We start from the raw sequence: 57,671 nt of genomic DNA on the forward strand, positions 1-57,671 counted from the left end.
AGACGGAGCGGGGAGGCAGGACCTGGTTCCAGAGCTCGCGGGAGGGGAAATGTTTCCAGCCCCAGCAGGGCAGGGCGAAGGCGACCGGCTGATCGCCGCGGTTGAAGAGGATGGCGAGGCGGGTTTCCTTGCCGGTCTGGCGGTCGAGCGTCTTCAAAGCCATGCCGAGGGCGGGATTGTCCGGGCTTTCCCAGTCGGCGACCTGCATAGGTTCGCCGGAGGCCGCCAGCCATTCGACATCGCCCTGGCCGGTGAGGAAGCCGGTTTCGGAGAACACCGCGAAGCGCTTCCGGATGGCGGCGAGCGTTGCGGTATGCTCGATCAGCGTCTTGTCGATCTTCGCCCAATCGAACCAGGTGATTTCGTTGTCCTGGGCATAGGCGTTGTTGTTGCCGCGCTGCGAGCGGCCGGCCTCGTCGCCCATGGTCAGCATGACGGAGCCGCGGCTGGCGAAGAGCGTGGAGAGAAGGGCGGCGACGTCGCGGCGGCGCAGTTCGAGGACGGCCGGATCGTCCGTCTCGCCCTCGACGCCGTTGTTCCAGGAGAAATTCTCGCCGTGTCCGTCGCGGTTCTGCTCGCCGTTCGCCTCGTTGTGCTTTTCCTCGTTGGAGACGAGGTCCATCAGCGTGAAGCCGTCATGGGCCGCGAGAAAATTGACCGTGCGGGTGCGGCCGGATTTTTCGAAGATATCCGACGAGCCGGCAAGCCTTGTGGCGAGCGCGCCGGTCGTCCATCGGTCGCCGCGCCAGTAGCGGCGGATATCGTCACGGGCGCGGTCGTTCCATTCGAGGAAAGGCTCGGGGAAGTTGCCGAGCTGGTAGCCGCCGGGGCCGATGTCCCAGGGCTCGGCGATCAGCACGCGGTCCTTCAGCGCCTCGTCGGAGATCATGGCGTTCAGCGTCCGGCTCTGCGGATCGAAGCCATCCGCCGTGCGGCCGATGACGGGGGCAAGATCGAAGCGGAAGCCGTCCACGCCGGCATGCACGACGAAATGCCGGAGCGTATCGACGATCAGCCGGCGGACATGAGGCTGGTCGCAGGCGACCGTGTTGCCGGTGCCGGTGTCGTTGACGAGATGTACCTGTTCCCCCCTGGGCTCGCCGGGCACATGGCGGTAATAGGAGAGATTGTCGAGGCCGCGCATGGAAAGCGTCGCGCCGTAGCGGTCGCTTTCGCCCGTATGGTTGAAGACGAGGTCGAGGATCACCCCGATGCCGGCCTGGTGCAGCGCCGCGACCGTCTCGCGCAGCTCCTTCACGCCGCCGGGGCAGAGGTGCGGCTCGAGCGCCATGAAGGCGACCGGATTGTAGCCCCAGCCGTTCGCGAGGCCGAGCGACGGCAGATGGCGCTCGTCGATCCAGGCCGTGACCGGCATCAGCTCGATGGCATCGACGCCCAGCTTCTTCAAATGGGAGACCACCGACGGATGGGCGAGGGCCGCCACCGTGCCGCGCTGTTTCTCGGGGATCGCCGGGTGCAGGATGGTGAAGGGTTTGACCGCGACCTCATAGATGAAGCCGCCGGGCGGCAGGAGCGGCTTGCCGATCTTGGCGAGCGGATCGCGGGTGACGATCGCCTTCGGTACCAGATCGGCGGTGTCCACGCCGAAGAGGGAAAGCTTCGGGTCGTGCCGGAAAGGGCGGTCGAGCTCGCGGGCATAGGGATCGACCAGCAGCTTCGAGGGATCGAACCAGGCGCCGTTGTCCGGATCGTAGGCGCCCCAGGCGCGGTAGCCGTAACGCTGCCCGGCCGTTATCGCCGGGACAGAGACGCGGTGGATGTCGTCGCGGCCGCGGACCAGGCGATGGCGGGCGGTTTCGCGTTTGCCTTCGGCGTCGAAGAGGCAGAGCTCGATCCTGGACGCGTGATGCGACCATATTGCAAAATCGCAACCATCCGCAGTCAGCGTCGCTCCGAGCGATGAAAGAGCCATGCGGTCGTCCGTCCCTGTTGCGCCATGCCTGACCAGCATCCCTCCTTATGGTGAATTCATCGTGAAAATGCACCAGCCGCTCCCTGTCCCGAAAGCCATTGCCGCCCTAATTTGCATTGGACGGCCGATTTCCCTAGGCTTGGGGCGGTCGAAGGAAAAGGCCATTTCGCCGGCCGTATCAATCATCCGTATGCGGTCACCTTCAAACCTCAAACAAGAGGGCCAGACAGATGACGCAAGCAAAAAGCGGCGACACAGTCCGGATTCACTATATTGGAAAACTCACCGACGGCACCGAGTTCGACTCGTCGAACGGGCGACCTCCGCTGGAGTTCGTGGTCGGCGCCGGGCAGATCATTTCGGGGCTCGACAAGGAAGTCGACGGCATGGAACTCGGCACGCATCAGACGGTGACCGTCCCGGCCGAGGCGGCCTATGGGGCGCATGATCCGGCCAAGGTGCACGCGCTTCCCCGCTCGGCCGTGCCGTCCAATATCGACGTGCATCCGGGCCTGCAGCTGCAGAGCAGAACACCGGACGGCAACACGATCCCGCTCGTCGTCACCGAGGTCAGCGATCAGGTCGTGACCGTCGATGCCAACCATCCCCTTGCGGGCAAAGACCTCGTCTTCGACGTCGAACTGGTGGAAATCGTCAGGGCCGCATGAGGGCTTTGTAGGCAGGTGGGAGGCTTGCCCCTCATCCCGCTGCCGCGACCTTCTCCCCGCTTGCGGGGAGAAGGAATGTGCCGTGTCGGCTTCCTACCCATTGGACGTTGCATGAAGCACGTCTCCTCTCCCCGCGAGCGGGGAGAGGGTTAGGGTGAGGGGCAAAAATATTACGTAATGACGCTCGGCTTGTCCCGGCCGGTGCGCTTCTTCAGTTCGGAAATCTGGTCGGCGATGGCGATGAGGTCGGCGAGCGCTTCTTGCGTCTCTATCCCGTGCCGTGCCCGATCGGGCTCGTATCGCTCCACATAGACGCGGATCGTGGCGCCGGACGTGCCGGTGCCGGAGAGGCGGAAGACGATGCGGGAGCCGCCCTCAAAGAGGATGCGGATGCCCTGGTTCTTCGAGACCGAACCGTCGATCGGGTCGTGATAGGCAAAGTCGTCGGCAGAACCGACCTTGAGACGGCCGAAGGTCCGGCCGGGAAGGGTGGCAAGCTGCTCGCGCAATGCCGTCATCAGGCCGTTTGCCGCATCCGAATCCACCTCCTCGTAATCGTGGCGGGAATAGTAGTTGCGGCCGTATTCGGCCCAGTGCTTCTTGACAATCTCGGCGACGCTTTCGTTGCGGGCGGCCATGATGTTCAGCCAGAAGAGGATCGCCCAGAGGCCGTCCTTCTCGCGGACGTGGTCCGAGCCGGTGCCGAAACTTTCCTCGCCGCAGACGGTCGCCTTGCCGGCGTCGAGCAGATTGCCGAAGAACTTCCAGCCGGTCGGCGTCTCGTACATGCCGATCTTCAGCTTTTCGGCGACGCGGTCGGCGGCGGCGCTGGTCGGCATGGAGCGGGCGATGCCGGCGATGCCCTTGGCATAGCCGGGGGCGACGGTGGCATTCGCCGCGATGATCGCCAAGCTGTCGGACGGCGTCACGAACATGCCCTTGCCGACGATCATGTTGCGGTCGCCGTCGCCGTCCGAGGCTGCGCCGAAATGCGGACCGTCCGGGCTCATGACGTCGTCATAGAGTTCCTTGGCATGGACGAGGTTCGGGTCCGGATGATGGCCGCCGAAATCCGGCAGCGGCGTGAAGTTGCGCACCGAGCCTTCCGGCGCGCCGAGGCGGTTTTCGAAGATCTCCTTGGCATAGGGACCGGTGACGGCGCCCATACTGTCCATCGCGATGCGGACGCCGCTGGCGATCAGTGCGCGGATGGCGGAAAAATCGAAAAGCTGTTCCATCAGCTCGGCATAGTCGGCGACCGGATCGATCACCTCGACCTCCATGCCGGCCACCTTGAAGGAGCCGATCTCGTCGAGGTTCACATCGTCCACATCGGCGATCTTGTAGGTGTCGATGACCTTCGAACGGGCGAAGATCGCGTCGGTGATCTTTTCCGGCGCCGGGCCGCCGTTGCCGATATTGTACTTGATGCCGAAATCCTCGGTCGGACCGCCGGGATTGTGGCTGGCCGACAGCACGATGCCGCCGAAGGCCCTGTATTTGCGGATGACGTTGGAAGCGGCGGGCGTCGAAAGAATGCCGCCCTTGCCGACCATGACCTTGCCGAAACCGGCGGCCGCGGCCATCTTGATCGCCTTCTGGATGACCTCGCGGTTGTAGTAGCGGCCGTCGCCGCCGATCACCAGCGCCTTGCCTTCGAAACCTTCCAGACTGTCGAAGATCGACTGGATGAAGTTCTCCGCATAGTTCTCCTGGGCGAAGACCGGGACTTTCTTGCGCAGGCCGGAGGTGCCGGGCTTCTGATCCTGATAGGGGGCGGTGCGGACGGTCTTGATCATGGTCAGGAACCTTTTCTTGCAAGGAGATTCTGAAAGAGCCCGGCATAGAGGCCGGCGCTCTTTTCCCAGGAGACATCGGATTTCATGCCCTGCTTCTGCATCTGCGTCCACACTTTCGGCTCGGAATAGAGACGGACCGTGCGGCGCAGCGCCCGGCGCAGGCTCTCCACGGTCACGGGACCGAAGGACACTCCGGTCGCCGTGCGCGCGGCGAGAGCCGCTGGATTGGCGTCTATTACGGTATCATTAAGGCCGCCGGTGCGAGCGACCACAGGAATGCAGCCGTAACGGAGGCCGTAAAGCTGCGTCAGCCCGCAAGGTTCGAAGCGGGAGGGGATGATGATGGCATCGCTGCCCGCCTGCATGAGATGCGACAGCGGCTCGTCGTAGGCGGAAAGCACCGAGACGCGGCCCGGATGGCGGGTGGCGGCAGCGTGGAAGGCTTCTTCGAGCACCTTGTCGCCGGAGCCGAGGACGGCAAGCCTTGCGCCGAGCGCGACGAGATCGTCGGCGGCTTCCGCCAGAATATCCATGCCCTTCTGCCAGGTGAGCCGCGAGACGACGCAGAAGAGCGGCCCGTCGTCCTGGTCCAGACGGAAGCGCTCGGCGACCGCCTGCCTGTTCTCGGCGCGGGCCTTCAGGGTGGCGGCGGTATAGTTGCTCTTCACGGCGTGGTCGGTGGCGGGATTCCAGATGTCGGGGTCGATGCCGTTGACGATGCCGTGGAGATCGGCGGCGCGATAGGCAAGCAGGCCTTCGAGGCCCATGCCGAATTCGGGTGTGAGGATTTCCTCGGCGTAGGAAGGGCTGACCGTGCTGATCGCGCCGCTCGTCTGCAGCCCGGCCTTCAGATAGCCGACGCCGCCGAAATATTCGATGCCGTCGATATCGAGCGCATGCGGCGGCAGTTCGAGATAGGGGAAGATGTCGGCGCCGAAACGGCCCTGGAAAGCGATGTTGTGGATGGTGATGAGGCTCGGGATTTCCGGCTCCGCCGCATAGCGCATATAGGCGGACACCATGGCCGACTGCCAGTCGTGCAGATGCACAAGATCCGGCCGCCAGCCTGTTTTCCCCTCGGCCATTCCTCCCTGGGCGATGACCGCTCCCACTTTCGAGAGAGCCGCAAACCGCCGCCAGTTGTCGACATGGTCCTTGCCGGCGGCATCCGCGTAAGGTCCGCCGGGCCGGTCGAAGAAGGTCGGCGAATCGAGGATCAGGAGGTCGAGGCCCTGGTGCTCGACTTCCAGCACCTCGGCTTTCGCGCCGAGGAGGCTCTCGAAGCTCATGCGCAGCGTGGCGTTTCCGATCGTGCTCATGACGGCCGGATAGCCCGGCATCAGCGTCTTCACCGAAACGCCATGGCTCTTCAAGGCAAGCGGCAGAGCGCCTGCCACGTCGGCCAGTCCGCCTGTCTTGACCAGCGGATAGACTTCGGACGCAACCGAAAGAACCTGCATTACAAATCCAACTTGTCGATCATCGTCTGGGTGATCAGGCAGATGCCGTTCCCGGTGCGGCGGAAGCGTTTCGCATCGAGTTCCGGGTCCTCGCCGACAACCAGGCCTTCCGGAATGGTTACACCGTGATCGATGACAACATCGCGAAGCTGGGCGCGCCGGCCGATACGGACGTTCGGCAGGATGACGGCGCCTTCGAGGCGGGAATAGGAGTTGGCGCGCACGCCGGTGAAGAGCAGGCTGCGGTAGAGCGTCGAGCCGGAGATGATGCAGTCGCCCGAAACGACGGAAGAAACCGCCGAGCCGCGGCGGTCCTCGTCGTCATGGACGAATTTCGCCGGCGGGCTGATCTCCGCATAGGTCCAGATCGGCCAGGACTTATCGTAAATGTCGAGCTCGGGGGTTACGGCGGTCAGGTCGATATTGGCCTGCCAATAGGCATCGATCGTGCCGACGTCGCGCCAGTAGGGCTCGCGCTCGAAATCGGAGCGGACGCAGGAACTGGCGAAACGGTGGGCGACGGCTTTGCCGTGCTTGACGATATAGGGAATGATGTCCTTGCCGAAATCGCGGCTGGAGCCGGGCGTGTCGGCATCCCGCTTCAGGATGTCCATCAGAAACTTGGTGTGGAATACGTATATGCCCATCGAGGCAAGCGCGAATTCCGGATTGCCGGGAATGCCGGGAGGATCGGCGGGCTTCTCGACGAAATCGATGATCTCGTCCTTCTCGTTGACATGCATGACGCCGAAGCCGGTCGCTTCCATGCGCGGCACTTCCAGGCAGCCGACCGTCACTTGCGCGCCGCTGTCCACATGCTGCTGGAGCATGTATTCGTAGTCCATCTTGTAGACGTGGTCGCCCGCGAGGATGACCATGTATTCCGGGGCATAGGCCTCGATGATGTCGATGTTCTGGTACACCGCGTCGGCCGTGCCCTCGTACCACTGAGTCTCGGAGACGCGCTGCGAGGCGGGCAGGATATCGAAGCTCTCGTTGCGCTCGGGACGGAAGAAGTTCCAGCCGCGCTGCATGTGGCGGATCAGCGAATGGGCCTTGTACTGGGTTGCGACGCCGATACGGCGGATGCCGGAGTTCAGCGCGTTGGAGAGCGCGAAATCGATGATGCGCGCCTTGCCGCCGAAATAGACGGCGGGCTTGGCGCGCCGGTCGGTCAACTCCTTGAGGCGGCTTCCCCGGCCACCGGCCAGCACATAGGCCATCGCATCGCGCGACAGGGGCTGGATTCTCTTCTCGTTCATTCGTTCCTCCCTATGCCTGTTGTTCCAGTTCCAGCATGATCGTCGCAAGCGGCGGCAGCGTCACTTCGGCGTAAACGGTTCCTCCCGCGTTCACCGCCTGAACGCGACCGCCATTGCCCTTGCCGCTGCCGCCATAAATCTCCGCGTCCGTATTCAGGATTTCCCGCCATCTTCCCTCGTTTGGCAAGGGGATGCGGAAATTTTCCCGGTAGACGGGGGTGAAGTTGCTGATCACCGCCACGGGCTTTTCTCCCGGCGCCATCCGGAGCCAGGCGAAGACGGAATTTTCCGCGTCGTCGGCCATCAGCCAGCGGAAACCGTCGGCCTCGCAATCGCGGGCATGCAGGGCGGGCTTGGAGCGGTAACAGAAGTTCAGGTCGCGCACCAGGCGGCGCATGCCCTCGTGCGGATGGTATTGAAGCAGGTTCCAGTCGAGCTCGCGGCTCTCGCTCCACTCCGCCCACTGGGCGAATTCCTGGCCCATGAAGAGCAGCTTCTTGCCGGGATAACCCCACATGAAGGCATAATAGGCGCGCAGGTTCGCGAATTTCTGCCAGTCGTCGCCGGCCATCTTGGCGATCAGCGAGCCTTTGCCATGCACCACCTCGTCATGGGACAGCGGCAGCACGAAATTCTCCGACCACGCGTAAAGAAGGCCGAAGGTGATCTCGTTGTGATGGTGCTTGCGGTGCACGGGCTCGCGCTTCAGATAGGAGAGCGTGTCGTGCATGAAGCCCATGTTCCATTTGAAGCCGAAGCCGAGGCCGCCTTCGTGGACGGGATGCGAAACCTTCGGCCAGGAAGTGCTCTCCTCAGCGATCGTCATCACGCCGGGATGGGCGCCGTAGGAGAGAGAATTCATCTTCTGGAGGAAGCGCACCGCTTCCAGGTTCTCGCGTCCGCCATATTCGTTCGGTACCCATTCGCCTTCTTTCCGCGAATAATCGAGGTAGAGCATGGAGGCGACCGCATCGACGCGCAGGCCGTCGAGATGGAATTTCTCCGCCCAGTAAAGCGCATTGTTGACGAGATAGGAGAGGACCTCGATACGGCCGAAATTGTAGATCGCCGTGTTCCAGTCGGGATGGAAACCCTTGCGCGGGTCCGCATGCTCGTAAAGGGCGGTGCCGTCGAACCAGCGCAGGCCGTGCTCGTCGGTCGGGAAATGCGCCGGCACCCAATCGAGGATGACGCCGATGCCGACCTTGTGGCAGCCGTTGACGAAGCGGGCAAAGCCTTCCGGTTCGCCGAAGCGGGCCGTCGGCGCGAAGAGCCCGGTTGTCTGGTAGCCCCAGGACGGGTCGAACGGGTGCTCGGTGATGGGCAGGAACTCGATATGGGTGAAGCCCATGTCGGTGCAATAGGGGATGAGTTCGGAGGCGAGCTCGTCCCAGCTCAAAAAGGAACCGTCCGGCTTCCTGCGCCAGGAGCCGGCATGCACCTCGTAGATGGTGATCGGCTGGCGGCGATGATCGGCCTTCGACCAGAATTCCTGGTGTGCCGCATCCTCCCATTTCTGTGCGAGTTCCTGCGCCGTGACGGAAGCGGTATCCGGCCTGAGTTCGGCGCGCCGGGCATAGGGGTCGGCCTTGAGCGGCAGGAGCTTGCCGTTCTTGCCGACGATTTCGAACTTATAGGCGGAGCCGGCACGCACATCCGGGGCGAAGATTTCCCAGATGCCGGTATCCACCCTCAAGCGCATCACGTGCCGGCGGCCGTCCCAGTTGTTGAACTCGCCGACGACGGAGACGCGCTTCGCATTCGGCGCCCAGACGGCGAAGTGAAAACCTTCGACGCCCTCGTGCTTTATCGGATGGGCGCCCATCTTGTCGAAAAGGCGCAGGTGCGAACCCTCGCGGACGAAATAGTCGTCCATCGGGCCGAGCACGGGGCCGAACGAATAGGGGTCGGTCACCGCCCATTCGTCGTCGCCGCGGCGGGCGCGGTAACGGACGGGCTGGAGGTGGGCGGCGTTGACCGGGCCTTCGAAATATCCGGCCTCGTGGCGGCGGGTGAGTTCCCCGAGTTCGGTTCCGTTGAGCGCCAGGGCGGTGACCGCTTCGGCACCCGGAACGAAACACCGGGCCCTGAACCCGTCCCCGAGCTTGTGGAGCCCGAGGACGGCGAACGGATTGGTGTGCCTGCCTTCCAAAATCGCCTCGATCTCGGATAACGGAATTTCACCTGGGGCTCTTCCGTCATCGACGCGCGGCGATTTCTTCATCAGGCTCTCCAGATTTCCGACGCGTACTGGCGAATAGTTCTGTCGGACGAGAACCATCCCATCCGGGCGGTATTGCGTATGGTCTTGGAATACCAGGATCTAGGGTCGGTCCATATCTGGTCAACATGGCGCTGGGCTTCCGCATAGGCGTCGAAATCGGCGGCGACCATGAACCAGTCGTGTTTGTAGATGCCGTCGATCAGGTCGGTGAAGCGGGAGCGGTCGTCCGGCGAGAAGACGCCGGTCGCGATCGCGTTCAGCGCCTGGGCGAGCTCGCGCGACTTCTCGATGATGGCGCGGGGATCGTGGCCGTCGGCGCGGACCTTGGCCACCTCGTCGGCCTTCAAACCGAAGATGACGATGTTCTCCTCGCCGACATGATCGCGCATCTCGACATTGGCCCCGTCGAGCGTGCCGATCGTCAGAGCGCCGTTCAGCGCGAACTTCATGTTGCCGGTGCCCGACGCTTCCATGCCGGCCGTCGAAATCTGCTCGGAAAGATCGGCTGCCGGAACCATGATCTCGGCGAGCGAGACGTTGTAGTTCGGCACGAAGACGACCTTCAGCAGACCTCGCACGGCGGGGTCGTTGTTGATGACGCGCGCCACGTCGTTGGCGAGCTTGATGATGAGCTTGGCGTTGTGATAGCTCGGCGCCGCCTTGCCGGCGAAGAGTTTGACGCGCGGGATCCAGTCCATTTCCGGATGCGAGCGGATCTGATCGTAGAGCGCCACGGCTTCGACGATGTTCAAAAGCTGGCGCTTGTACTCGTGGACGCGCTTGATCTGGATGTCGAACAGGGCCGACGGATCGAGCCGGACGCCCATGCGGCTGCCGACGAGATTGGCGAGCGCCACCTTGTTGGCCCGCTTCACGGCGGCGAACTTCTCCTGGAAGGTCGTGTCGTCGGCATGGGCATCGAGGGCTCTCAAGGCTTCCGTATCGTCCAGGAACTTGTCGCCGATCGCTTCCTGGATGAGCGAGGTGAGCGCGGGGTTGCACTGCATCAGCCAGCGGCGCGGCGTGATCCCGTTGGTCTTGTTGTTGATGCGGGCCGGATAGAGCGTGTGGAGGTCGGAAAAGACCGTGACCTTCATCAGATCGGTGTGAAGCGCCGAGACGCCGTTCACCGAATGCGAGCCGACGAAGGCGAGATTGCCCATGCGCACGCGCCGCTCGCCCGCTTCGTCGATCAGCGAGATCGAGCGGATCTGGGTGTCCGAAAAGCTCTTCTGCTTGCGGGCTTCGAGCAGGATCCGGGCGTTGATCGCATAGACGATCTGCATGTGGCGCGGCAGGAGGCGCTCGAAGAGCGGCACCGGCCAGCTTTCCAGAGCTTCCGGCAGCAGCGTGTGGTTGGTGTAGGAGAAGGTCTGGCGGGTGATCTCCCAGGCCTGCTCGAAATCCATGCCGTGGATGTCGGTCAGAAGCCGCATCAGTTCGGCGATCGAGACCGCGGGATGCGTGTCGTTGAGCTGGATCGCCACCTTCTCATGCAGGTTGGTGAAGTCCGGATACTGCTGCAGGTGACGCCGCAAAATGTCCTGAAGAGAGGCGGAGGAGAAGAAGAATTCCTGGCGCAGGCGCAGTTCCTGGCCGGCCGGATTGGCGTCGGCGGGGTAAAGCACGCGGGTCAGGCTTTCCGCCTTGTTGCTCTCGCGCAGCGCGCCGATATGGTCGCCGGCGTTGAAGGCGTCGAGCAGGATCGGGTCGATCGGCTGGGCCGACCAGAGACGCAGCGTATTGACGCGCTTGCCCCGCCAGCCGACCATCGGCGTGTCATAGGCCATGGCGATGACCCGTTCGGCCGGCTTCCAGACGTAGCGGGGCGTTTCGTCATAACCGCCGACCGTCTCCACCGCGCCGCCGAAGCCGATCTCGTAGGAGCTTTCGCGGCGCTCGAATTCCCACGGGTTGCCGTGGGCGAGCCAGGTTTCCGGCAGTTCCACCTGCCAGCCGTCGGCCATCTGCTGGCGGAAGAGGCCGTGGATGTAGCGGATGCCGTAGCCATAGGCCGGGATGTCGACCGTCGCCATGCTCTCCATGAAACAGGCGGCGAGACGGCCGAGGCCGCCGTTGCCCAAGGCCGCATCCGGCTCGAGCCCGGCGATCAGGTCGATATCGACGCCGAGCGAGCCGAGGGCGTCGCGGATTTCCTGCATGAGGCCCATATTGGTGACGGCGTCGCGCATCAGCCGGCCGATCAGGAATTCGAGCGAGAGGTAATAGACGCGCTTGTCGCCGGTCCGGTAGACCTTGCGGGTACTCTCCATCCATTTGTCGATGATGCGGTCGCGCACGACGAGGATCGTCGCCGTCAGCCAGTCGTGCGGCTTGGCGACCTTGGCGTCCTTGCCGATACGGTAGGTCAGGCGTTCGATGATCTCTTCCGCCATGATCTCGGGGCGGGAACTGCGGGGGGCGGGCTGCGGGATTTCGACCGTGGAAGACGTTTTGTTCATAAGTCGCCAACTTTCTGGTGGAGCGGGGAGGGAGGCGTCCGGTTCAGTCCATCTGGCATGATGTATAGGCACAGTTTATGCACCGTTATGACACTGTTGCAACGGTCGTTTTATCTTTGTGAAACTTGGACGAACTGTGTCCCCCGGCAAAAACAAAACGCCCCGCCGGTAGGGGCGGGGTTGGACTGCCGGCAAGGCGAGAACTTCTCTTCCCTCATGCTCGGGCCTGTCCCGAGCATCTGCAAGCCATTGATGTTTATAGATCCTCGGCACAAGGCCGAGGATGACGCCGAATAAGACCGGAGCTTTCTCAACAAGCTGCCCCGCCGGCAAGGCGGGGCGTTGATGAAAGCCGTTTCCGGCGGGAGATCAGTTCGTCAGGCGGGTGCCGGTCTTGGCGGCCTTGCGGGCGATCTCGCCGAAGCTCTGCACGAGCTGGGTCATGTTGGTCGGTTCGTAGTAGTAGTCCTCGCCGCTGGCGCAGTAGTTCAGCAACTCCTTGCCTTTCTGCGGAGCCATGAAGGCGATCGCGTAAATCTTGATGCCCCGGGCCTTTTCCTCTTCCGAAATCCCGTCCGCCTTCTCCGCATCCGTGAGGCCGTCGGTCTTCGCCTGATCGCAGAGGGCGCGGACCTTCTTGTCGATCGTGGAGTTCCACGAACTGCTGTTGCCGGTCATTTCGCCGTCGGTCATGAGGACGATGTAACGATCGAAGTTCGTGTTTCCCTTGCCGTCGTGAGCGGTCTTTTCGGTGGCGTTGGCCTTCTTCAATGCATTCAACGCATTGGTCATCGCGCCGCTGGCATCGGTGCCGCCCGACGGCGGTTCCGGCAGTTTCTTCACATAGGCCGCGATATCCGTGGTTCCCCACTGGATCTTCTGCTCGGTCTTGGTCTCGTGGGTGTAGGAGTCGCCGCCGACACGGATCAGCTCCTTGTTCGGATCGGCCTTGTCAAGTTCGGCGAACATGGCTGCGGCAGCCGCCTTCAATGAGGCCATCTTGGTGAGATAGTTCGGCACTGTACGGTAACAGGTCTTCCACCCGCAGGGATAGGATTCCTGCTTGGTCGGCTGTGCGGGATTGACTGTCGAGGTATAGTCCTTCATCGAGCCGGACTCGTCCAGCGCCAGATACATGGAGAGCGCGTTGCCCTCGCGGCCGCTCTGGGCATAACTTTCCACAGCGATTTTTATCGTCTTGAAGCCAAGCACGCCCGTCAAACCGTTGAGCGGCAAATCATAGTTCAGCTTCATGCGGACTTCATAGCTGGCCGCCGTGTTCGAGGAAGCGGTGGTCGTTGCGGTGACCTGCATGGCCTCTTCGAGCGCTTTTCTGGTATCCGCATTTTCGGCGTCGCTTGCGCCCTTGTTCTTCTGGTTCTCGAGTTCGGGGCCGAGGAAGTAGTTCGTGGCCATTGTCTCGGCCTCCGCCTCGGTCATCTCACCCGTGTCGGCCATCGCCGAAGCGGCGGCGAGCGTCGCCGCATCGGCGAGCGCCTGAAGCCGGTTCTTTTCCTGCATGGCATTCGTCACGTCGATCGCGACGCCGGCCACGCCGAGGAGAACGGGGAGCATTGCGGCGGTCATGATGCCGAAATTGCCGCCGCGGTCCCTCAGCAACCGCGAGAAAAGAGTATGCTTCATCACCGTGGCCCCCATCGCCCGTCCAGCGCATTCGAACATTTGCTGGGCGTGTTCTAGCGGGCGCGGGTATAGGAAGGGCTAAGCGAAACCTTAAAATCTTAATGATTTCAAAGAATCAGCGTCAAAACGAGGCGGATTTTCACCCTTTCAGCGGAACGACGTCGACCGCCTGCTCGGCCTTCTGATTTCCGTAACCTTTCAGCACCCCGATGACCGGGGCGATATCGGAATAATCGCGGCCGTAGGCGACGACGATGTGGTCGCTGCCGGCCGGAATGTTGTTCGTCGGGTCGAGCTCGACATAGCCCATGGTCTCGCCGCACCAGACGCGCACCCAGGCATGCATGGCGTCGGCGCCTTCGAGCCGTTCCTTGCCGGGCGGCGGGATGGTGCGCAGGAAGCCCGAGACATAGCCCGCGGGAATGCCGAGGCTCCGGAGCGCCACGATCATGACATGCGCGAAATCCTGGCAGACGCCGCGCTTCAGCCGGAAGGCCTCCTTCGGCGTCGTGTCGACGGTGGTGGCCTTCGTGTCGTAGGTGAAATCCTTGTGGATGCGGTTGCAGAGCGAAAGCGCGATTTCGTGCACCGTCTGGCCGGGCCTGACGGTCTCGCGCGCATAGGCGGCGATCTGCGGCTCTTCGGCGAGACGAGGGCTCGGACCCGCGACGTGATGCGGCGACAGGGCGTCGACCGACCGGAGACCCGCCAATTCTTCCCTGAGCTTGTCGAGTTCCGGCGACAGGTCGGCGGTCATCGACGCGGCTTCGACCATGACACGGGCCTGCATGCGGATGTCGAGCCGCTCGTGCGGCGCCCGGACCAGCACCGAGGTCGCCTGCTGGCCGAAGAAATCGATGAACGTGGTCTTCTCGTCGGCATGGGGCGCCACGGTGACGGAGCCGGCGATCAGCCGCTGCCGGTCGGGGAGCGACAGCGGCAGGACGCGGATCACGTGGCGGGCGCCGGAGGCCGGCACGTCGTAGACATAGCCCATATGGAGGGAGAGGTCGTAGAGCATCGCCGCCTTCTCCTCAGTTGAAGTAAGTCTGGCCGAGGATGTCGGACAGCTTCTCCATCTCCTGTTCCAGTTTCCGGTAGACTTCCTCACCCATAGCCTCGGGCGTCATGACCGCAAGGCCGGAATGCAGCCGCATCGCCTCGCGGTAGAAGGGCGACATCTGGCCGTTGACGAAGGCGTTCGGCAGTTGCTCCACCTCGGTACGGATTTCGTTCAGCTGGAAGAGGATCGAACGCGGGTTCAACGGGTCGAGCGCCAGAAGGTCGGCGACCGTCAGCCGGGCGGTGTTGACGTTGTAGCGGCGGCGGTGGGTCATGACGCTGTCGCCGATCTCGAGCAGCATGTCGAGCGAGCCGTCCGGCGCATCCGGGCCCGACATGTGGCCGAGCAGGCGGGTCATGTGCAGGCCGCGTTCGAGATGGCGGCCGATCGAAAGGAAACGCCAGCCGGTGAAGCGGTACATGTTTTCGTGCACCAGACCGGCGAAGCCCGCGAGTTTGCGGAGGAGCACGGTCATGGCATGCGAGGCGTCGTCGCCGGGCTGCACGGTTTCGTGGAAGCGGCGGGCGGTCTTGGCAAGGTCGGTCAGCGCCAGCCAGCCGTCCGGCGAGAAGCGGTCGCGGATGTTGCTCGCCGAATAGATGGCGCTGTCGATGTTGCGCAGCAGCGTCGCCGGCACCGCCTTCGACGTCTCGATGTCGATGCCCTTGAGATACCGGGTGATGTCGGCCAGCAGCGGCGCATCAGGATCGGCGGATTCGGCATAACGCAGGTGCCAGGCGCGCAGGATGCGCAGCGCCCCTTCGGCCCGCTCGATATAGCGGCCGAGCCAATAGAGATTGTCTGCCGCCCGGCTCGGCAGGCTGCCGGGCATGTTGCGGGTGAAGCTTTCTTCCGGCGGCAGAAGCGTCGGCCTCGCGACCGGCTTGTCGGAGACGATCCAGACGTCCGCCGCCGTGCCGCCGGCCTGCATGGCGATCGCCGCGACGTCGTCGCCGGAGCCGATGCGGGCGAAGCCGCCGGGCATGATCTGCCAGCCATGCTCCGTGCGGGCGGCGAAGACGCGCAGCGACATGGGCCGCGGGACGAGCTTGCCGTCGACGTAAGCCGGCGTGGTGGAGAGCGTCACGACCTCCTGGCCGACGAGTTTTGTGCCTTCCGAGGCGAGCCAGTCGCCGACCGTGCCCTTCGCCCTGTTGTGCAGCGAGGAGCCGAGCACCGATTGGCCGTTGTCGTCGAAGAAGGGGAGCCTGGAATAGGCCGGGCCGATGACCATGCGCTCGATGTTCTTCGCGACATGCTCGCGTTCCGTCTTCTGTCCGCACCACCAGGTGGCGATCGACGGCATGATCAGGTCTTCGCCGGTCAGGCGGCGGCAGACGGTGGGCATGAAGGCGAGGAGCGCGCGGGTCTCCAGAATGCCGGAGCCCAGCGCGTTGACGACGGTGAGCGAGCCGGAGCGCAGCGCCTGCACCATGCCGGGCGTGCCGATATGGGAGTTCTGGTTGAGTTCCAGCGGATCGGCATAGGCCGCGTCGAGGCGGCGCCAGAGGACGCCGATCGGCTTCAGGCCCGCGACGGTGCGCACCATGACGCGGTCGTTGACGACCGTCAGGTCTTCGCCTTCCAAGAGCATGAAGCCGAGATAGCGGGCGATATAGGCGTGCTCGAAATAGGTCTCGTTGGCGGGGCCGGGGGAGAGAACCGCGATCCGGTCCTCTCCATACTGCTTGTGCGACTGCAGGGCATCGCGGAAGGCGCCGAAGAAGGAGGCGAGGCGGTGCACATGCGCCTCGGCATAGATATCGGAAAGGGCTCGGGTGGTGGCGACGCGGTTTTCCAGCGCGAAACCTGCGCCGGACGGTGCCTGCGTTCGGTCGGCAAGCACCCACCAGTTGCCGTCCGGGCCGCGGCCGATCTCGAAGGAACAGAAATGCAGGTAGTGGCCGCCGACCGGCTTGACGCCGACCAGCGGCCGCAGGAATTCGGAGTTTCCGGCGATCAGCGCCGGCCGCAGGATGCCTTCCTGCACCAGTCTGTTCTCGCCGTAGATATCGGCGATCAGCGCTTCGAGAAGCTCGGCGCGCTGGACGAGACCCTTCGAGACGGCTTCCCATTCGTTGCCGTCGATCAGCACCGGGATATGGGAGATCGGCCAGTTGCGCTCGCCGCTGCCTTGCGCGCCGTAGGTGCGGTAGAAGACGCCGGCATCGCGAAGATACCGGTCGGCGCGGGCGAAACGCTCGGTGAGCTCGCCTTCCGACATGCGGCCGAGATGCGAGATCAGGTTGCGCCAGACCGGCTTTATCCGGCCGTTCGCATCCAGCATCTCGTCGGCCGTGCCCGGCAATGCGGCATAACCGAGGATCGGATCGTTCGCGATCCCCTCTTCGCTCATGCGTTCTGTTGCCGGTGCCTTGGACATGGGGTCTTCTTATACTCCTTGCGGCCGGCGCAGATCGAGCGTCAGCGGGAATTCGGGCAGGCGCGCTTCCGGCATCAGCGTGTAGCGCCCCGCCGTATGGCCCCAGGGCTCGAACCGGGAGAGCCGGCGCGCTTCCGCCTCGTTGCCGTTGACCGGGAAGGTCTCATAATTGCGCCCGCCCGGATGGGCAACATGGTAGATGCAGCCGCCGATCGATCGGCCGGACCATGTATCATAAATGTCGAAGGTTAGCGGCGAGTTGACCGGCAGGACCGGATGCAGGCCGGACGCCGGCTGCCATGCCTTGAAGCGCACGCCCGCGACCGAGACGCCGGAGGCGCCGGTTTCCGTCAAGGGCACGGCGCGGCCGTTGCAAGCGACGGCGTAGCGCGATGGGTTGGTGGTCTCCAGCTTCACCTGCAGGCGTTCGACGGAGGAGTCGACATAACGGACGGTGCCGCCGATCGCCCCTTGTTCGCCCATCACATGCCAGGGTTCGAGCGCCTGGCGAAGCTCCAGCTTCGAACCCTCGTATTCCACCTCGCCGAAGAAGGGGAAGCGGAATTCGAGCTGTGCGGCGAACCATTCGGGGCGGAGGTCGAAGCCGTTTTCGCGCAGGTCGGCAAGCACGTCCAGGAAATCGGCCCAGACGTAGTGCGGCAGCATGAAGCGGTCGGCGAGCGCCGTGCCCCAGCGGACGAACTTTCCCGCGATCGGGTTCTTCCAAAAGCGGGCGATCAGCGCCCGGACGAGAAGCTGCTGGGCGAGCGACATGCGGGCATTCGGCGGCATTTCGAAGCCGCGGAACTCGATGAGGCCCAGGCGGCCGGTCGGGCCGTCCGGCGAGAAGAGCTTGTCGATGCAGATTTCCGAGCGGTGGGTGTTGCCGGTGACGTCGGTCAAAAGGTTGCGGAACAGCCGGTCGACAAGCCAGGGCAGGGGCGGCTGGCCTTCGCCCGGCGCAGGCACCTGGGCCAGCGCGATCTCCAGCTCGTACATCGAATCGTGGCGGGCCTCGTCGATGCGCGGCGCCTGCGACGTCGGGCCGATGAAGAGGCCCGAGAAAAGATAGGAGAGCGACGGATGGCGCTGCCAGTGCAGCACGATGCTCTTCAACAGGTCCGGGCGGCGCAGGAAAGGGCTGTCGTTCGGATTGGCGCCGCCGACCACGACATGGTTGCCGCCGCCGGTGCCGGTGTGGCGGCCGTCGATCATGAACTTGTCGGCGCCGAGGCGGCTCTGGCGGGCTTCTTCATAAAGCGCGGTGGTGACGTCGACCGTTTCCTTCCAGCTCGAAGCCGGGTGGATGTTCACCTCGATGACGCCGGGATCGGGCGCCACGCGGATGACGTTGATGCGCTCGTCGTGGGGCGGCGCGTAGCCTTCGATATGGACCGGCAGGCCGAGCCCGGCGGCGGCGTTTTCCGCGGCCGCAATGAGTTCGAGATAGTCCTCGATGCGTTCCACCGGCGGCATGAAGACGCAGAGGCGACCGTCGCGCGGTTCGACGGAAATGGCGGTACGGACGGCTCCGCCGATCTCGCCCAGCGTCTGTTCGACACGGTCCTGGATGACGGTTTCATCCGCCTGGAAGGACGCTTCCGGCATGGCGCGCCCCGCCGGAACGATCGCTTCGGGGAGGGGTTTTCGCGGGATCGAGGGATCGGCTTCGTGGATATAGGGGAATTGCGACGGCGGCACATAGGGCAGCGTGCCGAGCGGCAGACGGTAGCCGACGGGGCTGTCTCCGGGCACGAGGAAGATACGGCCGCGGCGGGTACGCCACTTCTCGCTCACCCAGCGCGGGCCGCCGGCGCGGGCATTCCAGGCCTGCACCGGCAGGATGTAGCCCGTCGGTCGGGTCAGGCCGCGTTCGAACACCCGGGCTATGCGGCTGCGCTCCTCGGGATCCTTGAGCTTCGAATTCGACGGATCGACGTTTTCCGGCAGGCTGCCTTCCTTGATGATCCATTCCGCCGGGTCCTCGAAGGCCGGAACCACCATCTCGGTGTCGATGCCCAGTTCGCCGGCAATCGCCGTCAGGAGCCTGCCGGAATCGTCTTCCGTGACGCCATGGTCGCAGCCCTCCTCGGCCACCAGGTCCGGATTGCGCCAGATCGGCACCCCGTCCTTGCGCCAGTAGAGCGAGAAGGTCCAGCGTGGCAGGCTTTCGCCCGGATACCATTTGCCCTGGCCGTAATGCAGGAAGCCGCCCGGCGCGAAGCGCTCGCGAAGCCGGCGGATGAGGATGTCCGCCTTCTCGCGCTTGGTCGGGCCGACGGCGGCGGTGTTCCACTCGTCGGATTCGAAATCGTCGATCGAGACGAAGGTGGGTTCGCCGCCCATGGTCAGCCGCACGTCCTGCGTCTGCAGCACACGGTCGACCTCTTCGCCGAGCTCGTTCAGCGCTTCCCAGGAGGAGTCGGAGAAGGGCTTCGTGATGCGCGGGTGCTCGGCGACGCGCGACACTTTCATGTCGAAGGCGAACGTGGTCTCAGCCTCGCCGTAATAGCCGCCGGAGATCGGCGCGGCATTGCGGTAATGCGGCGTGGCGGCCAGCGGAATATGGCTTTCGCCGGTGAGCAGCCCGGAGGTCGGGTCGAGGCCGACCCAGCCGGCGCCGGGGAGGTAGACTTCCGCCCAGGCATGCAGGTCGGTGAAATCGACGTCCGTGCCGGAGGGGCCGTCGAGGGCTTTCAGGTCCGGCGTCAGCTGGATGAGATAGCCGGAAACGAAACGGGCGGCGAAGCCGAGATGGCGCAGCACCTGAACGAGCAGCCAGCTCGTGTCGCGGCAGGAGCCCTTGGCGGCGGCCAGCGTCTCTTCCGGCTCCTGCACGCCGGGCTCCATGCGGATGACGTAACCGATCTCACGCTGCAGCCGGGCGTTCAAGGCGACGACCATGTCGATCGTCGTCTGACCGGGCGACCGGTCCAGCGAATCGAGGAGGGCCTGAAGCAGCGGCGTTGCCGGTTCCGGCCTGCGGTAGATCGACAGGTCCTCGACCAGCGTTTCGGGGTAATCGAACGGCCACTTGGTCGCCTCTTCCTCGACGAAGAAGTCGAAGGGATTGTAGACCGTCATGTCGGCGATCAAGTCGACCTCGATCTTGAATTCGGTCACCGGGTCGGGAAACACGTAGCGGGCGAGATAATTGCCGTAAGGGTCCTGCTGCAGGTTCACGAAGTGGTTGGTCGGCGTAACCTTCAGCGAGTGGCTCAAGACCTTGGTGCGGGAATGGGCGGCGGGCTTGAGGCGAATGATCTGCGGTCCGAGGCGGACTGGCTTGTCGTATCTGTAATGGGTGAGGTGATAGATGCTCGCCTTGATCGACATAGTTCCCCTTGCCGGCCGTTCGAAGGGGTTTCAGCCCAGGGCCGATCGATGATGATTGCAAGGATTTTGTGCGCTGCACGAAAATAATGCAAGGCGGATTTCAAGCTTATCCCGCAGCACGGCGGAGCGGCGGCGGACGAGGTGGCGGTTTCGCGTCAGACCTGTTCGGGATAGGGCGTGCCATCCTTGCGTACGTATCGGTCGTCGGCATTGGAGACCATCATGTCTATGTCGGCATAGGTGGTCAGGTCGTCCCACGAGCGCGAGCCGACTTCGAGAAGGAGGGCCATTGCGCCTGACCTGTTGACCATGTGATGACCGTTGCCGCTGTTTTTCGGAAAGGCGACGCAATCGCCGGCGCGAAGCACAGTTTCGCCGCCATCCTCGATGAGCGTCACTTCGCCTTCCAGCACATAGACAAATTCGTCTTCGTGCGAATGCCAGTGGCGCTGGCTCGACCAGCTACCCGGCGGCAGGTGCAGGAGATTGACGCCGAAATCCGCGAGCCCGCCGGCATTGCCCAGCCGCTGCCGCATGCGCTCGGCACAGGGGATGTCGAATGGCGGCGGATAACCCGAGCCCTTGTGTTCCGGCACGGCGGCTATGTCTATCTTCGGCATGGCAGTCCTCCTGCAGTCAGCGCCAAGTTTACGCCTGCTGCTCATGGTACAATATCGGCGCCGCGATGTGGATCAGTCGGATGCCGATTCCGGCCTAGTCGAGCGTTCGGCGGAAGCGGCGGACCGCGATCAGCATGGCGATCGCCATCAGGGCGGCGAGCGCTGCCGTGTCATAGGCGAGCGTCTCGATGTTCGCGCCTTTCAGCATGACGGCGCGGACGATGCGGATATAGTGGGTGAGCGGCAGGGCCTCGCCGATCCATTGCGCCCAGTTGGGCATGCCCGCAAAGGGGAACATGAAGCCCGACAGCAATATGTTCGGCAGGAAGAACATCATGGCCATCTGCATGGCCTGGAGCTGGTTGGCGGCGATCGTCGAGAAGGTGTAGCCGATCGAGAGATTGGTGACGACGAAGAGGGCGGTGGCGGCCGTCAGCGAGGCCGGATCGCCGAGGATCGGCACGCGGAAGACGAGGTAGCCGGCGGCGATGATGAGCAGCGCCTGGACGAGGCCGATCAGCACGTAAGGGGCGATCTTGCCGAGCATGATTTCCAGCGGCTTGATTGGCATGGAGAGAAGGTTCTCCATCGTGCCGCGCTCCACTTCGCGGGTGACGGAAAGCGCGGTGAAGATCAGAAGCGTCATCGTCAGGATCGTGCCGAGCAGGCCGGGGACGATGTTGAGCGTGGACGATCCGGCCGGATTGTAGCGGCGGTGCTGGACGACCGAGAAGGCCGGTTTCGTGGGTTCGGCGAATTCGATCTGCCGGTCGTTGGCAAGTGCCGTCGTGACGATGCCGGAGAGGGCGCCGAGCGCGGAGGAGGAGGCGACCGGATCGGTGGCGTCGGCGGCGACGAGCAGCGAGGGCGTCTCGCCGCGGCGGAGCGACCGTTCGAAGCCCTCGGGGATTTCGACGACGAAGAGCGCCTTGCCGGATTGCAGGAGCTCGTCCATGTCCTCGGCGCGGGTGACGACGGTTTCGATCCGGAAGAAATCGGTGTTTTCGAGCGCCGCGAGGATGGAGCGGCCGACATCGGTATTCTCGCGCATCAGCACGGCGGTCGGCAGGTTGTGGGGCGTCGTGTTGATCGCGAAGCCGAACAGGAAAAGCTGCATGATCGGCAGCATGACCATGGTTGCGAGCGTGATGCGGTCGCGGGTCATCTGGATGAACTCCTTGACCGTCATCGCCCAGAAGCGGCCGAAGGAGCCGTTGCCGTTCGTTGTCGTGCTCGTCATTGGAAATTGTCCTCCGAGCGACGCATCAGGTCGATGAAGGCGTCCTCCAGCGTCGGCTCGCCTTCCTCCCATTTGAGGCCCGGCCTGTCGCGGTAGGGCGCGATCGCCTTTTCGAGAGCCTGCGGGTCGCGGCCGGCGACATGCAGACTGGTGCCGAACGGGGCGATCATGTCGATGCCGGGCGCATGTTCGAGCTCGGCCTGGAGACGGTGGACGTCCGGGCCGGAGACGGTCCAGGTCACCAGTCCGGTGCCGGCGATCACCTCGTCCACCGTTCCCTCAGCCAGAAGCTTTCCATAGGCGATATAGGCGATCTCGTGGCAGCGCTCCGCCTCGTCCATGTAATGGGTCGAGACCAGCACGGAGAGGCCATCGGCGGCAAGCGTGTGGATCTCGTTCCAGAAATCGCGGCGGGCCTTGGGATCGACGCCGGCGGTCGGCTCGTCGAGGAGCAGCAGCGCCGGCTCCGGCAGGATGCAGGCGCCGAGCGCGAGGCGCTGTTTCCAGCCGCCGGAGAGTTCTCCCGCAAGCTGCTTCTCGCGGCCCTTGAGCCCGAGGCGTTCGATCGCCGCGCTCGCCTTGCCCCGGGCATCGGGGAGGCCATAGACGCGGGCGACGAATTCCAGGTTCTCGCGGATCGAGAGGTCCTGATAAAGGGAGAACTTCTGGGTCATGTAGCCGACGCGACGGCGGATGCGGTCGCTTTCGGTGAGGATGTCGAAGCCGAGGCAGGTGCCGTCGCCGCTGTCCGGCGTCAGGAGGCCGCAGAGCATGCGGATCGTCGTCGTCTTGCCGGAGCCGTTGGGGCCGAGAAAACCGTGGATGCGGCCCTTCTTCACCGACATGGAGACGTCGTCGACCACCTTGCGGCCGCCGAAGCTTTTCGTCAGGTGATGGACGTCGATCACCGTTTCGGGAGCGTCAACCCTGTAGGTCTCGGGGGCTATGCTTGTGTCGGTCATGGCCGCGCTCCCGCGAAGACGTCGACCGGCTGGCCGGGACGCAGCGCCTTCGGATCGGCGGGGATCGCCTCGACGCGATAGACGAGCTTGGCGCGCTCTTCGAGGCTGTAGATTTCCGGCGGGGTGAATTCCGCGTTTTTCGCGATGAAGCTGATCTTCGCCTCGGCGGGCTCACAGGCGTCGCAGGCGGCGCGGATCGCCTGTCCGAGCGAGAAGTGGGCGACCTCGGGTTCCGGCACGAAGAAGCGGATGCGGATGTTGCCCGGCGGCAGCAGCGCCACGATCGGCCGGCCGGCGGGCACGACCTCGCCGGTGCGGTAGTAGACCGTCTCTATGCTGCCCTCGGCCGCGGCCGCGACGGAGCGGCGGGCGAGCGCGGCCTCGGCGGAGGCAAGATCGGCCCTGGCGGCGGCGACGGCTTCCTTCGCCTGGCGGAGCTGCTCGTCCCGAGCGGGCAGGTTGCCGAGGATGATCTGGCTGCGGACATTGTCGAGCGCGGCGCGGTTGGCGGCTTCGGTGGCGGTCGCTGTGTCGAGGCTTGCCTGGGTGGCCGTACCGCGTTCGACCAGCACGCGGGTGCGGTCAAGGTCCTGCTCGGCGAGTTCAAGGCGGGCAGCTGCTTCGCGTTCGGAGGCGCGCAGGACGTCGATTTCCTCCGGCCGCTTCTGGGCGGCTTCGGCAAGGTCGAGCTCCGCCTGAGAGCGGGCGAGCGCGGCGCGGGCGGCGGCGACGGCGGCGTCCTCGCCCGACGTTTCCAGCTTGAAGAGCGGCGCGCCGGCCGCGATCGCCTGGCCTTCGGCGACATCGAGCCTTTCGAGACGGCCGGCGCTTTCGGCGCCGATGAACAGCGTGTCCGCTTCCACCCAGCCCTGATAGGGGCGCTGGCCGTTGCCGGCGAAGAGGAAGGGCAAGGCGGCCAGCGCTGCTCCGGCCAGGATGACGATGACGACAATCCGTTTCATTTCGCGCCTCCTTCCGATGGCAGGTTCTCAGCCGGCACGAAGAGGGTATCGAGGAAAGTATCGAAGAGCTTCTGCGTGTCGAGATGCTCGTACCGCTCGAAGAGCGTCGTCCAGATGATCGACATGAGCGCCGGCGAGATGACGATCTGCGGCATTTCGGCGAGCGCCGGATTGCGGAGTTCGCCACGATCGGCTGCCCGCTTCATGAGGATGCGCAGCACGCCGAGACCCCTGGAGATGATCTCCCGGTGATAGAATTCCGTGACGGCTGGAAACATCGGTCCTTCGGCGAGAATCAGGCGAAGGAGATGGCGGCGCTCCGTCTCCAGCACTTCACGCCGGAAAAGGGTGTAGAACATCGAGACCGCGAAGCGTGCCGGAACCGCCTCGTTCCGTACCAGTCCGTCGATCTCGCCGAGGATCGGTGTGGCGATACCGGAGACGAGTTCGGTGAAGAGCCGCTCCTTGTCGGGAAAATGCAGGTAGACCGTGCCCTTGGCGATGCCGGCGCGGGCGGCGACATCCTCCATGCGGGTGGCCGCAAAACCCCGCTCGGAAAAGCAGGCGAAAGCGGCCGCCAGGATTTCCGCCCGGCGCTGCTGAGGATCGCGTTTTTCTCTCTTCCTCTCGGTCATCCTATCGGCTTTCATTTATGACTGACTGGTCGGTCATTAACATTTCGATGAGGAATATGCAAGGGGAGACTGTGAGCGAGCGGCCGGCGGGCAATTCCCCAGCGGCCGGATCATGCCGGAGCTGCCGAATGCACGAGGACATCCAGCAAAACACCGGCTTGCAGCCTCGTTAAACAGCCCATATAAACTTGACTTCAATTTACCAGTTTAGATTTGCCGTTCCCGCCGGGCCCTGATGACATCCATGATCCCGAACTCCGACGCAGGTTGCCGATGCCTGTACGCCTGAACGAGTGGCTGGCGGAGCTTTTCCGGCTGCATCACCGCGACATCGTGCGTTATGCGACCCGGCTGGTCGGCGACCGGGAGAACGGCGAGGACGTGGCGCAGAACGTCTATGTGCGCATTGCCGGGCGTGCGAGTGCTACAGCGGTGGAGCACCCGAAATCCTACGTCTTCAAGGCGACGCGGCATGCGGCGATCGATTTCATCGTCCGGCTGCAGGCGGAGTGGTCGCGGCGCGTCGACTTCGAGGAGATCGCCGAGACGGCGGCGGGCGACCATCCGGAAACGAAGATCGAGCGGCGGCACCGGCTGGCGCAGCTTGCCGTCTTCCTCAACGAATTGCCGGTCGCCTGCCGCACGGCCTTCATGTTGAACAAGGTCGAAGGCTTCACCCATCCGGAGATCGCGGCAAGGCTCGGCATTTCGGTGAGCATGGTCGAAAAGCATATCATGCGGGCGATGATGCATTGCCGCGACCTGATGCGCGAAAGCGAGGCGGGATGAGCACGCGCCGCGCTGCTTCAGATTTTCCATTGGCCGGTTTCCCTCCGGCCGAGATTTCCGACGAAGCCCTGCTGCGCATCGTGCGGCTGAATTCCGGCGAGGCGACGGCGGCCGACGAGGCTGATTTCGCGGCGTGGCGAAGCCAGAGCGATCTGCACGAGGCCGCGGCGCGCGAGGCGGAGGCGATCTGGAACGGCGCGTCCGGCCTGACCCAGGATCCGAAGACGGGAGCGGTGCGTCCCGCCGGAACGGGGCCGCGCCTTGGCCGGCGTTCGCTGCTGACGGGCGTCGCGGCGGTCGCTGCGGCCGGCACGTTTGCCGCCTCGCGCTTCGGCGCCTTCGCCCATGACTACGAGACCGGCGTCGGGGTCACCCGGATCGTCGACCTGCCGGACGGTTCGCGCGTGCATATGAACGCCATGTCGGCGCTCGATCTTGCGTATGAGGCGGGCCGGCGGCGGGTGGTGCTGGCGGCGGGCCAGGCCTTTTTCGACGTTGCCGCCGATCCGGCCCGGCCCTTCGAGGTGGAGGCGGGCGGTCTGGTGATGACGGCGCTCGGCACGGCTTTCGACATCGATCGCAGCCTGCCGGACGGCGCGACCGCGCTTGCGGTGACCGAACATGCGGTCCGCCTGCGTCGAAAAGACGATGCGGCGCCCGTTGCCGAGCTTCGGGAGGGGCAGAGGCTGGTGATCGGGGCCGATGGCGGTTTTGGGGCCATCGAGGCCTATGATCCGTCGGTTGGCACCGCCTGGATGTCCGGCATGTATATCGCCGAAGCCCGGCCGCTCGGGCAGGTGGTCGCGGCTCTCAACGCCTATCACCCCGGCTGGATCGTCATCACCGACGCAAGCCTCGGAGCGCTCGGCGTCAACGCCGTGCTCGACCTGCGCAGGCCGAACGCCTCGCTCGACGCGCTGGCTGCCGGCCTGCCCATCCGGGTCCGCCATATCTCGAATTATCTCGCGGTGATTTCAAAGGTTTAGCTTCCGGTCGCAAGAATCCTCGAAAATTTATTGAGGATTATACTCATGTTTTCCGTCTCGTTCATCGGGACCTGTGTGCGGGGGATGCCGCAGGTCACGCAAGCGAGTATGGAAACAGGGATTATCAAAGAATGCCGGGGCGGAATTTCTGGGGACTTCTGATCGGATCGACGGCGCTTCTGTCGGTCGCCGACACGACGTCGGTACGTGCGCAGGTATCGGCACAGCAGGCGACTGCTCAGCAGCGCATTCACAACTTCAACATTCCGGCGCAGCCGCTGGCCGGCGCGCTCACCGCGTTCGCGCGGCAATCCGGCCTGCAGCTCGCCTATCCGGCGTCGCTGGCGGCGGGCAAGACGGCACCTGCCGTCAATGGGGCCCTGTCGCAGGAGGCGGCGCTCTCGGCGCTTCTTGCCGGCAGCGGCCTTTCCTACCGGTTTGCCGGTGCGAATGTCGTGGCGATTTCCGCCGTGGAAGGAGCGGCAAGCACGGTGGACGGCGACAGCGACACGGTGCTGCGGCCGATCGTGCTGCGCGCCAATCGCGGGCTGGGCGGGTCGCCCGATGCGCCCTACGAAACGCCCGGCTCGGTCTCCTATATTTCGGCGGAACAGCTCGACCGCGTGCGACCGACTTCGGCCAGCGACATGTTTCTCACGACGCCGGGCGTGATTTCCGCCGGGAGCCGCGTCGGCGCGTCCATCACCCCGAACATCCGCGGCCTGCAGGGGCAGGGCCGCATCGCAAGCAGTATCGACGGTGCGCGGCAGTCCACGAGCAGCTATCGCGGCTATGTGGGCAACCGCGAGGAAGTCTATGTCGATCCCGACATGATCGGCGGCATCGACATTTCGAAGGGGCCGTCGAGCGGCGTCGGCGTCGGCGCGAACGGCGGCTCGATCAATTTCCGCACATTGGAGGCGAGCGACATCGTCAAGCAGGGGCGGAATTACGGGTTCCGCGTCAAGACGGATATCGGCAGCAATACCAGAACTGAATCCGAGCCGGGACCGCCGCTCGGCCGGGACCGGCCGGGCTTCATCAACGGAGACGCCTGGTCGGGCAGCATCGCCGGCGCCGTCACCGAGGAGAACTACGATTTCATCGCCGCGTATTCGCATCGCAAGGCCGGCAACTACTTCGCCGGCAGCCATGTGCCGGACGGGACGACCGTGGCCTCCAATACGCCTGCCTATCCGGGGGAGGAGGTTCCGAACACGTCGCTCGACGTCAATTCCTACCTCGCCAAGGGAACATTGCGCTTTGGCGATGCGCATTCGCTGCAACTGGGCTTCATGCGCTATGACGCGCGTTACGGCGAAATCGACGAACTCGCCTTCGCGACCTCCACTCAGCGCAACCAGCTGCCGCTGACCCATACGATCGTCGACACCTATACGGCGAAATATCGCTACAATCCGGACGACAACCCTTTGATCGACCTCCGCATCAACGGCTGGGTGACCGATCTGGACGTGAGCCGCAGCGTGAACGGCTGGGCGCCCTACGGCATGTTGACCAAGGGAGGCGATATTTCCAACACGTCGGTCTTCGACACGCCGCTCGGCCAGCTGACCTGGCAGAACGGGTTCGAAGTGCTGAACGAGGACGCCGAGGCCGTATCCTTCCTGAGTTTCGGCACCTGGATGTCCTTCGGGCCGATCGGCAAGCGCACGCTGACAAGCGGTTTCACCAAGGCAAGCCTCGAAGTGACGGACTGGCTGACGCTCGACGGCGGCCTGCGGTACGATCACTACACGTCGGAGGCCGGCGACTATCTCTCGATCTACCCGAAGACCAGCGGCGACCGCGTCAATCCCAACGTCGCCGTCACGGTGGAGCCTCTGGACGGCCTGCAGTTCTACGGCCTCTACACGGAAGGCTACCGCCCGCCGAGCCTGCGCGAATCCCACTGGAACTATGGCGTCCTGCTGCAGGTCAACCCGAACCTCCAGCCCGAACTCGCCAAGAACATCGAGTTCGGCATCAACTACCTCAAGGACGGTGTCATCACGGCCGGCGACAAGCTCCGGTTCAAGGCCTCGGTCTTCAACAACAAATACGAGGACTACATCATCCGGCGCCGTCCGCCGGACTGGGACTTCGGTTATCGGTGGGACAATATCGATCACGCCCGCTACAGGGGCGTCGAGCTCTCGGCCAGCTACGACGCGGGAACGTTCTTCCTGGAAGGCGGCTATACCTACTATACCGATATCCGGTATTGCGAAACGGCGAGCACCTGCACGCAGTTCGCCCTCGGTTCGGACTATGGCGCCAACTACGTGCCGCCGGAATATTCAGGCAGCGTCACGGCAGGCATCAGGGCTTTCGACCAGAAGCTGACGCTCGGGGCGCGGACCCATTTCGCATCCGAGCGTTCCGGCGGCAAGATCGTCAACGGAGGCTTCTCGGCACCGCAGACCTGGCCGAAATATACGGTCGTCGACATTTTCGGTTCCTATGACTTCGAAAACGACATGAAGCTCAACTTCAGCGTCGAGAACGTGATGGACGACTATTACGTCGGTGCGCTCTCCTCCGTCGGTGTCGCCAATCCGGGCCGGACGTTCCGGATGAGCCTCACGAAGACGTTCTGATGCAATCGGCCGGCTCCGCTCCCATATGAGCGGAGCCGATGTCCCGTGGTTTACAAGCGGCTTTGCCGTGATATGGCTTCGGCTTTACCAGCATGATCGCAGGAGCCGCAGCAGATGTCGCAGATTTCCAAAGAGGCCCTGGATACCTACGAGCTTCCCTTGGGCGGCCAGCTCCGCATGATGGGCGGCGCCTTCTGGAATGCGCCCGTGCGCAACCGCGTGCTGGCTCTGACGGCCGCCCTGCTTGCGGTGATCTTCGCGACGACCTACGCGACATACCGGCTGAACGAATGGAACGGGCCGTTCTACGACGCGCTGGAACGGCGCGACATGCCCGAATTCCTGAACCAGCTCGTCGTCTTTGCCGTCATCGCCTTCTCGCTGACGCTGCTCAACGTCGTCCAGCAATGGCTGAACCAGATCACCGCGATGCGCATGCGCGAGGGGCTGGCGCGCGACCTTTCCGACGTCTGGCTCGTGCCGGGACGGGCGCTGAAACTCGTCGGCGCAGGTGCGATCGCCAACAATCCCGACCAGCGGCTGCACGAGGACACCCGCATCCTGGCGGAGAACACGACGGCGCTGGCGATCGGGCTCGTCAACTCCACCATCCTGCTCTCAAGCTTCATCGGCGTGCTCTGGGCGATCTCGTCGGACTTCGTCTTCCATTTCGGCGACAGCACCATCTCGATCCCCGGCTACATGGTCTGGGCGACGGTCCTCTACGCGCTTTTAGGCTCGGTGCTGAGCAACGTGGTCGGCGCCCGGCTGCCACGGCTCAACGCGGACCGTTATGCGCGGGAGGCGGACCTGCGGGCGGCGCTTGTCCGCGCCAACGAGAACCTGAAGCCGATCACGCTGGCGCGCGGCGAGGCGAACGAGCGTCAGCGGGTGCACGGCGCGATCGACGGGGTGCTCGAAATGCTCCGCCAGCTCGCCTGGGCGCTCGCCAACCTCACCTGGGTCTCGGCCGGGTTCGGCTGGCTGGCGCTGGTCGCGCCGATCATCATCGCCTCGCCGATGTATTTTTCCGGGGAGCTTTCCTTCGGCGGGCTGATGATGGCGGTCGGCGCCTTCAACCAGGTCAATCAGGCGCTCCGCTGGTACGTCGTCAATTTCAGCGTCATCGCCGACTGGCAGGCGACGCTGACGCGCGTCTCCTCCTTCCGCAACGCGCTGCTCGCCATGGATACGCCGGCGAGGGAGGGCGAGGTCATTACCTATCGCGAGGCGAAGGCGGAGGAGGGGATGAGCCTTTGCGGCGTCAGCGTCTACGGCGAGCCGGACCGCGGCGAGGAGGGGCATGGCATCCGCGTGAGGGAAGACGAGTGTTTCATCCGGCCGGGCGAGCGGGTGATGATCAACGGCGACCCGGGCGCGGACCGGCATCTGTTCTTCCTGGCGGTCGCGCGCATCTGGCCCTGGGGCAGCGGCGAGATCGGCCTGCCGCTTGCCGACGGCATGATCCTGATGCCGCAGGAGAACTATCTGCCGACGGCGACGCTGCGGGAGGTAATGAGCTATCCCAACGGGCTTCCGGACGTCGGCGACGACGCGCTGGTCCAGGCGCTGGAAAAGGTCGGGCTGGGGCGCCTTGTCCACCGGCTGGACGAGGTGGAGCGCTGGGACCGGCTGCTCGACAAGGAGGAAGAGGCAGCGCTTTCGGTCGCCAACGCGGTGCTTCGCAAGCCGGACTGGCTGATCATGGACGACGTGCTGGAAGGGCTGGAGCCCGAAACGGGCGAGCGGCTTGTGGACGTGCTTGCCGGCCTCGAAGGCTCGACGCTCGTCTATATCGGCCGCTCGGAGGAGTTTTCGAGAAAATTCTCGCCGCGGCTCTTCCATCTGGCGCCGCTTGCGGAGCCTTCCGAATCCCGGAAGGAAGAGGCGTGAGATGGGCAGGCATTCGGCTTCGAAAACCGGGCAGTGCATCGTCTGCGGCCGGACATTTCCGCAGACGCGGCTGCATAAGGTCGGGCTGCTCAGGCCGCATCTCTTCGAGATGATCTGCGAGGAGGTCAAGGACTGCGTTGCGGACAGCCTGATCTGCGACGAGGACCTTGCCCGCTATCGCCGCCGCTATGTGGAGAGGCTGCTGGAGGAGGAGCGCGGCGAGCTTTCCGAACTCGACCGCCAGGTGCTCGACAGCTTCGAGAAAGGCGCCTCGACGGTGCAGTCGAGCGCCGCCAACCTGCTCGACCGCAACGCCACATTCGGCGAGCGGGTGGCGGACAAGGTCGCCTCGTTCGGCGGTTCCTGGACCTTCATCCTCACTTTTATCGCGATTCTCGCTGTGTGGATGGGGATCAATGTCGTCGGCCTCTTCTCGCAGCCCTTCGATCCCTATCCTTTCATCCTGCTGAACCTGGTTCTCTCCTGCATCGCGGCGCTGCAGGCGCCGGTGATCATGATGAGCCAGCGGCGGCAGGAGGAGAAGGACAGGCTGCGTGCCGAAAACGACTACATGATCAATCTGCGCGCCGAACTGGAAATCCGCCAGCTCCACGAGAAGATCGACCACCAGATGGCCAAGCAATGGGAGCGGCTGGCGGAATTGCAGCAGATCCAGATCGAGTTGCTGGAGCGGCGGGACAGGGCCGGGAGGTAATTGATCCAAGTTGGCTTTGCATGAGTTATCAAAAATTAATAAATTCTACGAAACGAAGGATCGAAACATGCCGTCCAGCTACAATCTCGGCCCTCACTATGAAGGGTTCGTGCGCCAGCTTGTCGGAAGCGGCCGTTATGCCAGCGCCAGTGAAGTCATGCGCGACAGCCTGCGTCTTCTCGAAGAGCGTGAGGAGCAAAGGAAGGCGCGGCTTGAAGCGCTGCGGGCCGATATCAGGGCCGGGATCGAGAGCGGTGAGGGTCTGCCCGCCGATGAGATATTCACACGCCTGGAAGCGAAGTATAGCGGGCGCCGCTCCTGATGGTCGTTCGTTTCGCGCCTGTTGCGGCGCAGGACCTGGAGGAGATCGTTCCAAGGAGTGAGCGCTCGATATTCCCTTCACCCGATGAAGTCGTGGATGATGCGGGCGATCTCTTCCGGCATTTCGAGCTGCAGCATATGGCCGCTCGGTACTTCCATCGATGTCCAGGACGGATCGGTGCTCACTTTGCCGTGGATGCCCGAGAAGATCGCCGACTGATCGATAGTGGCCGAGACGTAGAGACGTTTTTGAATGTCCCTGTAGGCGCCGGTGAGCCTGATCTTCTGGATCATCGTCGCGATCGGATGCGGCGAACGGTTGGCCATGTAATGCCTCAGGTGCTCCGGCACGCGGGTCGCATGGCGGGCGGGCGGCGGGACGGCAAAGCCGCCCAGCTCCCCGGCCGCCGCGAGATTGGCGAGCGCCACTTCGGGGCCGAGCAGGTCGAGCGCCGACTGGCCGTCCGACGGCAGGAAGGCGTCCAGATAGGTCAGGCTGCGGATACGGCTCGCGAACCGGTCCGCGACGCCCGTTATCACCATGCCGCCATAGGAGTGGCCGACGAGATCGAATTCTTCGAAGCCTTCCGCTTCGATCAGACCCGATACGTCGGCGATATGGGTGTCGAGATTGATCGCGCCCGAAAAGAGGTGGGTGCGTTCGCCAAGCCCCGTGAGGCTCGGCACGAAGACCTGATGGCCGAGTCCGCGCAGGATGTCCGCCACCGGCGTCCAACTGGCGCTCGAACCCCAGGCGCCCTGCACCAATACGATCCTGCGGCCGGCCATCTTCCCCTCCCTCGATACCAGAACATGCCGGCGGTTGTTCCACCGGGCAGGAGCCAAGTCAATGCGGCAGGCGAGGGGACAAGAAGGCCAATCGGACAGTCAGGCGAATCATGTCAGGCCGGCCATGTCAGGCCGAAGACGCGAAGCCAGTTGTCGAAGGCGAATTTTCGCAATGTTTCTTCGTCAAAGCCGGCCTTGCGCATAGCATCGAAGAGGTGCGGCAGGCCGCTCGCATCCCCGATCTGGCGCGGCACGACGGTGCCGTCGAAGTCCGATCCGAGAGCGACCCTGTCCGCGCCGACGCGTTCGATGAGATAGTCGATATGGCGAACCACGACGTCGAGCGGGGTATTTTCATCGAGATGGGCGTCGGCACGGATGTCGTTGACGGAGAGGTTGAAACCGATGACCCCGTCCGTATCGCGAATGGCGTCGAGCTGCCGGTCGGTGAGGTTTCGGGTCGATGGGCATAGGGCATGAGCGCAGGCATGGGTGGCGACGAGCGGAGCGGTGCTCAACGCCGCCACGTCCCAGAACCCGCGTTCGTTCAGATGCGAAACATCGATCATGATTCCGAGAGCGTTGCAGGTCCTGACCAGATTCCTGCCGAGATCCGTCAATCCGGGGCCCGTGTCTGGCGACCTCGGATAGGCAAACGGGACGCCGTGACCGAAAATGTTCGGGCGGCTCCAGACTATTCCAAGAGATCGGAGACCCGCTTCGTGCAGGGCATGGAGATAGTCGAGATCGGGATCGATCGCCTCGGCCCCTTCCATGTGAAGCACGACGGCAAAGGTGGATTCGACCCGGGCCGCCTTGATCTCGTCGACGCTTGTTGCGATGCGCATCCGGCCGTTCGAACGCCGGATCAATGCGCGTATGGCGGAAAGATAGCCGTCTATCTGCCGGCGGGCGTGGTCCAAAGGCACGGCGTCGGCATAACGGACCTCGTATCCGTCGCTGGTGATCGTCAGGTCGTTTTCCGGCTCGCGCTCCGGCCTGGCATACATTGCAAATAACCCGCCGACCATGTGCCCTTCGAGCGCGCGGGGAAGATCGAGATGGCCCGCCTCCGACCGGATGAGGAAATCCCGACCGGTGGGCTTGTAGTCCAGCATGAACTGAACCGCATCATTGTGCCCGTCGAAGACTTCGATACTGTCCATGCGACTCCGGTCCTCTCTTCAGGGCAAGTTGTGGGCAAGCACTAGAACAGTTTTGTTACCGCCACATGCCGCGCATGCGGGCGGTGACGTCGATGCGGATTTGGTGGCGGGCCTGGCGTTCGGCGTCCGACACGGGGGCGAGGACCGGCCACGCGGTCGTCTCGAAGAACTGCAGGAGCGTCGCGGGAATGAAGCGCGTGCGGGCGGCATAGACGTGGCGGTCGCCCTGCGAAGCCTGCCCGTGCACGAAGAAGCGCTGCGGGGTGACGAGATGGAGGTAATCCTTGGCGCGGGTCATCGCGACATAGAGCAACCGGCGTTCTTCCTCGATCTCGGCGGTCGAGCCGACGCCGAGGTCCGAGGGGATGCAGCCGTCGACGCAGTTCAGCAGGAAGACCGAGCGCCATTCCTGGCCCTTGGCCGAATGGATGGTCGAAAGGATCAGGTAATCCTCGTCGAGCAGCGGCGTGCCGGATTCGGCGCTTGTCGCATCCGGCGGATCGAGCGTCAGTTCGGTGAGGAAGCGTTCACGGGACGTATAGCCCGCGGCGATCTGCTCGAGCTGCAGGAGATCGGCCTTCCGCGTTTCGGCGTCCTCATGGATGCGGGCGAGATGCGGCTCGTACCATTCACGGGCAAGGCCGATCTCCGACGGCCAGCCTTCATCCCTGCGGATCGCACCGAGCATGTCGACGAAGGCTGGCCAGTCGGCACCGGTTCGCGGCGGAGCGGGGATTTCCTGAAGCGCCGCCAGAGGCTCGGGATCGGAAGCGATGGCATCGAGGATCTTTCCGGCCGTCTGGGGGCCGATGCCGGGGATGAGCTGCATCAGCCTGAAGCCGGCGACGCGGTCTCGCGGGTTCTGCGCAAAGCGCAGCGCCGCCAGCATGTCTTTCACATGGGCGCTGTCCAGAAACTTCAGGCCGCCATATTTCACGAAGGGGATGTTGCGGCGGGTAAGCTCCACCTCCAGCGGGCCGGAATGATGCGAGGAGCGGAAGAGCACGGCCTGTTGCTTCAGCGTCATGCCCGTCTCGCGGTTCTCCAGGATCTTTTCGACGATGTAATTCGCCTGCTCGTTTTCGTCGCGGACGGCGACGAGGCGGGGGCGCTCTTCCGACTGGCGCTCGGTCCAGAGGTTCTTGGTGAAACGCTCGCGGGCAAGCTCGATGACGCCGTTGGCGGCGGCGAGAATCGTGCTGGTCGAGCGGTAGTTGCGGTCGAGCGTGACGATATCGGCCGGCGGATCGAAGGAGCCGGGAAAATCGAGGATGTTGCGGATCGTCGCGGCGCGGAAGGAATAGATCGACTGGGCGTCGTCGCCGACCACCGTCAGACCTCGGCCGCCCGGCTTCATCGCCATCAGGATGGACGACTGCAGGCGGTTGGTGTCCTGGTATTCGTCGACGAGAACGTGATCGAAGCGCCCGCCGACATCCCCCGCGATCGACGGCTCGCTCATCATCTGCGCCCAGTAGAGGAGCAGGTCGTCGTAATCGAGGACGTTCTGCGCCTGCTTGGCTTCCACGTAGGATGCGAAGAGTTCGCGAAGCTCTCTTTCCCAGGCGGAGCACCAGGGGAAATGCGACTTCAGCACTTCATCGAGCGGCGTTTCCGAATTCACCGCGCGGGAATAGATCGCGAGACAGGTGCCCTTGGTGGGAAAGCGGCTTTCCGTCTTGGAGAAGCCGAGCTCGTGGCGCACGAGGTTCATCAGGTCGGCGGAATCCTCCCGGTCGTGAATGGTGAAATCCGGGTCGAGGCCGATTTCAGCGGCATGCATGCGCAAGAGCCGCGCGCCGATGCCGTGGAAGGTGCTGGCCCAGGCAAGCGCGTCGGTCATGATGCCTGCATTTTTGCCGAGCACCTGTGCGCAGATGCGCTCGACGCGGCGGCCCATTTCGGAAGCCGCGCGTCTTGAAAAGGTCATGAGCAGGATGCGGCGCGGATCGGCGCCGGAGACGATCAGATGCGCGACGCGGTGGGCGAGCGTGTTGGTCTTGCCCGAGCCGGCACCGGCTATCACCAGCAGCGGACCGGCCGGACCGCCCTTCGGCACATCCGAACCGTGCTCCACCGCGCGCCGCTGTGCGTCGTTCAATTTTTCCAGATAGGCGACTGCTGCCATTCCTGTTTCCGAAGGTCTGTTCCCGATGCGTTCGAACGAGCAATAGCTGATTCGCATCCCATCGCCTGCATTCACGCATTTGGGTACGTCTTCGGCCCTGCCTTAACTTGACCGCTATTCTCCCCATTTCGTAATGACGCTTCGTCAATCTTGTCCTGGAGGCGATCTTGAAAACTTCATCCGTTCTGCCGGCCGGCATTGCCGCGCTCGCCTTTTCCGTTCTCGCCCTTTCGACGCCGGCTTCGGCGCAGGTCGCCGACAGCATCACGATCTACAATGCCCAGCACGAGGGACTGGCCAGGGAATGGGTCGATGCCTTCACGGAAGAGACGGGCATCGTCGTGACGGTGCGCAACGGCTCCGACCTCGAATTCGCCAACCAGATCGTCCAGGAAGGCGCCGATTCGCCAGCCGACGTCTTCCTCACCGAAAATTCGCCCGCCATGGCGCTGGTCGACGGCAAGGGTCTCTTCGAGCCGGTCGACCAGGCGACGCTCGACCAGGTTCCGGAACAGTTCCGGCCCGCGAACGGGCACTGGATCGGCATCGCGGCCCGTTCGACTGTGTTCGCCTATGACAAGACGAAGCTTTCCGGGGACACGCTGCCGAAATCCATGCTCGACCTGGCCAAGCCCGAATGGAAGGGCCGCTGGGCCGCGTCTCCGTCGGGCGCCGATTTTCAGGCGATCGTCGGCGCGCTGCTGCAGCTCAAGGGGGAAGAGGCGACGGCGGAATGGCTGAAGGGCATGAAGGAAAACTTCACCGCTTACCGCGGCAACTCGACCGCCATGAAGGCCGTCAATGCCGGCCAGACGGAAGGCGCGCTGATCTACCACTACTACTATTTCGGCGATCAGGCGAAGACCGGTGAAAACAGCAACAATGTCTCGCTGCATTATTTCAAGAACGAGGATCCGGGCGCTTTCGTCTCCATCTCGGGCGGCGGCATCCTTGCCTCCTCCAAGCACAAGGAACAGGCCCAGGCTTTCCTGAAATGGGTGACCGGCAAGGGCGGTCAGGCCGTGCTGCGAGACGGCACGTCCTATGAATATGCCGTCGGCAAGGGCGAGGCTTCCAACAAGGCGCTGGTGCCGCTCGCCGACCTGCAGGCGCCGAAGGTCGAAGCCTCGACGCTCAACAATGCCAAGGTCACCGACATGATGACCGCGGCCGGCCTGCTTTAAGAGGGTTCAAAACATGTTGCGCGGAGACATCGCAGGGCGTACCTGCGATGTCTCATGCTTCTCGGGTCTTCCATGAGTTCCATCGCCGAAACCAGCGTTCCAGTCGTGCCGCGGCGTCTGCCGGCGGCATCGTCCTGGACGCTGATCATTGCGGTGACGGTGGCTCTGGTGGCGCTGCTGCCGCTCGGCTTCGTGCTCTGGGCGACCGTGGCGACGGGCTGGGAGACGGCATCTCAACTGATCTTCCGCCAGCGGGTCGGCGGCCTGATGGTCAACACCGTCCTGCTCGTTCTTTTCACCATTCCGATCTGCGCGGTGCTTGCGGTTTCGCTGGCCTGGCTGACGGAGCGCAGCGACCTGCCGGGGGCGCGGCTCTGGTCCTGGCTTGCGGTGGCGCCGCTCGCCGTGCCGGCCTTCGTGCATTCCTATGCCTGGGTCGGCATGTGGCCGGGCCTTCACGGGCTTTCCGGCGGCGTGGTGATCTCCGTCGTCGCCTATTTCCCCTTCCTCTATCTTCCCGTCTCCGCCGCCTTCCGGCTGCTCGATCCGGCTCTGGAGGACCAGGCGGCATCGCTCGGGCTCGCGCCTTTCGCGGTCTTCCGGCGCGTCGTGCTGCCGCAGTTACGCCTGGCGCTTTGCGGCGGAGCGCTGCTGATCGGCCTGCATCTGCTCGCCGAATACGGGCTCTATGCGATGATCCGCTTCGACACGTTCACGACGGCGATCCTCGACCAGTTCCAGTCGACCTATAACGGCGTCGCCGCCCATATGCTGGCACTGGTGCTCGTGCTCTGCTGCTTCGTGCTCCTGGGCCTGGAGGCGGGTTTGCGCGGCCGCCGCCGTTATGCGCGGCTCGGCCCCGGCGTCGCGCGGCGGCCGAAGATCACGAAGCTCGGACGCTGGAAATATCCCTGCCTGCTGCTGCCGCTCGTCGTGGCCGCCTTTTCGCTCGGCATTCCGGCGCTCACCCTTAGCCGCTGGCTGATCGCCGGAGGCTCGGGCATCTGGCGGATGGGCGAGATCGGGCTGGCGCTCTGGCAGACGCTCGTCATCTGCCTGATCGGCGGGATCGCGACGACCGCCGCCGCCGTGCCGATTGCCTGGCTCTCCGTGCGCCGGCCGACCAGGGCCAGCCGCTTCCTCGAAGGATGCTATTATCTCGCAAGCTCCATGCCGGGCGTGGTCGTGGCGCTGGCGCTCGTCACCGTCACCGTGCGGGTCATGCTGCCGCTTTATCAGACGGTGGCGACCATCGTGCTCGCCTATGTCGTCATGTTCCTGCCGCGGGCTCTGGTCAGCCTGCGCGCCAGCATCGCGCAGGTGCCGGTGGAGCTCGAACAGGCGGCGGCGAGCCTCGGCCGCTCGCCGGGCAATGCGCTCTGGGCGACGACGGTCAGGCTTGCGGCGCCCGGTGCGGCGGCGGGCGCGGCGCTTGCTTCCCTCGGCATCATGAACGAACTCACCGCCACCCAGATGCTGGCGCCGAACGGCACGCGCACGCTCGCCATGGCCTTCTGGGCGCTGACGGGCGAGATCGACTATGCGGGCGCCGCGCCCTATGCGCTGCTGATGGTCGTCTTCTCCATGCCGCTCACGTGGCTTCTCTACTCCCAGTCCAAAAAGATCGCCGGACGATGACGCTTCTCCAACTGACCTCCTTGCGCAAACATTACGGCGCGGTCGCCGCGCTCGACGGCGTCGGCCTTTCCGTCGCAGCCGGCAGCCGCACGGCGATCGTCGGGCCTTCCGGCTGCGGCAAGACCACGCTTCTGCGCCTCGTCGCCGGTTTCGATCAGCCGGATGCGGGCAGCATCGTGTTCGGCGACCGGGTGCTGACGGACGGCGCTTCGCAGGTGCCGGCCCACAAGCGCGGGATCGGCATCGTGGCGCAGGACGGCTGCCTCTTCCCGCATCTCACCGTTTTGCAGAACATCGGCTTCGGAATGGAGACGGAAAGGGCGGCGAAGGAAGCGAGCGCGGCGGAGCTGATGGACATGGTAGGCCTCGACCGCGCCATGCTGTCGCGCAAGCCGGACCAGCTTTCGGGCGGCCAGCAGCAGCGCGTGGCGCTTGCCCGCGCGCTTGCCCGCAAGCCGCGCCTGATGCTGCTCGACGAACCCTTCTCGGCGCTCGATACCGGCCTGCGCGCCGCGACCCGCAAGGCGGTGACGGACGTGCTGACGGCGGCCGGCATCACCACGCTTCTGGTGACCCACGACCAGGCGGAGGCGCTCGCCTTCGCCGACCAGGTGGCGGTGATGCGGGCCGGAAAGTTCGCGCAGGTCGGCTCGCCGCGGGAGGTCTATTCGAGGCCGGTCGATCCGGCGACGGCCGCTTTCCTGGGCGAGGCGATCGTACTGCCGGCGGCGATCGCCGAGGGCCGGGCGGAAAGTTTGCTGGGTGTCCTGCCGGTGGATGACGCCGCCTATCGGGGAAGCGCCGAGATCATGCTCCGGCCCGAGCAGCTTTCCGTAACGGGCGGCGGCGGGGAGGGCGTTTCCGGCACGATCGCCGAGATCAATTTCTGCGGCCCCACCTCGGATGTACGGATCGCGCTCCGCGGCACCGACATCTCCATCCGGCTCGACATTCCGAGCCGCGAGGCGCTTGCCGCCGGCGACCAGGTGACGATCGGCGTTTCGGGCAGGGCGCACGTCTTTCGCCAGTAGAGTGGAACCCGGGAACCTTTCTTCACGTTATCCGGTCATCAACGTGAAGGAACAAGTTCCATGCTGAAATGGGCTCTCATCTTTCTGGTCATCTCGCTGATCTCCGGTTTTTTCGGCTTCTCCGGCATCTCGGCGGCGACCGCCACGATTGCGAAATTCCTCTTCTTCATCTTCCTCGTCGTCTTCCTGGTCTTCCTCGTGCTGGCGCTCATGGCCGGCAGCGCCGTGATGTGACCGGCCCGAATCCATTCGCGACGGATCAGAACGATTACGGGACCTGGCCCCGCCATGGCTGCTCGTGCTCTCCGGCCGAAAAGAAAAAAGCCCTGCCGGTCATCGCAGCAGGGCAAGTTGGGGAAAAAATCCGCGCTCACTCAAAAAAACGCGGGCAGGTCGCATCTGGCACATCTTTTGTCGCTTCGCGAGGCCGGTTCGGGGAGATTCGGTACGGTTGACGAAAGAAATTTGCAGATGTTGAACGGTGGCGCAGAGCCGGCGCAGCGTCCTGCTCGTCGATGTGGGGCACATTCAGAATTTATGATCTATTCCGGCCTGCTTCATGATCGCATTGGCCGTGAACCTGGACATGCAGCTCTTGTCGACGCTGAAGTTCCGATTGGTTATCGGGCTATGCCAGATTTCATGGCCGCCTTTTCCATGCCGGACGAAATAACAGCCTTTAGGATTCCAAGACGGCTGCTATGTCCTGGTAAAAGCCGCGAACCGTTAATGCAGAGCGGTCCCTTGGAGGCTGAAGGAGGATTGGACGCAGACTTCGAGAAGGTCGTCCATCTCGCCCGCACTGCCGAGATTGTCCTCAATCAGCTCGGGAGATATCGCCATGACCCGCTTGATCAAGTCATCCATGCTTTTGGCTTCTGTCACGAGACCGGGAATGTCGTCGCTGGTGGCTACCCACATTCCAGCGTCTTCGTCCCATTGAGCAATCACGAGAAACTTCTTTTTCATGCTCTTCCTTTCTCGTCCCTCGGCTGAGCCAAAGCATGCAACCCCTCCCTGCGCAAGAGATAAGGCCGGAGTCCCTAAAATTGAATGATCGAGAGAACGTTCGGTGCCATTCAGCCAACCTGTTGGCAAAATGCAAAAGGCGCCGCACGGCGCCTTCGACATCTTGATTGTCAAGAAAACAGGATGGTGGGCGTGACAGGGATTGAACCTGTGACCCCTACGATGTCAACGTAGTGCTCTCCCGCTGAGCTACACGCCCATCCGATGGCGGCGGATAAACCATGGACTGGTCGGGCCGTCAACTGGTTTTTGCCATGAAATGCGAAGGTTTTTTGAAGGCCTTGCGTTTCCGGGCTTTCCCGCCTCAGGCCGCGAGCAGCTTGTTCACCTCGTCCACCAGATCGCGCAGGTGGAAGGGTTTGGAAAGCACCTTGGCGTCCTTCGGAGCCCTGGAATCGGAGTTGAGCGCGACCGCCGCAAAGCCGGTGATGAACATGACCTTCAGGTCCGGATCGAGTTCGGTGGCGCGGCGGGCAAGCTCGATGCCGTCCATTTCGGGCATGACGATGTCGGTCAGGAGCAGCGAGAAGGGTTCCTCGCGCAGCCGGTCGTAGGCGCTTGCGCCATTGTCGAAGGAAGCGACCTTGTAGCCCGCCTTTTCGAGCGCCTTCACGAGGAAACGGCGCATGTCGTTATCATCTTCGGCGAGAAGGATTTTCTGAATCATCTCCGGGGACCGTCACCAATGCAGATTTCAAGTGTTTTAGAGGCCTCTCACACTGCCAAGACCCGGTAAATATCCGTTTAATAGTGTGTGAAAGCGTGTGATAGGCATATAGAGCGTTAGACGTTCATTTGGAACCATTGCATGGCCACGAATTTTCGTCAGGATCAAGGCCCTTGCCACGGGCATACCTTCCGGTACGTCCGAAGCAAAAGCCGAGGATCATGGCGAAAATCCAGCTTTCCCGGAGTTTGGCTGAACCGGCCGCTCACGTCATCGAAGGGCCTGGCCGTATCGACGGCTGAATACGCCCTTCTCCTCGTGGAACGAACCGGCCTGAGCCAACGGAATCGATTTCAAATGAACATTCGACGCTCCGGACAGTATGGACTTCATGCCGGGCAACTGGCAACATGGCGTTCAGAACAAGTTCGTGACATGGTAAAGGCAGAATGGATTGCAGGGCGGGCGATTTTGAGCATTTCGACGTGAGGGAGCCCGCCACGCAGACCATTCCCTTCGTCTTCAATTCGCCGCATAGCGGACGCCGCTATCCGTCCACATTCCTTGCCGAAACCAATCTCGACGCGCTCGCCATCCGCCGCTCCGCCGACCATTATGTCGACGAGCTCTTCGGCGATGCGCCGGAGCTCGGCGCACCGCTTCTCGCCGCCCATTTCCCGCGCGCCTATCTGGACGTCAACCGCGAGCCCTACGAGCTCGATCCGCGCATGTTCGACGGGCCGCTGCCCCCCTTCGTCAATATCGGCTCCATGCGGGTCGCGGGCGGTCTCGGCACCATTCCGAGGATCGTCGCCGAAAACATGGAGATCTATCGCCGCCGCCTGTCGGTCGAGGAGGCGATGTCCCGCATCGAGACGATCTACAAGCCCTACCACGCCTGCCTGAGGAGGCTGATCGCCCGCACCCATGCGCATTTCGGGCTCGCCATCCTCATCGACTGCCATTCCATGCCCGGCAATATAAGGCTTTCCGGTTCCGACATCCGGCCGGACTTCATCATCGGCGACCGGTACGGAACCAGCGCATCGGCCGAGCTTTCGCGCGCCGCGCTGCAGTTCCTGGACGCAATGGGTTTCTCGGCGGTTCGCAACAAGCCTTATGCGGGCGGCTTCATCACCGAACATTACGGCCGTCCGGTGAGGGGCCTGCACGCGCTGCAGATCGAGATCAACCGCTCGCTCTACGTAGACGAGGTGACGCTCGACAAGAAGCCGGAATTCCCGATGATCGCGGCGGCGCTCTCCACCTTCATGCGGCAGATGGCGGAATTCGTCATCGATTTCTCCGGCAGCGACAGCGCGCTCGCCGCGGAGTAATCCGAATTATCCACAGACTTGAGGCTTGCTGATTCCCGCTTGCCTGCGGGCAAAAAAAACCGCGCTTGTGGGCGCGGCTAAGTCTAGGGAGGAAACACCCAAGGAGGGTATTTACAGTCAAAGACTGTGCCTTGGACGGTAGTAGTGCGCTGCACAATTGTCAAGCAGCTATTTTAGGTGGCTAAATTTGCGCCATTATTGGGCGAAATGGCGCGATTTTCGGCAGGGAGTTTTTCTGCCAGTACCTGGTTGAAGGCGGTTCCCACGCCGTGCCGGCTGATTTAGAAGAAATCTCCAATCCACGAGGGGTTTCTCCGATGCTTCCCGACCGCAATTTCTTCTATGCGCTGGCCGATGCCGCCAAGGCGGAAACGCTGCCGCGCTTCCGCACCGGCGCCTATGTGACGAACAAGATGGAGGGCGGCTTCGACCCGGTGACGGAGGGCGACCGCGCTGCGGAAACCGCCATCCGAGCGCTCATCGCCGAGAGATTCCCCGAACACGGCATTCTGGGCGAGGAGCACGAGAATGTCGGGCTCGACCGCGAGCATATCTGGGTGATCGACCCGATCGACGGCACGCGCGCCTTCATCTCCGGCCTGCCCGTCTGGGGCACGCTGATCGGCTTCCAGTCGAACGGGCGGGCGGCGATGGGGCTGATGGACCAGCCGTTCACCGGCGAGCGCTATTTCGCCGACGGCACGCGCTCGTGGTATCGCGGTCCCGACGGAGAGCGTCAGATTGCCACCCGCGACTGCAAGGCCCTGAGCGACGCGATCCTGTTCACCACTTCGCCGCATCTTTTCGTCGGCGGCGACGGGGAGAAATACCGGGCGGTCGAAAGCCGGGTACGGCTCTTCCGCTACGGCTGCGACTGCTATGCCTATGCGCTCGTCGCGTCCGGCCATGTGGATATCGTCGTCGAGAACGGGCTGAAGCCCTATGACGTCGGTGCGCTGATCCCGCTCATCGAACAGGCGGGCGGCGTCATCACGACCTGGGAGGGCGGGCGGCCGGAGAACGGCGGCGGCATCGTCGCGGCCGGCAGCAGGGCCGTGCACGAAGAGGCGCTGAAGCTGCTCTCGGGCAAGTGAGGCGGATCAGGCCGCGGTTTCGGAAAGGCCGTAGCCGCCGTCCTGGCCGGGCATGAAGGCCTCGATCGCGGCAAGTCCCTGCGCCCGGTAGATGTCCCTGTCGTGGAAGAGCTCGTGGCGGGCGCCGTTGACGGTGACGAGCTGGGCGGCCCGGAAATTGCGCGACAGTTCCTCCTGCGCCCGGTAAGGCACGATGCCGTCGAGCACGGGCGCCAGGATCAGCGTCGGAATGGTGATCCGCGTGAGATGCGCCTGGTTCGATACGCGGTTCATCGTCCGGAACGTCTCGCGCAGCCAGCGGGCCGTGGGGGCGCCGACGGTCAGTTCCGGATGGGCGGCGATGATCTCCGCATTGCGCTTGAAGCGTTCGATATCGGAGGTGAGCGGATTGCCTTCGAAGGGGCGGTGGCTCTGATCCTTGCCGAGCTGGGTGCGGCCGAAGCCCGTCCAGGAGGCGAGGCCGGCGATCGCGCGGATGACGCCTTCCGGCACGCTTTGTCCGGACAGGGCGATATAGGGACCGGCGAGCGCCATGCGATGGATGCGGTTCGACAGCCGCGGGGCGGCGGAAAGCGCGATCAGCGCGCCGGTCGAATGTCCGACGAGGAAGAAGGGCAGGCGGGCATCCGGCAGGACGATCTGCTCGAGGAAGATTTCAAGGTCGCGCTCGTAATCGGAGAAGCGCCGCACATGCCCCTTGCGCGGATCCTTGGTCAGGCGCTCGGAGCCGCCCTGGCCGCGCAGGTCGAAGGTCGCGACCCAGAGCCCCATCGCGTTCAGATCGCGGATCGTCTCGAAATACTTCTCGATGAATTCGTTGCGTCCCTGCATGAGAACCACCGTGCCGACTGCCGGCGACCTTTCGGAGCGGAACAGGCCGTAGCGCAGCTTCGTGCCGCGATGGCCGGTGAAATAGCCGGCCGTATAGTTCTGCGGCATCGGATTGCCGGGGGTCGGATGAAGAACGTCGTCCATGGAATCTGAAGCTTCGGTCATGGGGATAAGCGATAGGCGAGGGTGGCGGGACGTCAAGTGGAAAGCGTGCTCCGAGGCTTGGATTGCGGCGGCGCTGCGTTGACTTTAGCCTGGGTCCGATGCCGAATATGTGGCGTCGAGGCCGGAGGCGGGGTGCAATGAACAGAAGACGGTTCCTGTTGGCGACGGTATCGGCGATCCCGCTCGTGCAAAGCGCCTGGTCGTGGATGTCAGGCCCGGCGCAGGCTTTGGCCGCCGACCATCCCGCCTCGCGCGTGCGGCCGGGCGATCCGCAATGGCCTTCCGAAGCAGGCTGGAGCCGGCTGCGCGAGAATGTCGGCGGTCGGCTGATAAGCGTTCGATCACCGCTCGATGCGTGCAGGAGCGCGCCTTCAGACGCCCGATGCGCGGATGTCTTCAAGGCGTTGAAGAACCCATATTATCTCGGCGACGAGGCCGGCCTGACGCAGACCCTCGGCTGGGTGGACGCCTGGACGTCGCAGCCGAGCGTTTATGCGGTCGCAGCGCAGACGACGGCAGACGTCGTCGCGGCGGTGAATTTCGCACGCGAGAACAATCTGAGACTGGTCGTGAAGGGCGGCGGGCATAGTTACCAGGGCACGTCCAGCGCTCCGGATTCGCTCCTGGTCTGGACGCGGAAGATGAGCGCCGTGACGCTCCACGATGCCTTCATCGGCGAAGGATGCGCCGGGCGGCAGGCGCCGCAGCCGGCAGTCACCGTCAAGGCCGGGGCCATCTGGGGGCAGGTCTATGACGCCGTCACCACGAAGGCCGGCCGCTATGTCCAGGGCGGCGGATGCCTGACGGTCGGGGTTGCGGGCCTTATCCAGAGCGGCGGGTTCGGCAGCTTTTCGAAGGCCTACGGTCTGGCTGCCGCGAGCCTCTTGGAGGCGGAGGTCGTTACCGCGGACGGCGAAATCAGGATCGCCAATGCCTGCACGAACCCGGACCTGTTCTGGGGGATCAAGGGTGGCGGGGGCGGCAGCCTCGGCGTCGTGACCCGGCTGACGCTGCGGACACATGCCTTGCCGGAGACGTTCGGTGCAGTGTTCGCGACGGTCAAGGCGGCATCGGATGATGCCTTCCGCCGGCTGATCGGCAAGGTGCTGGAATTCTATGGCGAGGCGCTAATCAATCCGCATTGGGGAGAACAGATCCGCTTCCGGCGAAACAATGTCCTCGATATCTCCATGCTGTTCCAGGGGCTCGACCAGCAGCAGGCGGATGCAACCTGGCGGCCGTTCTTCGAATGGATACAGAATGCTCCCGGGGACTTCAGCTTCGATTCCGAACCGACGGTCGTCGCCGTGCCGGCCCGGAATTTCTGGGATCCGGCATTCCTCTCGCAACTCCCCGGCCTAGTGATCGCCGACGATCGCCCCGGTGCGCCGGAAGTCAACGTCTTCTGGGCGGGCGATCTGGGACAGGCGGGGCAGGTCTTGCATGGTTTCCAATCCGCCTGGCTCCCGGCTTTTCTTCTTCAACAGGACCGGCAGGAGCTTCTCGCCGACGCGCTCTTTGCGGCAAGCAGGCATTGGGGCGTGTCCCTGCATACCAACAAGGGCCTCGCGGGGGCGCCTGCGGAGGCGATCGAAGGGGCGCGCGACACGGCGACCAACCCCGCCATGCTCGACGCCTTTGCGCTCGCCATCAGCGGCGCCGAGGAGCCGCCTGCCTATCCCGGCATTGCCGGCCGCGAACCCGACGTGCCGGCTGCCCGCAGCAATGCGCAGTCGATCGGCAAGGCCATGAAGGAAGTGCGCGGGCTGCTGCCGGCGGCCGCCTCCTACGTATCGGAAAGCGATTACTTCGAGGAGGCCTGGCAAGACGCCTTCTGGGGCGAGAACTATGCAAGGCTCCTCGCCGTGAAAGACAAATACGATCCGGACGGTCTCTTCTTCGTGCATCACGGCGTGGGCAGCGAACGCTGGAGTGCGGACGGCTTCACGCGACTGGGCTGATGCGGGCAAAATGGGCTGATGCGGGCAAAAAGAAGCCGGAACCGACAGTTCGGGGAAACCGTCCGGCTCCGGCAAGGGGGGACTGAAGTGAAGGGACGAGAGACCTTCAGTCTTCGGGAGGCAGTCCGCCTTCCCATGATTAGTTCTACCGGAAGCCGCCTGAACGCAGCCGGAATGGCCCGTTCATATGGAGTTCAGGCGCGAAAAAGGGTTTCTCCGGCAGGGTCTTGAAGCGGCAAAAGGCAATTCCCATCTTCCGGTTGCGGGCGCCGAAAAGGGTCCGCTGAACGGCTCCGCCATCGCCAAAAAGGGATGCGGAACCGAACCGAAAACCGCAACGTCGCTTCAAGAGAGGACATCATGCGTCACGTCGATTTTTCCCCGCTTTACCGGTCCACCGTGGGTTTCGACCGCCTTTTCAACCTGCTCGACAGCCGTAGCCTTGCCGATCAGACGCCGAGCTATCCGCCCTACAATATCGAGCGGACCGGTGAGAACACCTATCGCATCACCATGGCCGTCGCCGGTTTCGACGAAAAGGAACTGAGCCTCGAAGCTCAGGCTCACGTCCTGACCGTGAAAGGTGAAAAGAGCGAAGAAGAGACCGCCGGAGAGAGCGAATATCTCTATCGCGGGATTGCCAAGCGCGCCTTCGAGCGCCGCTTCCAGCTCGCCGATCATGTCGAAGTCCAGTCCGCTTCGCTGAAGAACGGCCTGCTGCATATCGACCTTGTCCGGAACATCCCGGAAGCCATGAAGCCCCGTCGCATCGCGATCGCTGCCGAAGCAGGCGGCGCGGCGAAGACGATCGAGGCTCAGGTCGCCCCGCAGCAGATCAACTAATCCTCGGTGCCGGCGCCGCGCAAGCGGCCAACCGACGAAGCAAGCCGAGCCCGCGGCCCTTCCTCTTGGGGGAAGGGCCGTTTTTTATTCTCCGAATTAAGCCGCTGCCGGCTCCGCTGTCGCTTCCTTTTCCTTCAGCCGGTTGGCGTATTTCTGGGCGATCACCGCGCAGGCCATGAGCTGGATCTGGTGGAAGAGCATCAGCGGCAGCACGATCGCGCCAATCGAGGACGACTGGTTGGCGAAGATGGCGCTCGCCATCGGCACGCCGCTCGCCAGCGATTTCTTCGACCCGCAGAAGGTGATGGTGATCTCGTCCTCCTTCGCGAAGCCGAGCGCCCGGCTGCCGAACATGGTGAGGCAGAGGACGACCGCGAGCAGGGCCATGTCGATGACGATGACGACTGCGATGTCGGTGGCCGAGAAGGTGTGCCACAGGCCTTCCATCACCGCTTCGGAGAAGGCGAGATAGACGACCATCAGGATCGAACCGCGGTCGACCGGCGCCAGCAGTTTCTTCTTCGAACGGATCCAGTTGCCGATCCAGGGCTGCAGGATCTGGCCGACGACGAAGGGGACCAGAAGCTGCAGAAGGATGCTTTCCAGCGCGTCCCACGAAAAGCCGCCGTCGCCGGTGGTCGAAAGCAGCAGGCCGGCCAGCAGCGGCGTCAGGAACATGCCGAGGATGTTGGAGCCGGAGGCGGCGCAGACTGCCGCCGGCACATTGCCGCCCGCCATGGAGGTGAACGCGATCGAGGACTGGACCGTAGAGGGCAGGACGCAGAGGAAGAGGATACCGGCATAGAGCGGCGAGGGGAGGATATCTTCCGGAATGAAGCCGATCGCGAGCCCGAGGACCGGGAAGACCGCGAACGTTACCAGCAGGATCGTCAGATGCAGGCGCCAGTGCAGGATGCCCGCGACCACCACGTCACGCGAAAGCCTCGCGCCATGCAGGAAGAAAAGCAGGCCGATGGCGACGTCGGTGGCGACGCCGAACCATTCGGCCCATTCACCATGGATCGGCAGGAGCGAGGCGAGGATGACGGTGCAGACCAGAAGGACGGTGAAGCGGTCCGGCAGGAAGCGGCTCATGGGCGGTATCCTCAATGCGACGCTTCCCCTCTCTCTTATCATGAAGCAGAATGCAAACACTAACAGTTATCATGAGAGCGGATAACGATGCTGAACCTTCATCACCTCAGCAGTTTCGTCATGCTGCAGCAGACCGGCAGTTTCACGGAGGCCGCGGCACGGCTCGGCATCGGCCAGTCCACCGTCACGCAGCATATCCAGCGGCTTGAAAAAGCGCTCGGCCGGCGGCTCGTCTTCCGCGACACGCATCAGGTCAAACTGACGGCGGAGGGAGAAGCGCTGCTCGGCTATGCGCGCGGCATGCTGGATCTGAACGGCAAGGTCGCCTCGCTGTTCGGCGAAAGCCGGCTGCGCGGGCGGCTGCGGCTCGGCGTATCGGAAGACGTGGTGGCGAGCCGGCTGACCTCGATCCTGGAGGATTTCATCCGGCTCTATCCGCTGGTCGACCTCGAACTCAACGTGGCGCTCTCCGCCGTACTCTACCAGATGCAGGATGCTGGCGACCTCGACCTGGTGCTGGCGAAGCGCCATATCGGCGAGACGCATGGGCGGCTGCTCTATCGCGAGCCGCTCGTCTGGCTGGCGCGCGATCCGGACCTCGTTTTGTCGCGCGGCGATGCGCTGCCGCTGATTGCCTTTCCGCCGCCCTCGATCACCCGCCGGGTGGCGCAGGAGGCGCTCGACCGGGAGAAGATGGCATGGCGGATCGTCTGCACCTGCGGCAGCCTCAGCGGCCTCACCGCTGCGGCTAGGGCCGGCATGGGCGTGCTCGTGCAGCCGCGCAGCATGGCGCCGTCGGGCCTGAGGGAAGTCCCGGCCGACCGGTTGCCGGTTCTGGAGGACGTGGAATTCGTGCTCATCCCCCGGCGCGGCGCCGACGCCGCGTTGACGGAAGCGTTGTCGAGCCTGATCGTGGCGCAGATCGTGCCGTAGAATTTGGGGTGAGGGGGCGGTCCGGCAAGCTCCCTTCTCCCCCCTTGCGGGGGAGATGTCACCGGAGGTGACAGAGGGGGTGGTGCCGCAAACTCAATTGCCGAAGAGTATGTAGATAGACCCCCCTCTGTCCTGCCGGACATCTCCCCCGCAAGGGAGGAGATCGAATCGTGGCGCCGTCTTCGCCCCAATACGCGCAAGCTTGGCAGTCAAACGAAACCTCAGCCCGCCTTGCAGATCGCCAAAAACTGGTCGATGTCGTCCTCGGTCGTGGCGAAGGAGGTGACGAGGCGGATGAGGGTCTCATCGTCCTTGACCGGCTCCGGCATGTTGGTCGGCTCCGGCCAATCGTAGAACTTGGCGCCATTTGCCTGGGCGGCTTCGGCGGAGGCCTTGTTGAGGATGGCAAAAACCTCGTTGGAGGTGGTGTCCCAGGCAAGCCGCGTGCTGTTCAGCGAACGGATGCCGGCGCGTAAGCGATCGGCCATGGCATTGGCGTGGCTTGCCATGGCGAGCCAAAGATCGTCCTGCAGATAGGCCTCGAACTGGGCGGAGATGAAGCGGGTTTTCGAAAAGAGCTGAGCGGCGCGCTTGCGGATGAAGGCGAAATCCTTAGCAAGCTCCGGATTGAAGAAGACGATCGCCTCGGCGCACCAGCAGCCGTTCTTGGTGCCGCCGAAAGAGAGGATGTCGATGCCGCGCTTCCATGTCATTTCGGCGGGCGTACAGCCGAGCGCGACCAGCGCATTGGCAAAGCGGGCGCCGTCCATGTGGACCGGCAGGCCGTTGGCCCTGGCGACCTTGGTGAGCGCGTCGATCTCGCCGAGCGAATAGATTGTGCCGGTCTCCGTCGCCTGGGTGAGGGTGACGGCGGCGGCACGGCCATGGTGGACGTGACCCTGCGGATAGGCGGCAATGCGCTCGCCAAGCCTTTCCGGGTCCATCTTGCCGTTTTCACCATCGACCGGGACCATGCGCATGCCGCTGAAGAAATCCGGCGCGCCGCATTCGTCCTCGATCACGTGGGCTTCCGAATGGGAGAAAGCGACGCCGCCGACCCGCGCGACGCTCGCCAGAGACAGGGAATTGGCGGCCGTGCCGGTGGAGACGAAATAGACCGACACCTCGCGCTCGAAGATCTCGTTGAAGCGGGCTTCCACCGCCTTGTCGAGGTCGCTGGTGCCATAGGCGGCCGCGAACCGGGTCGATTCCTTCGAAAGGCGGTCATTGATGGCGGGATGGGCGCCGGCCCAGTTGTCGGAAGCGAAAAACATGAAGGGACACCTTGGGAGATTTTGAAAAGCGTCAGGAGATTAAGCGTTTTGAGCCCGCAATCAACGGGAAAGGCGCCTTCGCGCCGCGGGCCTACCTTCGAGGCAATCAATTGAATAAGCCAAAGCCTTTCCGGCAATTAAATTTCGTGCTTACGGAAGCCCGGGCAATCTCCTGTCGCGGCTGCCTTGAATTTTTCAAAATGCGCCCTTGTGGAGCATTCCCAACTGTGTCATAGAAAATGAGAATTAGGACAGAAGTGCTGTCCTAATTTCAGGAAATGAAAGGGCTGCCTGCCTCTCTTTTCCGCTGACGTGGACGCCGATCCGGGTTATGCTGCGCTGCAAAGCCGCAGCTGACGCTGGAGCGGCGCCATCGTGTGGATAAGGGATGGCGCGCAGCCTGTCATCCGAAAGAGACAACCGAGAGCCACTTTGCCCGTTTCGTGGAAACGGCCAACAGGAGGAATGACGATGACGAAGATGATCTCCGAGATGTCCGGCCAAGAGGCTCAGATGTCTGTCGAGACGAAAGCGCGCGTTCCGTTTGTCGCCTCCGGCATTCCGGCTGCCCAGGGGCTCTACGATCCCCGCAACGAGCACGATGCCTGCGGCGTCGGCTTCATCGCCCATATGAAGGGCAAGAGGTCGCACCAGATCGTCAAGGACGGCCTCTTCATCCTCGAAAACCTGACGCATCGCGGCGCTGTGGGCGCGGACCCGCTGATGGGCGATGGCGCGGGCATTCTCGTACAGATTCCCGACCGTTTCTTCCGCGAGGAAATGGCGGCCCAGGGCGTCACCCTGCCGAAGGCCGGCGAATATGCCGTCGGGCACTTCTTCCTGCCGCGCGATGCCGAGCAGATCGAGCACTTCAGACAAGTCATCGTCGATGTGATCGCCGAGGAGGGGCAGCAGTTCCTCGGCTTCCGCGAGGTGCCGGTCGACAATTCCTCGCTCTCCAAGGCGCCGGACATTGCCGCCACCGAACCCTATCACCTGCAGGTCTTCATCGGCGCCGGCCGCGATGCCGCGACGAACCTCGAATTCGAGCGCAAGCTCTTCCTGGTCCGCAAGGTGATCTCCAACCGCATCTACGACCAGTTCGGCGGCCAGGAGACCGGCTTCTATCCGGTGTCGCTCTCCTCCTCGACCATCGTCTACAAGGGCATGTTCCTGGCCTATCAGGTGGGCGCCTATTACAAGGACCTCTCCGACCCCCGGTTCGAGACGGCGGTGGCGCTCGTCCACCAGCGGTTCTCGACCAACACCTTCCCGTCCTGGAAGCTCGCGCATCCCTACCGCATGGTCGCCCATAACGGCGAAATCAACACGCTGCGCGGCAACGTCAACTGGATGGCGGCGCGCCAGGCGTCCGTCTCCTCGCCGCTCTTCGGCGACGACATCTCCAAGCTCTGGCCGATCTCCTACGAAGGACAGTCGGACACGGCCTGTTTCGACAACGCGCTCGAATTCCTGACGCGCGGCGGTTACTCGCTGGCGCATGCGATGATGATGCTGATCCCGGAAGCATGGGCCGGCAACCAGTCCATGTCGAAGGAGCGCAAGGCGTTCTACGAATACCACGCGGCCCTGATGGAGCCGTGGGATGGGCCGGCCGCCGTCTGTTTCACCGACGGCAAGCAGATCGGCGCGACGCTCGACCGCAACGGCCTCAGACCGGCGCGCTATCTCGTCACCGACGACGACCGTGTCATCCTTGCGTCCGAAGCGGGCGTGCTGCCGGTGCCGGAGGAGAGCATCGTCAAGAAGTGGCGGCTGCAGCCGGGCAAGATGCTGCTGATCGACATGGAGAAGGGCCAGATCATCTCCGACGACGAGCTGAAGTTTGAACTCGCGACCAAGCATCCCTACGGAAAGTGGCTCGACCGCACCCAGCTCATCCTCGAAGAGCTGAAGCCGGTGGAGCCGCGGGCGCTGCGCCGCGACGTCTCCCTGCTCGACCGCCAGCAGGCCTTCGGCTACACGAGCGAGGACACCAGGATCCTGATGTCGCCGATGGCGACGACGGGCCAGGAAGCCGTCGGCTCGATGGGTACCGACACGCCGATTTCGGCCATGTCGGAAAAGTCGAAGCTGCTCTACACCTATTTCAAGCAGAACTTCGCGCAGGTGACCAACCCGCCGATCGACCCGATCCGCGAGGAGCTCGTCATGAGCCTCGTGTCGTTCATCGGTCCGCGTCCGAACATTCTCGACCACGAGGGCATGGCGAACGCCAAGCGGCTCGAAGTGCGCCAGCCGATCCTGACCAATGGCGACCTCGAAAAGATCCGCTCGATCGGCCACACGGAAGACCGCTTCGACACCAAGACGCTCGACTTCACCTATGACATCGAGCGCGGCGCCGAAGGCATGCCGGAAATGCTCGACCGGCTCTGCGAGCGGGCCGAGGCTGCGGTCAAGGGCGGCTACAACATCATCGTGCTTTCCGACCGCCAGATCGGGCCGGACCGCATCGCGATCCCGGCGCTTCTGGCGACGGCCGCCGTGCACCATCACCTGATCCGCAAGGGGCTCAGGACCTCGGTGGGGCTCGTCGTCGAATCCGGCGAGCCGCGCGAAATCCACCACTTCTGCTGTCTCGCGGGCTTCGGCGCCGAGGCGATCAACCCCTATCTCGCCTTCGATACGCTGACCGACATGCACATGCGCGGCGAGTTCCCGAAGGAGGTGGATGCGAGCGAGATCGTCTACCGCTACATCAAGGCGGTCGGCAAGGGCATCCTCAAGGTCATGTCCAAGATGGGCATCTCGACCTATCAGTCCTATTGCGGCGCGCAGATCTTCGACGCCGTCGGCCTGTCCTCCGAGCTTGTCGAGAAGTATTTCTTCGGCACCGCCACGACGATCGAAGGTGTCGGCCTCGCGGAGATCGCCGAAGAGACCGTCCGCCGCCACCATGCGGCCTTCGGCAAGGACCCGGTCCTGGCCTCGACGCTCGACATCGGCGGCGAATACGCCTACCGCATGCGCGGCGAAAGCCACGCCTGGACGCCGGATGTCGTTGCGACGCTGCAGCACGCCGTGCGCGGCAACAGCCAGGACCGCTACCGCGAATTCGCCGAGATGGTGAACGAGACGGCGGTGCGGATGAACACCATCCGCGGCCTGTTCAAGATCAGACAAGCCGGTGAACTCGGCCGCAAGCCCGTCTTGATCGACGAGGTCGAGCCGGCTGCCGAGATCGTCAAGCGCTTCTCCACCGGCGCCATGTCCTTCGGCTCGATCAGCCGCGAGGCGCATACGACGCTGGCGATCGCCATGAACCGGATCGGCGGCAAGTCGAACACCGGCGAGGGCGGCGAGGAGAGCGACCGCTACATGCCGCTGCCGGACGGTAGCCAAAACCCGGAACGCTCGGCGATCAAGCAGGTGGCTTCCGGCCGCTTCGGGGTGACGACGGAATACCTGGTCAATGCCGACATGCTGCAGATCAAGGTGGCGCAGGGGGCGAAGCCCGGCGAGGGCGGGCAATTGCCCGGCCACAAGGTGGATGCGACGGTCGCCAAGACCCGTCACTCGACGCCGGGCGTCGGCCTCATCTCGCCGCCGCCGCACCATGACATCTATTCGATCGAAGACCTGGCGCAGCTCATCTTCGACCTGAAGAACGTCAACCCGACCTCGGACATTTCCGTGAAGCTCGTCTCGGAGGTGGGCGTCGGCACGGTTGCGGCGGGCGTCGCCAAGGCGCGCGCCGACCATATCACGGTCGCGGGTTTCGACGGCGGCACGGGCGCTTCTCCGCTCACTTCGCTGAAGCATGCGGGCAGCCCCTGGGAAATCGGTCTTGCCGAGACCCAGCAGACGTTGGTGCTGAACGGGCTTCGCTCGCGCATCGCGCTGCAGGTCGACGGCGGTCTCAAGACCGGCCGCGACGTCATCATTGGGGCGCTGCTCGGCGCCGACGAGTTCGGCTTCGCGACGGCTCCGGTCATCGCCGCCGGCTGCATCATGATGCGCAAGTGCCATTTGAACACCTGTCCGGTGGGGGTCGCGACGCAGGACCCGGTTCTGCGCAAGCGCTTCAAGGGCACGCCGGAGCACGTCATCAACTACTTCTTCTTCGTCGCCGAAGAAGTGCGCGAGATCCTCGCCTCGCTCGGCTTCACCAAGTTCGACGACATCATCGGCATGTCCGAGCTTCTGGAGAAGGACGAGGCGATCTCGCACTGGAAGTCGAAGGGCCTGGATTTCTCGAAGATCTTCCACAAGGTGGAGGCGCCGAAGGAAGCGACCTACTGGACCGAGCGCCAGAAGCATCCGATCGACGACATCCTCGACCGCAAGCTGATCGAGAAGTCTCAACCGGCACTCGAAAGCAAGGAGCCGGTGGTCTTCGACGTGGCGATCAAGAACGTCGACCGTTCGGCCGGCGCGATGCTGTCCGGCGCGCTTGCCAAGCGCTGGGGCCACAAGGGCCTCAAGGACGACACGATCCATGTGACCCTCACGGGTACCGCGGGTCAGTCCTTCGGCGCCTTCCTCGCCCGCGGCATCACCTTCGATCTCGTCGGCGACGGCAACGACTATGTCGGCAAGGGGCTTTCGGGCGGCCGCATCATCGTGCGCCCGCCGGAGAATTCCAAGCTCGTCGCGGAGAACTCGATCATCGTCGGCAATACCGTGCTCTACGGCGCGATCACCGGCGAGTGCTATTTCCGCGGCGTGGCGGGCGAGCGCTTCGCGGTCCGCAATTCCGGCGCGATCGCCGTCGTCGAGGGTGTGGGCGACCACGGCTGCGAATATATGACCGGCGGCATCGTCGTGGTGCTCGGCGAGACGGGCCGCAACTTCGCGGCGGGCATGTCGGGCGGCGTCGCCTACGTGCTCGACGAGAAGGGCGATTTCGCCAAGCGCTGCAACATGGCGATGGTCGAGCTCGAGCCGGTTCCGGAAGAGGACGACATGCTGGAGAAGCTGCACCATCACGGCGGCGACCTCATGCACAAGGGACGCGTGGACGTCTCCGAGGACATGACGCGCCACGACGAGGAGCGCCTCTACCAGCTCATCTCCAACCACCTGCATTACACGGGCTCGACGCGCGCCAAGGAAATCCTCGACCGCTGGAGCGAGTACCGGCCGAAATTCCGCAAGGTCATGCCGGTCGAATACCGCCGCGCCCTTGTCGAAATGGAACGCATGCGGATGGGAATCGCGGCGGAGTGATTGGAGGTTTGGAAGCGTTGTGATATGACATTGTCATATCACAACGTGGAGGTGCTAATGAATGAGCATTCGAACGCTGTCAGAATCGCCCAGGTCTTCAAGAATGGCCGGAGCCGGGCGATTCGCATTCCAAAGGAGTTCGAGTTCGAAGGAGATAAAGTCGAGATTAGCAAGAACGAGAAGGGTGATCTACTAGTTCATCCGGTCGGGAGTACCAAGTCCTTGTTGGAAGTGTTGGCAACGCTGGAGCCACTTGGGGAAGAAGATCGGTTTCCTGACCTCGATGACGATAATCTCCTGCCGCTCGACGAAGTCGACTTGTGATGGTCTATCTGCTTGATACCAACACGATCTCGCATCTTTCCAGCTATCCGCAGGGAAGTGTCATACAAAGGATCGAACATTATGGCGCCGAAAATATCTTCACCAGCGTCATCGTTGCCGGCGAGATCGAGTTCGGGTTGGAATTGAAACGGTCAGAAAGATTGCGCCGCAATATGGAAGCGATCTTGAGAGCTATCAGAGTCGAACCTTTGGAAGAGGCTGTTCGCTTTCAATACGGCTTGGTGCGAGCAGAGTTGAAAAGGCAAGGGACACCTATTGGTCCGAACGACCTTTGGATCGCCGCGCATGCACTCACTTTGGACGCGGTGCTTGTGACAGACAACGAGAGAGAGTTTTCCCGCGTGCCGGGATTAAAGATTGAGAACTGGCTGCGGTAGCGGCAAAGCAGAGGTTTAGACATGGGCAAGGTAACGGGTTTCCTGGAAATCGACCGGCAGGTGGCGAAGTATCAGCCGGCTTCCGACCGCATCCGCCATTTCCGCGAATTCACCATCCCGATGTCGGATGCGGAAGTCACCAAGCAGGCGGCGCGCTGCATGGACTGTGGCATTCCCTATTGCCACGGCCCGACCGGCTGTCCTGTGCATAACCAGATCCCGGACTGGAACGACCTCGTCTACAACAACAAGTGGGAGGAGGCGATCCGCAACCTCCATTCCACCAACAACTTCCCGGAATTCACAGGTCGCGTCTGCCCGGCGCCTTGCGAAGAGGCCTGCACGCTGAACCTCGAGGACGCGCCGGTCTCCATCAAGACGATCGAGCAGGCGATCGCCGACAAGGCTTACGAGCTCGGCTTCATCGCGCCGCAGCCGGCGACCGTCCATACGGGCAGACGAGTGGCGATCATCGGCTCGGGCCCGGCCGGCATGGCGGCCGCCCAGCAGCTCGGCCGCGCCGGCCACGACGTGCATGTCTATGAGCGCGAGTCGAAGCCCGGCGGCCTGCTGCGCTACGGCATTCCGGACTTCAAGATGGAGAAGAATTTCATCGACCGCCGGGTCGAGCAGA

43 protein-coding genes and 1 tRNA gene (2 of these 44 running past the window's edge) are annotated in these 57,671 nt (G+C 63.7%); 20 read left to right on the top strand and 24 right to left on the bottom strand.

Features of this window, described 5'->3' with window-relative positions; translation table 11 throughout:
• A protein-coding gene (gene glgX / locus ACMGE0_RS02645) for a glycogen debranching protein GlgX (RefSeq protein WP_436814302.1) crosses the window boundary here: on the bottom strand, positions 1–1,933 show its 5' portion. 20 nt of this gene lie to the left of the window's left edge; the window shows 1,933 of its 1,953 coding nt (coding positions 1–1,933); its start codon is at positions 1,931–1,933; the stop codon falls past the left edge of the window.
• A 230-nt stretch (positions 1,934–2,163) separates the two neighbouring features.
• On the opposite strand from glgX, the gene ACMGE0_RS02650 reads away from it, so the two are divergent.
• Positions 2,164–2,601, top strand: a complete 438-nt coding sequence (locus ACMGE0_RS02650) for an FKBP-type peptidyl-prolyl cis-trans isomerase (RefSeq protein ID WP_436814303.1) — start codon at positions 2,164–2,166, stop codon at positions 2,599–2,601.
• A gap of 170 nt (positions 2,602–2,771) precedes the next feature.
• On the opposite strand, the gene ACMGE0_RS02655 is transcribed toward ACMGE0_RS02650, so the two are convergent.
• The 14 genes from ACMGE0_RS02655 to ACMGE0_RS02720 all read right to left on the bottom strand — a co-directional run bounded on the left by ACMGE0_RS02655 (position 2,772) and on the right by ACMGE0_RS02720 (position 24,653).
• A complete protein-coding gene (locus ACMGE0_RS02655) occupies positions 2,772–4,400 on the bottom strand; it encodes an alpha-D-glucose phosphate-specific phosphoglucomutase (protein ID WP_436814304.1) in 1,629 nt (542 codons plus the stop codon).
• 2 nt (positions 4,401–4,402) lie between these two features.
• Complete coding sequence (gene glgA / locus ACMGE0_RS02660) at positions 4,403–5,860, bottom strand: glycogen synthase GlgA (protein WP_436814305.1); 1,458 nt, start codon at positions 5,858–5,860, stop codon at positions 4,403–4,405.
• Complete coding sequence (gene glgC, locus ACMGE0_RS02665; protein WP_436814306.1) at positions 5,860–7,122, bottom strand: glucose-1-phosphate adenylyltransferase; 1,263 nt, start codon at positions 7,120–7,122, stop codon at positions 5,860–5,862. Before glgC ends, glgA begins: the two co-directional genes overlap by 1 nt.
• 10 nt (positions 7,123–7,132) lie before the next feature.
• The gene (gene glgB, locus ACMGE0_RS02670) at positions 7,133–9,346 is read right to left on the bottom strand and encodes a 1,4-alpha-glucan branching protein GlgB (protein WP_436814307.1); all 2,214 of its coding nucleotides are present in this window, start codon (positions 9,344–9,346) and stop codon (positions 7,133–7,135) included.
• A complete protein-coding gene (locus ACMGE0_RS02675) occupies positions 9,346–11,808 on the bottom strand; it encodes a glycogen/starch/alpha-glucan phosphorylase (protein ID WP_436814308.1) in 2,463 nt (820 codons plus the stop codon). Before ACMGE0_RS02675 ends, glgB begins: the two co-directional genes overlap by 1 nt.
• Before the next feature lie 369 nt (positions 11,809–12,177).
• Positions 12,178–13,452 carry a TadE/TadG family type IV pilus assembly protein gene (locus tag ACMGE0_RS02680; protein WP_436814309.1) on the bottom strand — a complete coding sequence of 425 codons (1,275 nt, stop codon included), beginning with the start codon at positions 13,450–13,452 and terminating at the stop codon, positions 12,178–12,180.
• A gap of 139 nt (positions 13,453–13,591) precedes the next feature.
• The gene (locus ACMGE0_RS02685; protein WP_436814310.1) at positions 13,592–14,473 is read right to left on the bottom strand and encodes a transglutaminase family protein; all 882 of its coding nucleotides are present in this window, start codon (positions 14,471–14,473) and stop codon (positions 13,592–13,594) included.
• 13 nt (positions 14,474–14,486) lie between these two features.
• Positions 14,487–16,898 (bottom strand): circularly permuted type 2 ATP-grasp protein, encoded by a 2,412-nt coding sequence (locus ACMGE0_RS02690; protein ID WP_436814311.1) that lies wholly within the window; start codon positions 16,896–16,898, stop codon positions 14,487–14,489.
• A 9-nt stretch (positions 16,899–16,907) separates the two neighbouring features.
• Positions 16,908–20,234 carry a transglutaminase family protein gene (locus ACMGE0_RS02695; RefSeq protein WP_436814312.1) on the bottom strand — a complete coding sequence of 1,109 codons (3,327 nt, stop codon included), beginning with the start codon at positions 20,232–20,234 and terminating at the stop codon, positions 16,908–16,910.
• 155 nt (positions 20,235–20,389) lie between these two features.
• Positions 20,390–20,854: a cupin domain-containing protein gene (locus ACMGE0_RS02700; RefSeq protein ID WP_436814313.1), complete on the bottom strand. Its 465-nt coding sequence runs from the start codon at positions 20,852–20,854 to the stop codon at positions 20,390–20,392.
• A 94-nt stretch (positions 20,855–20,948) separates the two neighbouring features.
• Positions 20,949–22,094 carry an ABC transporter permease gene (locus ACMGE0_RS02705; protein WP_436814314.1) on the bottom strand — a complete coding sequence of 382 codons (1,146 nt, stop codon included), beginning with the start codon at positions 22,092–22,094 and terminating at the stop codon, positions 20,949–20,951.
• Entirely contained in the window at positions 22,091–23,056 is a 966-nt protein-coding gene (locus ACMGE0_RS02710) for an ABC transporter ATP-binding protein (protein WP_436814315.1), read from the bottom strand. Before ACMGE0_RS02710 ends, ACMGE0_RS02705 begins: the two co-directional genes overlap by 4 nt.
• Positions 23,053–24,018, bottom strand: a complete 966-nt coding sequence (locus tag ACMGE0_RS02715; RefSeq protein WP_436814316.1) for an HlyD family secretion protein — start codon at positions 24,016–24,018, stop codon at positions 23,053–23,055. Before ACMGE0_RS02715 ends, ACMGE0_RS02710 begins: the two co-directional genes overlap by 4 nt.
• Positions 24,015–24,653: a TetR/AcrR family transcriptional regulator gene (locus tag ACMGE0_RS02720; protein ID WP_436814317.1), complete on the bottom strand. Its 639-nt coding sequence runs from the start codon at positions 24,651–24,653 to the stop codon at positions 24,015–24,017. Before ACMGE0_RS02720 ends, ACMGE0_RS02715 begins: the two co-directional genes overlap by 4 nt.
• A 273-nt stretch (positions 24,654–24,926) precedes the next feature.
• Here ACMGE0_RS02720 and ACMGE0_RS02725 point away from each other — a divergent pair, with 273 nt between their 5' ends.
• The 6 genes from ACMGE0_RS02725 (at position 24,927) to ACMGE0_RS02750 (ending at position 31,958) form a co-directional block, all read left to right on the top strand.
• Entirely contained in the window at positions 24,927–25,442 is a 516-nt protein-coding gene (locus tag ACMGE0_RS02725) for a sigma-70 family RNA polymerase sigma factor (RefSeq protein ID WP_436814318.1), read from the top strand.
• Positions 25,439–26,428 (top strand): FecR family protein, encoded by a 990-nt coding sequence (locus ACMGE0_RS02730; protein ID WP_436814319.1) that lies wholly within the window; start codon positions 25,439–25,441, stop codon positions 26,426–26,428. Before ACMGE0_RS02725 ends, ACMGE0_RS02730 begins: the two co-directional genes overlap by 4 nt.
• A gap of 131 nt (positions 26,429–26,559) precedes the next feature.
• The gene (locus tag ACMGE0_RS02735; RefSeq protein WP_436814320.1) at positions 26,560–29,028 is read left to right on the top strand and encodes a TonB-dependent receptor; all 2,469 of its coding nucleotides are present in this window, start codon (positions 26,560–26,562) and stop codon (positions 29,026–29,028) included.
• 114 nt (positions 29,029–29,142) lie between these two features.
• Entirely contained in the window at positions 29,143–30,921 is a 1,779-nt protein-coding gene (locus tag ACMGE0_RS02740; RefSeq protein ID WP_436814321.1) for an ABC transporter ATP-binding protein/permease, read from the top strand.
• A 1-nt stretch (position 30,922) separates the two neighbouring features.
• Entirely contained in the window at positions 30,923–31,636 is a 714-nt protein-coding gene (locus tag ACMGE0_RS02745; protein ID WP_436814322.1) for a DUF1003 domain-containing protein, read from the top strand.
• A 67-nt stretch (positions 31,637–31,703) separates the two neighbouring features.
• Entirely contained in the window at positions 31,704–31,958 is a 255-nt protein-coding gene (locus ACMGE0_RS02750; RefSeq protein WP_436814323.1) for a type II toxin-antitoxin system ParD family antitoxin, read from the top strand.
• A 77-nt stretch (positions 31,959–32,035) separates the two neighbouring features.
• Here ACMGE0_RS02750 and ACMGE0_RS02755 read toward each other — a convergent pair whose 3' ends face one another.
• The 3 genes from ACMGE0_RS02755 to ACMGE0_RS02765 form a co-directional block, all read right to left on the bottom strand.
• Complete coding sequence (locus ACMGE0_RS02755; RefSeq protein WP_436814324.1) at positions 32,036–32,746, bottom strand: alpha/beta fold hydrolase; 711 nt, start codon at positions 32,744–32,746, stop codon at positions 32,036–32,038.
• A gap of 113 nt (positions 32,747–32,859) precedes the next feature.
• Positions 32,860–33,912, bottom strand: coding sequence for a dipeptidase (locus ACMGE0_RS02760; protein ID WP_436814325.1), 1,053 nt, complete (start codon positions 33,910–33,912; stop codon positions 32,860–32,862).
• Between the two features lie 55 nt (positions 33,913–33,967).
• Positions 33,968–36,040, bottom strand: a complete 2,073-nt coding sequence (locus ACMGE0_RS02765) for an ATP-dependent helicase (RefSeq protein WP_436814326.1) — start codon at positions 36,038–36,040, stop codon at positions 33,968–33,970.
• A 167-nt stretch (positions 36,041–36,207) separates the two neighbouring features.
• On the opposite strand from ACMGE0_RS02765, the gene ACMGE0_RS02770 reads away from it, so the two are divergent.
• Genes ACMGE0_RS02770 through ACMGE0_RS02785 form a run of 4 tightly spaced genes read left to right on the top strand, consistent with a single transcriptional unit; the run spans position 36,208 to position 40,127 of the window.
• A complete protein-coding gene (locus tag ACMGE0_RS02770; RefSeq protein ID WP_436814327.1) occupies positions 36,208–37,224 on the top strand; it encodes an iron ABC transporter substrate-binding protein in 1,017 nt (338 codons plus the stop codon).
• 54 nt (positions 37,225–37,278) lie between these two features.
• Complete coding sequence (locus tag ACMGE0_RS02775) at positions 37,279–38,862, top strand: ABC transporter permease (RefSeq protein WP_436814328.1); 1,584 nt, start codon at positions 37,279–37,281, stop codon at positions 38,860–38,862.
• A complete protein-coding gene (locus tag ACMGE0_RS02780) occupies positions 38,859–39,893 on the top strand; it encodes an ABC transporter ATP-binding protein (RefSeq protein WP_436814329.1) in 1,035 nt (344 codons plus the stop codon). The genes ACMGE0_RS02775 and ACMGE0_RS02780 overlap by 4 nt, the downstream gene beginning before the upstream one ends.
• Before the next feature lie 60 nt (positions 39,894–39,953).
• Positions 39,954–40,127 carry a DUF1328 domain-containing protein gene (locus tag ACMGE0_RS02785; RefSeq protein WP_085420201.1) on the top strand — a complete coding sequence of 58 codons (174 nt, stop codon included), beginning with the start codon at positions 39,954–39,956 and terminating at the stop codon, positions 40,125–40,127.
• A 492-nt stretch (positions 40,128–40,619) separates the two neighbouring features.
• Here the strand turns inward: ACMGE0_RS02785 and ACMGE0_RS02790 are convergent, their stop codons facing one another.
• The 3 genes from ACMGE0_RS02790 to cpdR form a co-directional block, all read right to left on the bottom strand.
• Positions 40,620–41,024, bottom strand: coding sequence for a DUF1902 domain-containing protein (locus tag ACMGE0_RS02790; RefSeq protein ID WP_436814330.1), 405 nt, complete (start codon positions 41,022–41,024; stop codon positions 40,620–40,622).
• 22 nt (positions 41,025–41,046) lie between these two features.
• Positions 41,047–41,121, bottom strand: a tRNA-Val gene (locus tag ACMGE0_RS02795).
• A gap of 105 nt (positions 41,122–41,226) precedes the next feature.
• A complete protein-coding gene (gene cpdR / locus ACMGE0_RS02800) occupies positions 41,227–41,589 on the bottom strand; it encodes a cell cycle two-component system response regulator CpdR (protein ID WP_436814331.1) in 363 nt (120 codons plus the stop codon).
• A gap of 449 nt (positions 41,590–42,038) precedes the next feature.
• Between cpdR and ACMGE0_RS02805 the strand changes: the two genes are divergently transcribed.
• Both ACMGE0_RS02805 and hisN read left to right on the top strand, forming a co-directional pair.
• Entirely contained in the window at positions 42,039–42,926 is an 888-nt protein-coding gene (locus tag ACMGE0_RS02805) for an N-formylglutamate amidohydrolase (protein ID WP_436814332.1), read from the top strand.
• Positions 42,927–43,243: 317 nt separating this feature from the next.
• Positions 43,244–44,020, top strand: a complete 777-nt coding sequence (gene hisN, locus ACMGE0_RS02810) for a histidinol-phosphatase (RefSeq protein ID WP_436814333.1) — start codon at positions 43,244–43,246, stop codon at positions 44,018–44,020.
• A gap of 6 nt (positions 44,021–44,026) precedes the next feature.
• Here hisN and ACMGE0_RS02815 read toward each other — a convergent pair whose 3' ends face one another.
• Complete coding sequence (locus ACMGE0_RS02815; RefSeq protein ID WP_436814334.1) at positions 44,027–44,995, bottom strand: alpha/beta fold hydrolase; 969 nt, start codon at positions 44,993–44,995, stop codon at positions 44,027–44,029.
• 158 nt (positions 44,996–45,153) lie between these two features.
• Between ACMGE0_RS02815 and ACMGE0_RS02820 the strand changes: the two genes are divergently transcribed.
• Complete coding sequence (locus ACMGE0_RS02820; protein WP_436814335.1) at positions 45,154–46,977, top strand: FAD-dependent oxidoreductase; 1,824 nt, start codon at positions 45,154–45,156, stop codon at positions 46,975–46,977.
• A 360-nt stretch (positions 46,978–47,337) separates the two neighbouring features.
• A complete protein-coding gene (locus ACMGE0_RS02825; RefSeq protein ID WP_436814336.1) occupies positions 47,338–47,820 on the top strand; it encodes an Hsp20 family protein in 483 nt (160 codons plus the stop codon).
• A 96-nt stretch (positions 47,821–47,916) separates the two neighbouring features.
• Here ACMGE0_RS02825 and ACMGE0_RS02830 read toward each other — a convergent pair whose 3' ends face one another.
• Positions 47,917–48,915: a bile acid:sodium symporter family protein gene (locus tag ACMGE0_RS02830; protein ID WP_436814337.1), complete on the bottom strand. Its 999-nt coding sequence runs from the start codon at positions 48,913–48,915 to the stop codon at positions 47,917–47,919.
• Positions 48,916–49,002: 87 nt separating this feature from the next.
• Between ACMGE0_RS02830 and ACMGE0_RS02835 the strand changes: the two genes are divergently transcribed.
• The gene (locus ACMGE0_RS02835; protein ID WP_436814338.1) at positions 49,003–49,848 is read left to right on the top strand and encodes a LysR family transcriptional regulator; all 846 of its coding nucleotides are present in this window, start codon (positions 49,003–49,005) and stop codon (positions 49,846–49,848) included.
• Positions 49,849–50,069: 221 nt separating this feature from the next.
• On the opposite strand, the gene ACMGE0_RS02840 is transcribed toward ACMGE0_RS02835, so the two are convergent.
• A complete protein-coding gene (locus tag ACMGE0_RS02840) occupies positions 50,070–51,122 on the bottom strand; it encodes a threonine aldolase family protein (RefSeq protein ID WP_436814339.1) in 1,053 nt (350 codons plus the stop codon).
• 513 nt (positions 51,123–51,635) lie between these two features.
• Here ACMGE0_RS02840 and gltB point away from each other — a divergent pair.
• The 4 genes in view from gltB to ACMGE0_RS02860 are tightly spaced (at most 57 nt apart) and all read left to right on the top strand, a layout consistent with a single transcriptional unit that may run on beyond the window.
• Positions 51,636–56,315 carry a glutamate synthase large subunit gene (gene gltB / locus ACMGE0_RS02845; protein WP_436814508.1) on the top strand — a complete coding sequence of 1,560 codons (4,680 nt, stop codon included), beginning with the start codon at positions 51,636–51,638 and terminating at the stop codon, positions 56,313–56,315.
• 57 nt (positions 56,316–56,372) lie between these two features.
• Entirely contained in the window at positions 56,373–56,639 is a 267-nt protein-coding gene (locus ACMGE0_RS02850) for an antitoxin (protein WP_436814340.1), read from the top strand.
• Positions 56,639–57,037: a type II toxin-antitoxin system VapC family toxin gene (locus tag ACMGE0_RS02855; RefSeq protein WP_436814341.1), complete on the top strand. Its 399-nt coding sequence runs from the start codon at positions 56,639–56,641 to the stop codon at positions 57,035–57,037. Before ACMGE0_RS02850 ends, ACMGE0_RS02855 begins: the two co-directional genes overlap by 1 nt.
• A gap of 21 nt (positions 57,038–57,058) precedes the next feature.
• Positions 57,059–57,671, top strand: the start of a protein-coding gene (locus ACMGE0_RS02860) for a glutamate synthase subunit beta (RefSeq protein WP_436814342.1). Its footprint extends 842 nt past the window's final position; the window shows 613 of its 1,455 coding nt (coding positions 1–613); it begins with the start codon at positions 57,059–57,061; its stop codon lies beyond the right edge, outside the window.

The sequence above is a fragment of the Neorhizobium descurainiae genome (assembly GCF_051400715.1).
In the GTDB taxonomy this organism is placed as follows: Bacteria; Pseudomonadota; Alphaproteobacteria; order Rhizobiales; family Rhizobiaceae; genus Neorhizobium.

Bases quoted from the DNA above. Each gene is read 5' to 3' on its own strand.
- ACMGE0_RS02820 (WP_436814335.1), top strand. From the start codon at position 45,154: ATGAACAGAAGACGGTTCCTGTTGGCGACGGTATCGGCGATCCCGCTC.
- ACMGE0_RS02840 (WP_436814339.1), bottom strand. From the start codon at position 51,122: ATGTTTTTCGCTTCCGACAACTGGGCCGGCGCCCATCCCGCCATCAAT.
- ACMGE0_RS02815 (WP_436814334.1), bottom strand. From the start codon at position 44,995: ATGGACGACGTTCTTCATCCGACCCCCGGCAATCCGATGCCGCAGAAC.
- ACMGE0_RS02835 (WP_436814338.1), top strand. From the start codon at position 49,003: ATGCTGAACCTTCATCACCTCAGCAGTTTCGTCATGCTGCAGCAGACC.
- ACMGE0_RS02650 (WP_436814303.1), top strand. From the start codon at position 2,164: ATGACGCAAGCAAAAAGCGGCGACACAGTCCGGATTCACTATATTGGA.
- ACMGE0_RS02805 (WP_436814332.1), top strand. From the start codon at position 42,039: ATGGATTGCAGGGCGGGCGATTTTGAGCATTTCGACGTGAGGGAGCCC.
- ACMGE0_RS02765 (WP_436814326.1), bottom strand. From the start codon at position 36,040: ATGGCAGCAGTCGCCTATCTGGAAAAATTGAACGACGCACAGCGGCGC.
- ACMGE0_RS02745 (WP_436814322.1), top strand. From the start codon at position 30,923: ATGGGCAGGCATTCGGCTTCGAAAACCGGGCAGTGCATCGTCTGCGGC.
- ACMGE0_RS02735 (WP_436814320.1), top strand. From the start codon at position 26,560: ATGCCGGGGCGGAATTTCTGGGGACTTCTGATCGGATCGACGGCGCTT.
- ACMGE0_RS02685 (WP_436814310.1), bottom strand. From the start codon at position 14,473: ATGCTCTACGACCTCTCCCTCCATATGGGCTATGTCTACGACGTGCCG.
- ACMGE0_RS02850 (WP_436814340.1), top strand. From the start codon at position 56,373: ATGAATGAGCATTCGAACGCTGTCAGAATCGCCCAGGTCTTCAAGAAT.
- ACMGE0_RS02715 (WP_436814316.1), bottom strand. From the start codon at position 24,018: ATGAAACGGATTGTCGTCATCGTCATCCTGGCCGGAGCAGCGCTGGCC.
- ACMGE0_RS02705 (WP_436814314.1), bottom strand. From the start codon at position 22,094: ATGACGAGCACGACAACGAACGGCAACGGCTCCTTCGGCCGCTTCTGG.
- ACMGE0_RS02695 (WP_436814312.1), bottom strand. From the start codon at position 20,234: ATGTCGATCAAGGCGAGCATCTATCACCTCACCCATTACAGATACGAC.
- ACMGE0_RS02710 (WP_436814315.1), bottom strand. From the start codon at position 23,056: ATGACCGACACAAGCATAGCCCCCGAGACCTACAGGGTTGACGCTCCC.
- ACMGE0_RS02740 (WP_436814321.1), top strand. From the start codon at position 29,143: ATGTCGCAGATTTCCAAAGAGGCCCTGGATACCTACGAGCTTCCCTTG.
- ACMGE0_RS02775 (WP_436814328.1), top strand. From the start codon at position 37,279: ATGCTTCTCGGGTCTTCCATGAGTTCCATCGCCGAAACCAGCGTTCCA.
- ACMGE0_RS02855 (WP_436814341.1), top strand. From the start codon at position 56,639: ATGGTCTATCTGCTTGATACCAACACGATCTCGCATCTTTCCAGCTAT.
- glgA (WP_436814305.1), bottom strand. From the start codon at position 5,860: ATGCAGGTTCTTTCGGTTGCGTCCGAAGTCTATCCGCTGGTCAAGACA.
- ACMGE0_RS02780 (WP_436814329.1), top strand. From the start codon at position 38,859: ATGACGCTTCTCCAACTGACCTCCTTGCGCAAACATTACGGCGCGGTC.
- ACMGE0_RS02690 (WP_436814311.1), bottom strand. From the start codon at position 16,898: ATGTCCAAGGCACCGGCAACAGAACGCATGAGCGAAGAGGGGATCGCG.
- gltB (WP_436814508.1), top strand. From the start codon at position 51,636: ATGTCTGTCGAGACGAAAGCGCGCGTTCCGTTTGTCGCCTCCGGCATT.
- cpdR (WP_436814331.1), bottom strand. From the start codon at position 41,589: ATGATTCAGAAAATCCTTCTCGCCGAAGATGATAACGACATGCGCCGT.
- ACMGE0_RS02755 (WP_436814324.1), bottom strand. From the start codon at position 32,746: ATGGCCGGCCGCAGGATCGTATTGGTGCAGGGCGCCTGGGGTTCGAGC.
- ACMGE0_RS02720 (WP_436814317.1), bottom strand. From the start codon at position 24,653: ATGACCGAGAGGAAGAGAGAAAAACGCGATCCTCAGCAGCGCCGGGCG.
- ACMGE0_RS02655 (WP_436814304.1), bottom strand. From the start codon at position 4,400: ATGATCAAGACCGTCCGCACCGCCCCCTATCAGGATCAGAAGCCCGGC.
- ACMGE0_RS02830 (WP_436814337.1), bottom strand. From the start codon at position 48,915: ATGAGCCGCTTCCTGCCGGACCGCTTCACCGTCCTTCTGGTCTGCACC.
- ACMGE0_RS02760 (WP_436814325.1), bottom strand. From the start codon at position 33,912: ATGGACAGTATCGAAGTCTTCGACGGGCACAATGATGCGGTTCAGTTC.
- ACMGE0_RS02675 (WP_436814308.1), bottom strand. From the start codon at position 11,808: ATGAACAAAACGTCTTCCACGGTCGAAATCCCGCAGCCCGCCCCCCGC.
- ACMGE0_RS02730 (WP_436814319.1), top strand. From the start codon at position 25,439: ATGAGCACGCGCCGCGCTGCTTCAGATTTTCCATTGGCCGGTTTCCCT.
- ACMGE0_RS02750 (WP_436814323.1), top strand. From the start codon at position 31,704: ATGCCGTCCAGCTACAATCTCGGCCCTCACTATGAAGGGTTCGTGCGC.
- ACMGE0_RS02790 (WP_436814330.1), bottom strand. From the start codon at position 41,024: ATGTCGAAGGCGCCGTGCGGCGCCTTTTGCATTTTGCCAACAGGTTGG.
- glgC (WP_436814306.1), bottom strand. From the start codon at position 7,122: ATGAACGAGAAGAGAATCCAGCCCCTGTCGCGCGATGCGATGGCCTAT.
- ACMGE0_RS02785 (WP_085420201.1), top strand. From the start codon at position 39,954: ATGCTGAAATGGGCTCTCATCTTTCTGGTCATCTCGCTGATCTCCGGT.
- ACMGE0_RS02825 (WP_436814336.1), top strand. From the start codon at position 47,338: ATGCGTCACGTCGATTTTTCCCCGCTTTACCGGTCCACCGTGGGTTTC.
- ACMGE0_RS02725 (WP_436814318.1), top strand. From the start codon at position 24,927: ATGCCTGTACGCCTGAACGAGTGGCTGGCGGAGCTTTTCCGGCTGCAT.
- ACMGE0_RS02700 (WP_436814313.1), bottom strand. From the start codon at position 20,854: ATGCCGAAGATAGACATAGCCGCCGTGCCGGAACACAAGGGCTCGGGT.
- hisN (WP_436814333.1), top strand. From the start codon at position 43,244: ATGCTTCCCGACCGCAATTTCTTCTATGCGCTGGCCGATGCCGCCAAG.
- glgB (WP_436814307.1), bottom strand. From the start codon at position 9,346: ATGAAGAAATCGCCGCGCGTCGATGACGGAAGAGCCCCAGGTGAAATT.
- ACMGE0_RS02680 (WP_436814309.1), bottom strand. From the start codon at position 13,452: ATGAAGCATACTCTTTTCTCGCGGTTGCTGAGGGACCGCGGCGGCAAT.